Origin of the sequence: Sphingopyxis sp. PET50, from assembly GCF_025244705.1 — a bacterium.
GTDB lineage: Bacteria > Pseudomonadota > Alphaproteobacteria > Sphingomonadales > Sphingomonadaceae > Sphingopyxis.
The window spans coordinates 847488-905158 of the sequence record NZ_CP104207.1 but is presented as its reverse complement, the minus strand read 5'-3'; the positions used below and the strand labels follow the sequence as shown (position 1 = coordinate 905158).

Here is a 57671-nt window from a genome sequence, read left to right as displayed (position 1 = left end):
ATTGTCATGCTTCTTCCACGGATTCTCCAGCTGCTTGTTCCGCAACTTCCTGAGTCCCAGCGCGATCCGCTTGCGTGTGTTGTGCGGGTGGATCACCTCGTCGATATACCCCCGCGACGCCGCGACGAAGGGATTGGCGAAGCGGTCCTCATATTCCTTCGTGCGCTGCGCGATCTTCTCGGGGTCGCCGATGTCGCTGCGGAAGATGATTTCCACCGCGCCCTTCGCGCCCATCACCGCGATCTCGGCGGTCGGCCAGGCATAGTTCAGGTCGCCGCGCAGATGTTTCGACGCCATCACGTCGTAGGCGCCGCCATAGGCCTTGCGCGTGATCACCGTGATCTTGGGCACCGTCGCCTCGGCATAGGCGAAGAGCAATTTCGCGCCATGCTTGATGATGCCGTTATATTCCTGCGCGGTGCCGGGCAGGAAGCCGGGGACGTCGACAAAGGTGACGATCGGAATCTCGAACGCGTCGCAGAAGCGGACGAAGCGCGCCGCTTTCTTCGACGAATTGATGTCGAGCACCCCCGCAAGCACCAGCGGCTGGTTCGCGACGATGCCGATCGTGCGCCCCTCGATGCGACCGAAGCCGCAGATAATATTGCCCGCATGCGCCTAGCTGCACCTCGAAGAAATCGCCCTCGTCGACCGTCTTGCGGATCAGTTCGTGCATGTCGTACGGCTGGTTCGCATTGGGCGGAATCAGCGTGTCGAGGCTCGGCTCGGCGCGGTCCCACGGATCGTTCGTGGGGCGAACGGGCACGCCGCTGCGGTTGTTTTCGGGCAGGTAATCGAAGAAGTCGCGCGTCGCGAGCAGCGCTTCGATATCATTCTCGAACGCTATGTCGGCGACCGAGCTTTTGGTCGTATGGGTGATCGCGCCGCCCAGTTCCTCCTGCGTCACCACCTCGTTGGTGACGGTTTTGACAACATCGGGGCCGGTGACGAACATGTAACTGCTGTCCTTCACCATGAAGATGAAGTCGGTCATCGCCGGGCTGTAAACCGCGCCGCCCGCGCAGGGGCCCATGATCAGGCTGATCTGCGGCACCACGCCCGACGCCAGCACGTTGCGCTGGAACACCTCAGCATAGCCGCCCAAGGAAGCCACGCCCTCCTGGATGCGCGCGCCGCCGCTGTCGTTCAGGCCGATGACCGGCGCGCCGACCTTCATCGCATTGTCCATCACCTTCATGATCTTTTCGGCGTGCCGCTCGGACAGGGCGCCGCCGAAGACCGTGAAATCCTGGCTGAAGACATAGACGAGGCGGCCGTTGATCGTGCCGCTGCCGGTGACGACGCCATCGCCCGGAATCTTCTGATTTTCCATGCCGAAATCGGTGCAATTATGCTCGACATAGGTGTCGAGTTCCTCGAACGAGCCTTCGTCGAGCAGCACGTCGAGCCGTTCGCGCGCGGTCAGCTTGCCCTTGCTGTGCTGCGCGTCGATGCGCTTTTGCCCGCCCCCCAGGGCAGCGGCGGCGCGGCGGCGTTCCATTTCGGCGATATTGGCGGACATGCAGCTCTCCCACGGGTTGCGAACAGCCTCCCCTGCCCGTTTGGTCATGGCGAGGCAAATGTGAATTTGCAAAGTTGCAAAGTACAAGTTTGCAAACTAAGGCTTCTTTTGATCCGTTCGTGCTGAGCTTGTCGAAACACCGCTCTTGCCTTGCATCAAAGCAAATACGGCCCTTCGACAAACTCAGGGCGAACGGGAATTGAGGTGTTTTGAATGCGCCAACGAATCTTTGCCTAGCAATCGCCTCAAAACGCTCCGTCTCGAACGCGGCTTCAAACAGGCCGAGTTCGCTGCCGCCCTCGCCATCTCCACCTCCTACCTCAGCCAGATCGAGCACGACGACCGCCCGCTGACACCCGCCCTCCTCGATCGGCTGCAACGCCTGTTCCCGCTCGAATGGGAGGAGGTCGCCGCCGATACCGGCGACCGGCGCCAGGGCGCGCTACGCGAGGCGGCGGCCGATCCGCTGTTCGCCGCGGCGCCGCTGCCCCCAGACCAGCTCGAACGCGCTGCGCTCCAGCAACCGCAGCTCGCCGACCAGTTCGTCGCGCTCCACGCCGCCTATCGCCGCGCGGGCCAGCGGCTGCAGATGATCGACGAGGCGCTGACCGGCGGCACCGCCGAGGGTAGCCGCCTGCCGTGGGAAGAGGTGCGCGACTGGTTCCACGACGCGGGCAATTATGTCGACAGCATCGACCGCGCCGCCGAAGTGCTCGCGTCGCAGCTGCGCGGCAAATCGCCCTCCCCCGCGGTCGAGACGATCGAACGCCGCCTGCGCGACGCGCTCGGCATTTCGATCGTCTACAACCAGACACAGGCGCTGCGCGACTATGACGCGACGATGCGCCATCTGGTGATCGACCCGTCGCAGCCCGCTGAAAGCCGCCGCTTCCAGCTTGCGCACCAGCTTGCCGCGCTGGCGCTGGCAGGCGAGATTGCGGCGGTGGTCGAGGCCAGCCCGCTGCGCACGGCGGCGGCGCGGCAGTTGCTCCACGTCGGGCTCGCCAATTACGCCGCTGGCGCGGTGCTGATGCCCTATTGCCCGTTTCGCGCCAGCGCCCGCGCGGTGCGGCACGATATCGACCGGCTGCGCATGGATTATGGCGTCAGTTTCGAGCAGGCGTGCCACCGCCTCTCGACCCTCCAGCGTCCCGGCGCGCGCGGCATCCCGATGTTCTTCTGCCGCGTCGACATGGCGGGCAATATCACCAAGCGGCACTCGGCCACGCGCCTGCAATTTGCGCGCTTCGGCGGCGCCTGTCCGTTGTGGATCGTGCACGAAGCGGCGGCGATCCCGGACCGCATCCTGTTCCAGCTCGCCGAGACGCCCGACGGCGTGCGTTACGTCTCGATGGCGAAAGGGCTGGTGAAGCCGTCGGGCAGCTACGCTCGCTCGCCCCGCCGCTACGCGGTCGCGCTGGGGTGCGAGGCGCAATATGCCGCCGACTTCGTCTATGCCGATGGGGTCGACGTCACGGCCCCACAGGCGGCGACCCGCATCGGGTCGTCGTGCCGCATCTGCCCGCGCGACGATTGCGACCAGCGCGCTTTTCCGCCCAGCGACCGCCCGATCCTCGTCGACCCCGACCGCCGCGACGTGGTGCCGTACCGGATCGGCTAGGCTAGGGCGCGATCACCAGTTCTTCCTCCAAGAAATCGAGAAAGGCGCGAATGCGTGCGGCGGCGCGGTCCTCGGGAGCGTAGAGCGCGTGAATATCCTCGCCATCGCCGGGGTGATAGTCGGGCAGCAGTTCGACGAGCTGGCCAGCCGCGAGATCGGCGGCGACGTGGAAATGGCCGTGGCGCGAAATGCCGCCGCCCGCGACCGCCATCTGACGCACCAGCTCGCCGGAATTGCCGAAGAAGCTGCCGGGAACCGGGCGGTGAACGATCCGCCCGCCGATGCGGAACGGCCAGCTGTCGATCGAGCGGCGGAAGCTGAAGCGCAGGCAGTCGTGCCCGTCGAGGTCGTCGGGCGCGCGCGGCATGCCGCGCCGTGTCAGATAGGCGGGGCTGGCGACCAGCACCATGCGGCTGTGGCCGAGTTTCTTGGCGCGCAGGCTGGTGTCGCGGAGCGGGCCGATGCGGATCGCGATATCGGCGCGCTCCTCGACCAGATCGACGATCGTGTCGGAGAGCGCGAGGTCGAGGACGATCTCGGGATAGCGCGCGGTGAATTTGGGCAGGATCGGCAGCAGCGGCACGCCGATCGACGGCGAGGCATTGACGCGCAGCAACCCGCGCGGTCCCTGCTTCGCGCGGCCGAGGCCGTTTTCGACCGTCTCGATCTCGGCGAGCAGCACGCTCATCCGGTCGCGATAGGCGCTGCCTTCGGCGGTCAGCGCCAGCGAGCGTGTCGTGCGGCGGAAGAGGATGGTACCGAGCCGCGCTTCGAGCCGCGCGATGCTGCGGCTGACCGCCGAGGGGGTGAGCCGCAATGCCTTGGCCGCGGCCGCAAAGCTGCCGCCGCTCGCCACCGCGAGGAAGGTCTCGATATCGCCGAACCGGTTGTCCATCGCCATTCCTGATTTTGAATCACTTCTGAAATGATGAGTGACATTCTAATCAACAATGGGCCGCCGCGCTATCTTCGCTTTCGGAACATCGCACCCAACCCAAGGAGAACAGCCATGGACCTGAAACTCAAAGGCAAGACCGCCCTCGTCACCGGATCGACCGCCGGCATCGGCTTCGCGATCGCCAGGCGCCTCGCCGAGGCGGGCGTCGAGGTCGTCATTACCGGCCGCAGCCAGGCGAAGCTGGACGACGCCGCCGCCGAATTGTCGCAGGCGGGCGTCATTCGCCCTGTCCTCGCCGATCCCGCGACCGCCGAAGGCGCCGCGACGCTGATCGCCGCGGTCCCCGAAATCGACATCCTCGTCAACAATCTCGGCATCTATGAAGCCAAGCCCTTCACCGAAATCAGCGACGCCGACTGGCACCACATCTTCGAGGTCAATGTCGTCAGCGGGGCGCGGCTGTCGCGGCATTATTTTCCGAAGATGATCGAAAAGAACTGGGGCCGGGTGATCTTCATCGCGAGCGAAAGCGGGCTGCTGCCCCCCGCCGAGATGATCCATTACGGCATGACCAAGACCGCGCAGCTCACCATCGCGCGCGGCCTTGCCGAGCAGACCAGGGGCACCGGCGTGACGGTCAATTCGGTGCTGCCGGGGCCGACGCGGTCCGAAGGCATCGTCGATTTCATCCAGTCCGTGGTGTCGAACCCCGACGCCCCCGAGGCCGAGCGCGAAAAGGCCTTTTTCGAGGAACTGCGCCCGCTGTCGCTGATCCGCCGCCTGATCGACGCCGACGAGATCGGCGCGATGACCGCCTTCCTCGCGAGCCCGCTCGCGGCGGCGACCAACGGCTCGGCGATCCGCGCCGAGGGCGGGATCGTGCCGACGATCGCGTGATATCCTCCCCTCCCGCTTGCGGGAGGGGTCGGGGGTGGGCAAGCGACGCTGCTGAGCCCACCCCGCTGCGACTAGGAAGCAAGCTTCCAAGTCTCGCTGCCCCTCCCGCTTGCGGGAGGGGTTAGCGCTTCAGACCTTCACGATCCCCCGCTCGATCAGGCTATGCGCCGTCGCGAGGATCGCTTCCTCGGGCGACCGCATCGTCCAGCCGAGGCGCTGCATCGCGTGGCTGCTGTCGCCACCGCGGACGTTGCCGAGTTCGGCAACCACCTGCTTCAATTCGGGCCGGAAGATCGCCAGCGCCTTGAGCAGCCAGTCGGGCATCCTGCGCGTCGGCACCTTGCGCGCCTGCTCGCCCAGATGGGCGGTCAGGATATGCGCGACGTCGATGAATTTCAAAAATGGCCCCGAGCAGACGAACCGCTCGTCCCTGATCCCCTCCACCGTCAGCGCACGATAATGCATGTCGGCGACGTCGCGCACGTCGATGATGCCGAAACCGACGTCGGGGCATAGCGGCACCTTGCCTTCGAGAAGCTGCTTTACGACCTCGATCGAGGTCGACAGATCGTCCGAGAGCAAGGGTCCGAACACCGCCGCGGGATTGACCGAGGCGAATTCGATATCGCCGCCCTCGGCCGCGACCCAGTCGCGCGCGGCGCGCTCGGCGACGGTCTTCGAGCGCGGATAGGGCATGACGTCGGGGTTATCGAGGTTGGTCCAGTCGGTTTCGTTGTAGAGCTCGCGGCCCTTGCCATGGCCATAGGCGATGGCGGCCATCGACGAGGTCAGCACAAAACGCTTGATGTCGGCCGCCCTGGCGAAGCGCAGCGCGCGCAACACACCTTCGCGCGCCGGGATCACCAGTTCGTCGGCATGTTTCGGCACGGCGAGCGGAAAGGGCGACGCGACATGCGCGACATGGGTGCAACCCGCGATGGCTTCGGCCCAGCCGGCGTCATGTTCGAGGTCGGCAGCGAAAAAGCGCAGCTTGCTGTCGTCGACGCCCAGCCAGCCGCGTACCTCGGGCTCGCGCTTCAGGCTGCGCACCGTCGTGTGGACGTGCCAGCCATTGTCGATCAGCTGCCGGATCAGGAAGCCCGCGATATAGCCGCTGCCCCCGGTGACCAATGCCGTGCCCGCCATGCGCCCCTCTCCTTGCTTGTTGCAGCGAGAATAGCACTGGCCGTTCCCCGGCGAAAGCCGGGGTCCATTCCGCCTTCTGGACCCCGGCTTTCGCCGGGGCGCATCATTTCAGCAGCACCAGTTCCTCGGCCATGCTCGGATGGAGCGCGACCGTGGCGTCGAAATCGGCCTTGGTCAGCCCCGCCTTCACCGCAATCGCCGCGGCCTGCAGAATCTCGGGCGCGTCGGGGCCGATCATGTGGAGGCCGACGACCTGATCGGTCGCCTCATTGACCACCATCTTGTACAGCGCGCGCTCGTTGCGTCCGGCGAGGACATTCTTCATCGCGCGGAAGTCGCTGGTGTAGACACGGACCGAGCCGAGCTTGTCGCGCGCCTGCGCCTCGGTCATGCCGACGGCGCCGATCGGCGGGTGGCTGAACACCGCGCTCGGAACATTCCGATAATCGACCACGGTCGGCTTGCCGCCGAAGACCGAGTCCGCGAACGCCTGTCCCTCGCGGATCGCGACCGGGGTGAGCTGGATGCGGTTGGTGACGTCGCCGACGGCATAGATGCTCGGCACCGACGACTGGTTGGTCTCGTCGACCTTGATCGCGCCATGCTCGTCGAGCTCGACTCCGACGTCTTCCAGCCCGATGCCCTTGGTGTTCGGCACGCGGCCCGCTGCCACCAGCACCGCGTCGGCGACGATCGGTTCGCAGCCTTCGAGCATGACGGTCAGCGATCCGTCGTCGTTCCTGGTGATCGACTGGAACGGCGCGTTGAACCGGAACTCGATGCCCTTGGTCATCGATATCTGCAGCAGCCGGTCGCGGATCTGTTCGTCATAGCCGCGCAATATCGTGTCGCCGCGGTTGACGATCGTCACCTTGCTGCCGAATTCGTTGAAGATGCCGGCGAACTCGTTGGCGATATAGCCGCCGCCTGCGATCACGATGCGCTTCGGCAGGGCTTCAAGGTGAAAGACCTCGTTCGAGGTGATGGCATATTCGCTACCCGGAAAGTCGGGCACATGCGGCCAGCCGCCGGTCGCGACCAATATGCGTTCGGCGGTCAGTTCGGTGCCGTCGGCGAGCCGCACCTTCTGCGGGCCGACGATCGTCGCGCGTGTCTTGAAGACGGTGACCTTGTGATTGTCGAGCGTCTGGCCATAGAGGCCCTCGAGCCGGTCGACTTCGGCCAGCACATTGTCGCGCAGGACGTTCCAGTCGAAGCGCGGCTCCGGAATGTCCCAGCCGAATTTGCGCGCGTCGTGCAGATCCTCGGCGAAATGCGCACCATAGACGAGCAGTTTCTTGGGCACGCAGCCGCGGATGACGCAGGTGCCGCCGACGCGATGCTCCTCCGCCACCGCTACGCGCGCGCCGTGCGACGCGGCGATGCGCGACGCGCGGACGCCGCCCGAGCCCGCGCCGATGACGAAGAGATCATAGTCGAAATCGCTCATGGAAGACCCCTGAAGATGCGCCGTCAGGCATTCGCAGCGGCCGCCTATGTGGTTACGCGGCGGCGGCTTGCCAATCGAATTTTGCGCTCAGTCTTATTCGCCGAGCGCGGCCTGCATCAGCGCCTGCGTCGCGGGATCGAATTCCATCGTCCCCTCGGCCAGCCCCTTCGCCATTTCCTTGCCCAGTTCGACCCCGAACTGGTCGAAGGGGTTGATGCCGAGCAGCACCGCATTGGCGAAGACGCGATGTTCGTAAAAGGCGATCAGCGCCCCCAGGCTGTACGGCGTCACCTGGTCGAGCAGGATCGTCGTCGAGGGCCGGTCGCCCGGATAATCGCGCGCACCGTCGGTGCCGGTCCGTCCGGACATCAGCGCCGCGCCCTGCGCGATGCAATTGGCGACGAGCGTTTCGTGATGCGCCTCGTCGAGCAGATGCTCGGGCTCGCGCGCGACGACGAATTCGACCGGGACCAAGTGCGTTCCCTGATGGAGAAGCTGGAACACCGCGTGCTGCGCGTCGGTGCCGACGCCGCCCCAGGTGATGGCGGCGGTGGCGTGGCCGACCGGCTCGCCGCCGAGCGTCACCGCCTTGCCGTTCGATTCCATTTCGAGTTGCTGGAGATAGGCGGGGAGCAGCCGAAGCCGCTCGTCATAGGCGAACACCGCGCGCGTCTGGCAACCGAGCCGGTTGGTGTAAAGCTGGTCGGCGAAGGCCGCGAGCAGGCAGATATTGTCGGCCCCGTCGCAAAGGCGGAAATGCCGGTCGACCTCGGCCGCTCCCTCCAGCATGTCGGCGAACGCGTCCCAGCCGAGCGCGAGCGCCGCAGGAAAGCCGATCGAAGACCAGAGCGAATAGCGCCCGCCGACCGTCTCGCTGAACGGCAGGATGCGCGTTTCGTCGATGCCCCATTCCATCGCGCGCTCGGGGCTGGCGGTGAGCGCGATGATGCGGCCATAAGGATCGGGCACGCCCGCCTCCTCGATCCATTGCAGCGCCGAGGCGGCGTTGAGCAGGGTTTCGGTGGTGGTGAAGGTCTTCGACGCCACCGCGACCAGCGTGCAGGCGGGGTCGAATTTGGCGAACGCCTCCGCGAGCGCGGCGCCATCGACGTTCGAGACCACCGCGACGTCGTAGCGCGAGCCGCTGCGCCCCAGCGCATCGACGAGCAGGTCGGGGCCGAGCGCCGACCCGCCGATGCCGATGTGGAGCAGGTGCCGGACCTCGCCGAATGCCCCCGCCTCGATCGCGTCGATCAGCATCCGCATCCGCTGATGCAGCGCCTGCGCGCGGTGCACCGATTCGGGCGCGCCGTCGCCGCGCTCGGCGCTATGCTCGGCAGCGCGCCCCTCGGTCGGATTGGCGATGCCGCCCGCGAACAAGGTCTTGCGGCGCCCGGCGAAATCCTGCGCTGCGGCGAGATCGGACAGGATCGCGATCGCCGCATCGTCGAGATGGGTCTTGGCGAAATCGAAGCGGATGCCGGCGACATTGCGTACCAGCCGGTCGAGCCGCGTGGCGGGATCGGCGGCGACGAGGTCGGTCAGCCGCTGCGGTTGCCAGTCGGCGAGTGCCTGCCAGGCTTGATCGGCGGTGGTCATGCATTGCTCCAGTCTGTGACTCCCCCTATCCGTTCGCATCGAGCGCAGTCGAGATGCCGATCGTGGGCACGCGCCTTCGGGGTGTCTCGACTTCGCTCGACACGAACGGGGAGAGAAAGAGAATTCCATAGGTCCACCGCCCTCTCGGCGCCAGTGCCGTCCGCCGATATTTGCTTGCGCGATGACCTATTCAGCGCCAAATGCGCGCGATGACCGATGCCAGCCTGACCGCCGACACGCCGCCCCCCGCCGACCCCGCGACGCCCGCACCCACCCCCGCCCCGATGAGCGCCAAGGAAGAAGCGATCGACACGGTTCGCTTCCTGGCCTGGCTGGCGGTCGCGGTTCTGATTTTCCGCAGCTTTTTCCTGTCGCCCTTCAACATTCCGTCGGAATCGATGCAGCCGCGGCTGCTGATCGGCGACTATCTGCTCGTGAACAAGATGGCCTATGGCTATTCGAAATACAGCCTGCCGTTCAGCGTGCCGCTGATTCCCGGACGCATTTTCGCCAAGACACCCGAGCGCGGCGACGTCGTCGTGTTCAAGGCGCCGCCGCTCAACGACAATGACTATATCAAGCGCGTCATCGGCCTGCCCGGCGACACGGTGCAGGTGATCGACGGCATCGTGTGGCTGAACGGCAAGCCGCTGCCGCGCGAGAAGATGCCGGACTTCGTCATCCCGGTAACCCCCAATATGATCGAGGCGGCGCGCGCCGAGGGAACCCTGCCCTGCTTCTCGATGCAGTTCGAGGAAGTCGGGCCCGATGGCCAGCGCCAGTGCCGCTATACGCGCTTCAAGGAAACGCTGCCGGGCGGCAAAAGCTACGCCGTGCTCGATATCATCGGGATCGCGCAGGACAATACGCCGTTGCGGACGGTGCCCGCAGGCCATTTGTTCCTGATGGGCGACAACCGCGACCGCAGCGCCGACAGCCGCTTCCCCGCGCAGGAAGGCGGCGGCATCGGGCTGGTTCCGGAGGAAAATCTGGTCGGTCACGCGCTGGTCGGCATGTTCTCGACCGACGGCTCGGCGAGCTGGCTCAACCCGATCAGCTGGTTCACCGCCGCGCGCTGGGGTCGCATCGGGGAAGGCTTTTGACGGGCGGCGCCTCCGCCGAGACGATCGCAGCCATCACCGGCGCCGCGCCGCGCGACCTGGCCCTCTATCACGAGGCGCTGACTCATGGCAGCAGCGGGGCGGCCGATTATCAGCGGCTCGAATTTCTCGGCGACCGCGTGCTCGGCCTGGTGATCGCGTCGGAGCTGTTCCGGCGCTTTCCGCAGGCGAGCGAGGGCGAGATGTCCTCGCGGCTGCATGTGCTCGCCTCGGGCGAAACCTGCGCGAAGATCGCCCAGGGGCTCGACCTCAACGCGCATGTCCGCTTCGGCAGCCAGGCGATCGGCGACGGCGGGCGCCACAGCGGCAATATCGCCGCCGACGTGCTCGAGGCGCTGATCGGCGCCTTGTGGCTCGACCTTGGCGAAGACCCCGCGCGCGCCTTCATCGTTCAGCATTGGGGCGCGATGATCGACGGACAGGTCGCGGCGCCCAAGCATCCCAAGGCGGCGCTGCAGGAATGGGCGGCCGCCAAGGGCCGCCGCCCCCCCGAATATAGCCTGATCCGCCGCGAAGGCCCCGACCACGCCCCGCGTTTCCGCGTCGGCGTGACGATCGGCAAGCTCGCCACGGCGGAGGGCGAGGGCGCATCGAAGCAGGCGGCCGAAAAGGCCGCGGCGATCGCGATGCTCGCGATCCTCGAAGGACAGACGGAATGACCCAGCGCTGCGGCTTCGTCGCCGTCGTCGGCGCCCCCAATGCGGGCAAATCGACCCTTGTCAACGCGCTCGTCGGCCAGAAGGTCGCGATCGTCAGCCCCAAGGCGCAGACCACGCGCACCCGGCTGATGGGCGTCGCGATGGAGGGCGAGGCGCAGATCGTGCTGATCGACACGCCCGGCATCTTCGCCCCCACCCGCCGCCTCGACCGCGCGATGGTCGCCGCCGCCTGGGGCAGCCTCGAGGAGGCCGAGGCGATATTGGTGATGGTCGATGCCGCCGCGAAGCTGACGGGGCGCGTCGAGCGCGTGCTCGAAGGCGTCGCGAACCGGCCCGAGAAGAAATATCTGGTGCTCAACAAGGTCGACCTGACCAAGAAGGACAAGCTGCTCACGATCGCGACCGAGCTCAACGGAAGGCTTGCGTTCGACGAAACCTTCTTCATCGCGGCGAGCAGCGGCGACGGCGTGCCCGAACTCAAGGCGCACCTCGCGACACTGATGCCCGAGGGGCCGTGGCACTTCCCCGAAGACGAGGTCAGCGACGCGCCCGAGCGGATGCTCGCCGCCGAAATCACCCGCGAGCAGCTCTATCGCCAGCTTCACGAGGAGTTGCCGTACCAGTCGACGGTCGAGACCGAATTGTTCAAGACCCGCCCCGACGGCAGCGCCGAGATCCACCAGCAAATCTATGTCGCGCGCGACAACCAGCGCGCGATCGTGCTCGGCAAGGGCGGTAGCCGGATCAAGGAAATCGGTGCCCGCGCCCGCGCCGAACTGGCCGAGCTGATGGGCCGCAAGGTCCACCTGTTCCTGCACGTCAAGGTCAAGGAAAATTGGGACGAGGACCGCGGCGTATACCGCGACATGGGGCTCGACTGGGTCGATTGAGGAGACGGATTTTGCAGCGGCCGATTTCGATTATCTGGTTCGACCGCCTGTTCTGGGCATCCATCCTCACCAGCTTCCTGACCACCGCATTCGCCTGGAATGACATGATGGCCGAGTTGGAGCGCGAGGCCGCAGGAATTCGGTCGGCGACCGCGGTCGGGATAACCGTCGCGATCCTGGCCATCACCTTGGTCATTTTGGGCGCCCTTTGGTTCGGTATCACGCGGCGCGCGAGCAATGTCGCGAAATGGATCTATGTGGTGCTGACCGGCCTTGGCACGCTATCGACGATCGCCTCGCTCTTCGATCCCAACAGCTTGAGCGGAATGTGGCTGCTCGGGACATTGCTTTCCACCGCGCTCTCGGTCGCCTCGGTAATCTGCCTGTTCCGCGCCGACGCGGTTGCGTGGCTGACCGGCAAGGGACCGGTCGATCCCGGCATATTCAACTGAGGCGCTAGATCTCGCTCGGCAGTCGTCGGGTGGCGCTTCACCCGCGAACCGCGCGCCGATCCACGCCAGCGTCTCGGCCACGCTGTCCTTCGCACTCGTGCCATGTTCGGTGCCGCGCATTTCGACCCAGCGGATTTTCGTGCGATTGCGGCACGCCGATCTTGCGAATGTGCGCGTCACCGCGGGTGCGACGATCGTGTCCCGGTCGCCCTGCGCAATCAGCAGCGGCCCCTGCACGCGCGCCGGATCGACGCTGTTGGCGCGCGCGAAGGAACCAAAGGGCTCGATCGTCGCGATATCCTTGTTCTTCGTCGCACGCGCGACCGTCACGATGCCCAGGATCGTGCCGAGCCTGGGCTTCTTTTCGAGGCTGACGCAATTATTCTGGGCCAGCCGATGGATGATTCCCTGATTGGTGCGGTTGGCGATGGCGTCGAGCGGGAAGCCGTAGAGTTCGGACCAGCTGTGCAGCGCGAAGGACAGCAGCAGCGCGCGCGCATTCTTATCGCTGCCCTCGCGCAGATTGGCGGCGAGATCGGTCGGTGGGGCCGCCGCCGCGGCGCCGACAAGCGTCAACTCGGGAGCATAGGCCTGCGCGCGCGTTGCGGTCCACAACGCGGCGTGCCCACCCTGCGATCTCGCCCCAGACGGCAAAGCTGCTCCCCGCCGCCGCGCCGGGAATCGCGCGCGCCGCGCGCACGCCGTCGAGCACCGCGCGCGCGGTGTCGTCACCGATCAGGAACGGATGCATCGTCGGGCTGCCAAGCCCGATATAGTCGGGCGCGACCACCACATAGCCCGCGCGCACCGCAGGCTCGACCCCCGCCGAGGCGGAGAAGAAATCGCTGCTGAGCGACGGCGCGCATTTCTCGGCGACGCCCCAGGCGCCATGCGTCCAGGCGATGACGCGGCGCGGGCGCGGCGACACCGCCTCCATCGGCGCGGCAACGATGCCGGTGACCTGCATCGGCACCCCCGCCCCGTTCGTCGTCCAGTAACGCACCCGCCACGCCTGAACGCCCGGCGGCGCATCGGGCATCGGCTCGGCGGCAATCAGGCTCCCGGCCTGCTGCGCGGTCGCGGGTACGGCAAAGAGCGAGCAGAACGCCGACAGGATAACGAGCAAGCGGCGCATCGAAGTACCTCCCGATGCGCCATGCTAACACGCGAGAGCGGCAACGAAAATGCCGCTCGTCCCCTTATTCCTTTGCCGCCGCTTTCTTCGCTCGGCACCTTTTTCTTCGCGGGCGCCTTCTTGGCCGCAGCCTTCTTTGGCGCCGCCTTCTTCTTGCCTTTCGCGGGGCCCTTGGCCGCGCGGGCGTCGATCAGCGCGATCGCCTCCTCCTCGGTCAGCGCGTCGGGTTCGACCGACTTGGGCAGGGTCGCATTGGTCGTGCCGTCGGTGACATAGGGACCGAAGCGCCCGGCCATCAGCTTCATCTCGCCGCCGCTGGTCGGGTGCGCGCCGAACGTCTTGAGCGGTTCGACCTTGGCGCGCCCGCGCCCGCCGCCGTTCGCGGCTTCGGCGATACGCACCACCGCCGCATTCATGCCGATGTCGAAGATTTCGGCGGTGCCCGTTAGCTTCGCATATTTGCCGTCATGGAGCAGATAGGGGCCGTAGCGCCCCAGCCCCGCCATGATCGGCTTGCCGCTTTCGGGATGCACCCCGACCTCGCGCGGCAGGTTCAAGAGCCGGATCGCATAGTCGAGATCGAAATCCTCGCCGGGGATATCCTTGGGGATCGACGAGCGTTTCGCCTCCTTGCCATCGCCGAGCTGGATATAGGGGCCGAAGCGGCCGCTGCGCTTCGTGACTTCCAGCCCGCTCTCGGGGTCGGTGCCCATCGTCTCGGGCCCATTGTCGGCGGCGCCGTCCGCACCGCCCGGCTGCGCGAATTTGCGGGTATATTTGCAGTCGGGATAGTTGCTGCACGCGATAAACGGCCCGAACTTGCCGCCGCGCAGCGCCAGCCGACCCGTACCGCAATTGGGGCAGAGCCTAGGATCGCTGCCGTCGCCCTTGTCGGGGAAGAGATAGGGGCCGAGGAATTCGTCGAGCGCCGCCGTGATTTCCGACGGTTTCTGTTCCATCACCTCGCCGGTGCGCGGCTTGAAGTCGCGCCAGAAGCGCTCGAGTACCGCCTGCCACTGCGCGCGGCCGCCCGACACATCGTCGAGCTCCTCCTCCAGCCCGGCGGTGAAGTCGTAGCCGACATAACGTTCGAAGAAGCGTTCGAGGAACGCCGTCAGCAGCCTCCCGCTCTCTTCGGGAATGAACCGGTTCTTCTCGACCGTGACGTAAGCGCGGTCCTTCAGCACCTGCAGGATCGACGCATAGGTCGACGGCCGCCCGATGCCGAGTTCCTCCATCTTCTTGACAAGGCTCGCCTCCGAATAGCGCGGCGGCGGCTGGGTTTCGTGACGTTCGACCTCGACCCCGGTCTTGGCGGGGGCATCGCCCTTCGCCATCGCGGGGAGCAGGCGCGCGTCCTCGTCCTCGGCGTCATCGCGGCCCTCGTCGTAGAGCGCGAGAAAGCCGGGGAATTTCACCACCTGCCCCGTCGCGCGCAGCACCGTCTTGCCGGTGCCGTCGGCAAGGTCGATGCTCGTGCGTTCGAGCCGCGCGGAGGCCATCTGGCTCGCCATCGCGCGCTTCCAGATCAGTTCGTAGAGGCGGCCATGGTCGCCGCTGCCGAGCTTGTCCTTCGAAAAATCGGTCGGACGGATCGCCTCGTGAGCCTCCTGGGCGTTCTTGGCCTTTGTCTGGTACTGGCGCGGCTTGTCGGGGACGTAGCCGCCGTCGTAGCGCGTCGCGATCGCCTTTCGCGCGGCGCTGATCGCGCTGTGATCCATCTGGACGCCGTCGGTCCGCATGTAAGTGATCGCGCCATCCTCGTAGAGGCCCTGCGCGATGCGCATCGTGTGGCTCGCCGAGAAGCCGAGCTTGCGCGCGGCCTCCTGTTGCAGCGTCGAAGTGGTGAAGGGCGGCGGCGGGTTGCGCGTCAGCGGCTTGGTCTCGACCGTGTCGACGGTGAAGTGGCCCGCCTTCACATCGGCCTCGGCGGCGCGCGCATCGGCTTCGGTACCGATCGACAGCCGTTCGATCTTGTCCCCGTGCCAGCGCGACAGACGCGCCTTGAACGGAGTGCCGCCCATTTCGAAAAGGCCGGTCACCGACCAATATTGCTGCGCGACGAACGCCTCGATCTCGCGCTCGCGCTCGACCACCAGCCGCAGCGCGACCGACTGGACGCGCCCCGCCGACTTGGCGCCGGGCAGCTTGCGCCACAGCACCGGCGACAGCGTGAAACCGACGAGATAGTCGAGCGCCCGGCGGGCGCGATAGGCGTCGATCAGATCGTCGTCGAGCGAGCGCGGATGCGCCATCGCGTCGGTCACCGCCTGTTTGGTGATGGCGTTGAAGGTCACGCGGTCGACCGAAGCGGGAAGCGCCTTTTTCGCGCGCAGCAGTTCCTGGACGTGCCAGCTGATCGCCTCGCCCTCGCGATCGGGGTCGGTCGCGAGGATCAGGCGGTCGGCCTGCTTGGCGGCATCCTGAATTTCCTTCAGCCGCTTCGCTTTGTCCGGATAAAGCTGCCACTGCATCGCGAAACCGTCTTCGGGATCGACCGACCCATCCTTGGGCGGCAGATCGCGGACATGGCCATAGCTTGCCAACACCTTGAAATCGCGACCGAGATATTTTTCGATCGTCTTCGCCTTGGCGGGAGATTCGACAATGACCAATTGCATGAAAAACGCGTTCCCCGAAAACTCTTACGTACGTACGCGCGAGGGTGGCGGGGGGCACGGCCTCCCGTCAAGGGGGTTTCGGAGGGTCCGCAACCCGGACTTCAGACATATCCGTGACCCCGGCGAAGGCCGGGATCTCAGCGGTGCGTCGGAGCGCGAGGTTGAGATCCCGGCCCTCGCCGGGACGACAAGATGAGGTCAACGCAGCGGCGTCAGCCGTCCGATCAGCATCGCGCTGGTCAGGCTGGCGGCCTTCGTCGCGCCCTCCTCATAATTGCCGGGCTTGGCGGTGAAGGCGAATTTGCGCGTCTTGCCGAATTTCAGCCCGCCGAAGCCCATCACCGCCGCCACGCCGCCCGCGACATTGGCGCCCGATTGCAGCGCCTTGTCGGTGCCGCTCGAGGCGTCGCTCTTTTCGACGAACTCGCCCTCGACCGCGACGGGTGCCTTGACGGTGATCACCGACTGTTTGCCGTTCGGCGCGATCAGCGTGATGCGCGAATAGTCCGCGCTGACCGAAAGCGCGCTGTTCACCTGCAGCCCGCCGAAGCTGAAGGCGCCGGGGCGCTTCTGCTGCGAAAAGTCGATCAGGTAGACGACGTCGATCACCCCGACATTGGCGGCCTTGGCATAGTTGGCGAGTGCCATGCTCGCTTGGCCCGCCGCCATGTTCATGCCGATGCTGCTCATCCCCGACCCCAGGAAATCGCCCGGGATCATCAGCAGCGAGGGAAGTTCGGTCGGCTTGAAATAGGTCGCCTTGCCCTTGCTGCCCTTTTCCAGAGCGATGTTGATGTCGAGCGGCACGTCCTGCGACTTGGTCTTCGCCAGCGCCGTATGGCCGAACAGGTCGGCGGGCGCTTGCACGCTGTATCCGCTGGCGGTCAGTTGCGACACGAAATCGGCATAGGCCGCGTCGGTCACCGCCTGCATCATTTCGGGCGTCACGCCGACCAGTTCGCTCTTGGCCTTGGTGGTACCGCCGAACGCCCCCATCAGGCCGCCGCTGGTCGCGGTGCGATCGATCGATTCGAAGATGAAGCCGACGTTGAACGCGCCGACCGTGACCGTGGTGACGCCCTTGGCGTTCGCCGGGCCGGCGATCTTGACCGGCTCCTTTTCCTTGGCGACGACATGGACAGGCTGGAGCAGCACCGCCGCGATGGCGATGGCCGACAGCATTTTCTTCATGGATATATTCCTCCGCCCCCAGGCGCGGCCGGAAGACGGACAGGCGCCGGGAGTTCCCCGAAGCGACCCATGGGCCCTGCATCGGTCAGATGCAGGGGCGTGTCAATGGTTTAGCTAACGGCGGCTTAGGCAGTATCGACATTCAGAAGATGGCGAGCCGAAAATGGTGGTTTTCGGTGACCCGGAGCGCAGCGCACTCATGTGCGTGAGCACCGGAAGCGCGGAAAGCCGCCATTTGCAGGCCGCCAGGGCTGAATGTCGATACAGCCTAGCTCTGATCCTGCCAGCGGAAGTCGGTCGGCAGGATGCACTTGCCCGCGTCGTAATTGCCGACGCTGCGGATCACCTCGCTGTCCTCGGGCTCGATGCGGCGGCCGCTAATCTGGCTGTCGATGACGCGGCGAACCAGCGCGTCCAGACGGGTGACGAGGTAGCAGTCGATCGCCGGCGGCGCGTGCGGATTGCCGACGCCGCTGTCGTCGGTAAGGAACAGGTAGCGCGACTGGGTCGCCGCCGCCATCGCGCGCATCGCATATTCGGCCTCGTCGGCGACGCCCGAGGCGGCGACGGGCGTGATGTGGATGCGCTTGGCACGCGCCGCCTCGGCCGCGGCCCAGGTCCGCCCGAACAGCTCGTTGTGCGGCGGCGCGTCGGCGACGAGCAGCAGCGACTTCACTGCGTCGGGGCGCCATTCCTGCCCCACCGCGCGGATCAGCGCCTGGTCCATCGCCTCCGGATAATCGCCCCCGCCGGTCGCATATTGTGCCGCCAGCGTGCCCTGCGCCCGTCCGATATCGCGGTCGAAGACGACGGTGCGCGTGATATATTCGTCCCCGATGTCGCGATAGAAGACGAAGCCGACGCGGATGTCGAGGTCGCGATGCTTGGCGGTGATCGACGAAATGATCGCGCGCAGTTCGGATTGCAGATAGCGGATCTCGTCGCCCATGCTGCCCGTCGTGTCGATCACCAGCATCAGGTCGAGCTTGGTCGCCTTCGCCGCCGCCTGGTTCGCGGTCAGCCCGACGGTCTGCCCGCCCGGCGCATCGCTGACCAGCACGGGCCGGGCGTCGGCGATGCTGCGTCCGGCCTTGCTGGCCGACACGGTGATGCGCTCGCTCAATCGGTCGAGGCCGGGGAAGAAGACCGCGGTGCCGTCGGCCTGCGTCGCCATGGTGATGCTGTTGCCGTCGCTGCACGTCAGTTTCACATCGGCGAAGGGGATCGGCTGGCCGTTGCGGTCGTTCACCTTCACCGTGACCACGCGCATCGTATCGACGCGCGGCAGCACGCGGACGCTCTGGCCGAGGTCGGTGCGATTGACATAGGCGGCATAAAGTTCGGGGTTGAGCAGATCGTCATGCTCGCCCGCCGTGAGGATGCCCGATTGCGGCTGCGGCCGCGGATAGGGGCGCGGCGGCACGGGAACCGGACGGCCGGCATAGTCGGACGACGAACCGGGCACCGGCGGCGCCACCTTGGCTTCGCCGCCCGACGCGCCCGCGGACATCTCGGCGGACGACGCCGCATCGGCGCTGCTTTCATAGCTCGGCGGCGGGGCCATCGGGGGAGGCGGCGGCGGCGCAGCCATCACCGGCTCGGGCGCGAACACCGGCACGGGCGGGGCCATCGCGCCGTCGCGGCTGGCGGCGCCGCGGCTCGCCTTGCGCGGCTTGCCGGACTGCACCGCCTGCTGATTCGGCACCTCCGCATCGAGGCGCGGCAGCGGAGCGGCATTGCGGCAAAAGCCCTGCTGCGGGGCGCCGGGCTTGGCAAAAGCAATCGTCTGGGCGGTCGGGGCCAGCCCCGACGCCAGCACCGCGAGCATCGTCGTTCCGGTCAGAAATCTCTTTCGCATCATCGGACTCCCCGCCATGTGATACAATATCATCAGCGTGTGGATCAGCCGCTGAACCGTGGCTGAACCGCGACGAAACGTGAATTTATTTGGGGTGAGCGGCTATGCCCGGCGTCACAGGCGCGAAATTCTTGCCCCCGCATGGCGCTCGACGCGGCCCGCCAGCTCGAGCTCGAGCAGCACCAGCTGCACCGTTGCCGCGTCGCAGCCCGACTGGCGCACGAGTTCGTCGATCGCCACCGGCGTCGGCCCGAGCAGTTCGGCGACGCGGTGCCGCTCGCCCTCTCCGGCCTCCAACCCCGCAGGCGCCGCGGCGTAGGGACGTACCGGCTCGCGCACCATGCGCGCGTCGATCGGGCCCAGGGCTTCGAGCACGTCGTCGACGGTCTGGATCAGCGTCGCGCCCTCACGGATCAGCAGGTTGCAACCCTGCGCGCGCGGGTCGAGCGGCGAGCCGGGAACCGCCATCACCTCGCGCCCATAGTCGCCCGCACGGCGTGCGGTGATCAGCGACCCCGATTTCGGCGCCGCCTCGATCACCAGCGTCCCGTGCGCGAGGCCCGCAATGATACGGTTGCGCGACGGGAAATGCCGCGCGAGCGGCTCGGTGCCCGGCGGCTGTTCGGCGATCAGAAGCTGATCGGCCGCGATCTTTTCCTGCAACTGCGCATTTTCGGGCGGAAAGGCGATGTCGATGCCGCTGGCGATCACCGCCGCCGTATGTCCGCCAAGCGCTCCGACATGCGCGGCGGTATCGACCCCGCGCGCGAGGCCGCTGACCACCGTCACGTCGCGCGCCGCCAAGTCCGCCGCCATCTGGCGCGCGAAACGGCACGCGATGGCGGAGGCGTTGCGCGCGCCGACGATCGCGACGCACGGACGGTGCAGCATCGCGGTGTCGCCGCGCACGATCACGACCGGCGGCGCGCCCTCGACTTCGCGGAGCAGCGGCGAATAATCCGCCTCGTCGCTGAAGATATGCCGCGCGCCGAGCCCGGCGACGCGTTCGATCTCGCGGGTCGCGACATCGGCTGGCGCGACGCGCAGCTTGCCGCCACCGCGCCCGACGAGATCGGGCAGGGCCGCCAGTGCCGCCTCGCCCGATCCGAAGCGCATCATCAATTGATGCCAGCTGACCGGGCCGACCTGCGGCGTGCGGATCAGCCGCAGCCGCGCCAGCCGCTCGGCGTCGGTCATTCGGCGTTTTTCTTCGCGCCGACGCGCGGTTCGGTGCCGGCGCGCAGCCGCGCGATATTCTCGCGATGCCGCCACAGCACGATCACCGCGAGGCCGGCGAGACCGATCGCATAGGCCCGGTGACCGAACGCCAGCGCGGCAATGGGCGCCGACACCGCGCCCAGCATCCCGCCGAGCGACGAGATGCGCAGCAGCAACACCGTGCCGAGCCAAACAACCGCAAACACCAGCCCGATCGGCCAGGCGAGCGCGAGCGACAGGCCGAGCAGCGTCGCCACCCCCTTGCCGCCACGGAACTTCAGCCAGACCGGATAGCAATGGCCGATCATCGCCGCGGCGCCCGCGATCATCGCGCCATCGTCGCCCAGCCCCGGCAAGAAATGCCGCGCGAGCAGCACCGCGACCGCGCCCTTCGCGCCGTCGAGGATCAAGGTCGCCGCCGCCAGCCCCTTGCGCCCGGTGCGCAGCACATTGGTGGCGCCGATATTGCCCGATCCGATCTGGCGCAGGTCGCCGGCGCCGAACGCGCGGGTCAGGATGACGCCGAACGGGATCGAGCCAAGCAGGTAGCCCGCGGCGATCAGCAAGATGATGGTCATGAGGCTCCCTGCTCCCTTTGGCTCCTTGTGCCGGGGTTGGGGACAGCAATCAACGGATTCGGACGGATTGACAGCCGAAACGGATGAACAAGACGCATCCCTGCCATTCACCAAACCCGTCATTGCGAGCCCCTGCAAGATTACGCGGTACCATTGACCCGCCGTCGTCGCCTGCTAGGCGACACACATGCAGGTCCCCGCCCCCGACGCTCCCATCCTCTTCTTCGACTCCGGCCTCGGCGGCCTCACCGTGCTCGGTCCGACGCGGGCGCTGCTGCCGACCGCGCCGATCGTCTATGCCGCCGACTATGCCGGGCTGCCCTATGGGCAAAAGAGCGAGGCCGAACTCGCGGCGCGCGTGCCGGCCCTCCTCGGGCGCCTCGTCGAACGTTACCAGCCGCGGCTCGCGGTGATCGCGTGCAACACCGCCTCGACCATAGCTCTGGCACATGTCCGCGCCGCGCTCGACCTGCCGATCGTCGGCACCGTCCCCGCGATCAAGCCCGCCGCCGAGATAACGAAGACCGGCGTCATCGGGGTCCTCGGCACCGAGGCGACGGTGCGCCAGCCCTATGTCGACGATCTCAGCGCGAAATTCGCGAGCGGCAAGACCGTTCTGCGCCACGGCAGCCCGGGCCTCGTCACCGGGGCCGAAGCGAAGCTGCGTGGCGAGCCGGTCGATCCGGCGGTGATCGCCCGTGCGGTCGCGGGCCTGCGCGACCAGCCGGGCGGCGACAGGCTCGACGTCATCGTCCTCGCCTGTACCCATTTCCCGCTGCTCGCCGACGAATTGCAGGCCGAGGCCGGACCCGATGTGCGGCTGATCGACGGCGCCGAGGGCATCGCGCGCCGCATCGCCCATCTCACCGACGGCCAGCCTTGGCCCAGCGCCGCCACACCGGGCATCGCCGCCTTCACGCGCAGCGACGACCGCCCGCCGCCGCCGCTGTCGGCGCTGGCGCCTTACGGCCTCGGCCGGATCGAACTGATCTAGCCCTTCGATCACGCTGATTTGCGCGGCAAATTGCGAATCGTTCGCACTGGCTTTCGGCGGCATCCGGCGTTATTGGCCCGGCTGTTAACAGCCGCCCGGAGGGAGCGGCACAAGAGCCTGGACTGGCACCTGACTGCGGGGCTGAGACGTGAACTACAACGATATTTTCGCACGCGCCATCGACCGGCTGCACGAAGAGGGACGCTACCGCGTCTTCATCGACATCCTCCGCAACAAGGGCGCTTTTCCCAATGCGCGCTGCTTCGCGGGGCACAACGGGCCGAAACCGATCACCGTCTGGTGCTCGAACGACTATCTCGCCATGGGCCAGCACCCCAAGGTCGTCGCCGCGATGGAAGAGGCGCTGCACGACGTCGGCGCGGGATCGGGCGGCACGCGCAACATCGGCGGCAACACCCATTACCACATCGACCTCGAGGCCGAACTCGCCGACCTGCATGGCAAGGACGGCGCGCTGCTCTTCACCTCGGGCTATATCTCGAACGAGGCGACGCTCGGCACGCTCGGCAAGCTGCTGCCGAACTGCATCATCTATTCGGACGAGCTCAACCACGCCTCGATGATCGCGGGCATCCGCAACTCGGGCTGCGAAAAGCGGGTGTGGCGCCACAACGACCTCGAGCATCTCGAGGAGCTGCTCGCCGCCGACGATCCCGAGGCCGCGAAGCTCATCGCGTTCGAAAGCGTCTATTCGATGGACGGCGACGTCGCCCCGATCCACGCGATCTGCGACCTCGCCGAGAAATATAACGCGCTCACCTATTGCGACGAAGTCCACGCCGTCGGCATGTACGGCCCGCGCGGCGGCGGCATCACCGACCGCGACGAGGCCGCGCACCGCGTGACGATCATCGAGGGCACGCTCGGCAAGGCGTTCGGCGTGATGGGCGGCTATATCGCCGCCGAGAAGAATATCATCGACGTGATCCGCTCCTACGCGCCGGGCTTCATCTTCACGACCAGCCTGTCGCCGGTGCTCGTCGCCGGGGTGCTCGCCAGCGTCCGCCACCTGAAAGCCTCGAGCGTCGAGCGCGAGGCGCAGCAGGCCAATGCCGCCTATCTCAAGAAATGTTTCCGCGACGCGGGCCTGCCGGTGATGGATTCGACGACACACATCGTGCCGCTGATGGTCGGCGACCCGGTGCGCGCGAAGAAGATCAGCGACATATTGCTCGCCGAATATGGCGTCTATGTGCAGCCGATCAATTTCCCGACCGTGCCGCGCGGCACCGAACGGCTGCGCTTCACGCCGGGCCCGGCGCACGACGAAGCGATGATGCGCGAGCTGACGCAGGCGCTCGCCGAAATCTGGGATCGTCTCGAGCTGCGCAAGGCGGCGTGACCGCGCGACCCGGTTATGACGAGGTCGTCCGGGGACGCCGCTCGATCCGCAGCTTTCTCGACAAGCCCGTTCCGAAGGCGCTGATCGCCGAAGTGATCGAGGTCGCGATGCGCGCGCCCTCCTCCTTCAACAACCAGTGCTGGAATTTCTCGGTCGTCACCGGCGAACCGCTCGACGCGATCCGCCGCGGCAACACCGAGGGCATCCTGGCCGGCAAGCCCGACAGCCGCGAGTTCCGGCGCTTCGACGGCATAGCCGACGACCATCGCGCGCGGCAGATCGAGATCGCCAAGCAATTGTTCGGCGCGATGGGCATCGCGCGCGACGACAGGGAGGCGCGGCAGGACTGGGTGCTGCGCGGTTTCCGCCAGTTCGACGCACCGGTCAGCATCGTCGTCACCTACGACCGCGTGCTGCTCGGCAGCGACATCGCGCCCTTCGATTGCGGCGCGGTGACCAATGCCCTCGTCAACGCCGCCTGGTCGCGCGGACTCGGCTGCGTGATCAACAGCCAGGGGATCATGCAGTCGCCGGTGGTGCGCGAACATGCGCAGATCCCCGACGATCAGGTCATCATGATCTGCGTCGCGATGGGCTGGCCCGCCGAGGATTTTCCCGCCAACGCCGTGGTGTCGAACCGCAAGAGCGTCGAGGAAGCGGTGCGTTTCGTCGGATTCGACGACTGACGCATTTCCGTTCGGCACTCCATGGACGGTCGTGATATCGATCGCCCGGTCATCCTGTTGAACGAGAGATCCCATGCCCCCGCAGCGTTACAGCTACACCGCCATCACGCTCCACTGGCTGCTCGCCCTGCTCCTCGCCTTCCAGATTTCGCTCGGCTGGGCGCTCGAGGGCGACAACAGCCCCGAACTGTTCGCGCGCTACCAGCTTCACAAATCGGTCGGCATCACGATCCTGCTGCTCAGCCTTGTGCGGCTCGCCGTGCGCCTGTTCACGCCGCACCCGCCCGCGCCCGAAGGCCCGGCCTGGACGCGCGCGCTCGCCGGCACCGTTCACTGGCTCTTCTACGTCGTCATGATCCTCGGCCCGGTCACCGGCTGGCTGATCGTCTCGACCGCGCGGGTCGAGGTTCCCACGCTGCTGTTCGGCGTCGTCCCCTGGCCGCACCTGCCCGTCGGCCGAGGCTGGCACGATCCGGCGGAGTCGATCCACGGCGCGATGGCGTGGCTCGCGATCGCGCTGTTCCTGCTCCACATCGCCGGGGCGCTTCGCCACCAGTGGCTGCTCGGAAAACAGGAGCTCCAGCGGATGATCCCCTTCGCGCGCAGCAAGGCGGCCGGGGCCACGATCGGCGCACTGGCGCTGATCGTCGCGGCGATGGTCGCCGGCAAGACGGTCCATGCCGACAAGCTGCGCGCGGCTGCCCAAAAGACCGGCGCACCGCTCGCCGTGACCCCCACCGCGGCCCCCGCATCCCTGAGCGAAGACGAAAAATCGGAGGAAGCCGAGGAGGCCGAACCCGAGGACACCGCGCAGCCCCTCGCCGACTGGCGCGTCGCGTCGGGCGGACGGCTCGGCTTTACCGCGCGCTGGAACGGCGAAGCGGTCGAGGGCCGTTTCGGCCGCTGGGACGCCGACATCCGCTTCAGCCCCGATGACCTCGCGGCATCGCGGATCAGGGTGACGGTCGACCTCGCCTCGGCCGACACCGGCGACGCGCAGCGCGACGAGTCGCTGAAGGGCGACGACTTCTTCGACAGCGGCGCGCATCCGAAGGCCGTCTACACCGCACGCGACATCCGTCACCTTGACGGCAAGCGTTATGAGGCGCGCGGCACGCTCGACCTGCGCGGGGTAAAAGACCTGCGACGCTGCGCTTCACCCTGACCATCGACGGCGACCGGGCGCGCGTTGCCGGAACCGCCCGGGTCGACCGCACCGCCTTCGGCGTCGGCCAGGGCGAATGGGCGGCGACCGACGCGATCGCGGCCAGCGTGGACATCGCTTTCGCCTTCACCGCGACGCGCCCGGCCAGCTGAGGTCAGCGGCGCGGCCCCCTGTCGATCCGCACCGACCAGGCATAGCCGCGATAAAGCCGTACGAGCGTCATGCGCCCGCCGACGTCGCTGGCGATCTCGCGCGCGGCCTCGGACAGCATCGCGCGCGGGGCGACATGGAAGCGGTCGAGCCAGCCGAACAGGCCGGCGCGGAACCAGCCTGGCAACGCCTCCTGCTGTCCGAAATCGACGATATGCAGCGATCCGTTGGTGGCGAGATGGCGCGTCGCCTCGCGGATCGCGCCTTGCCAGTCGGGGATCATCGACAGCGTATAGCTCTGGAATATGCGGTCGAAGCTGGCGACGCGAAACAGCGCGTGCGGGTCGAAACCGGTCGCGTCGCCCTGCGCCACGCTGATCCGCCGCGTCAGTCCCGCGCGCGCGATCGCGGCGCGCGCGCTCTTCAGCATCTCGGCCGAAATGTCGATCCCGTGGAAATGCGCTCCCGGCCAGCAGCGCGCCGCCGCGATCAGGTTGCGCCCGGTGCCGCAGCCGACCTCCAGCACATGGCCGCCGACCGGCGGCGCCAGCTCGTCGATCAGCCGGTCGCGCCCGAGCAGATAATATTTCCGCGTCAGATCATAGATATGCCGCTGGCCGCGATAGACGCCGTCCATCAATGCGGCATGGCCCTCCCCCCGGCCATCGCTCAGCGCTTCAGGACATAGAGATGAACCCCGCCATAGATCGCCGACCGGTCGCGCCGCGTATAGTCCCGCGATTCTTCGGCGCGATAGTCCCAGCGATCGAGCAGATCGTCGGGCAGGCGCCCGGGCAACAGGCTCGGCTCGGCGGCGGTGCGGAACAGCACCCGCGCGCCCGGCCGCGCGGTGCGCGTGACCTCGGTCCACAGCGCGAGCAATTGCGCGTCGCTCATCCAGTCCTGCGCGTCGAGGAAGATATAGCGGTCGAAACTCGCGTCCTCCGCCGCCGCGAGCATGTCGGTCATATTGGCGTGGAGCATCGTCACCCGCCCGGCGCGCGCCTTGACCGCGTCGTAGTTGGCCGCCTGCAGATAGGGCGGCAACGGCGCCGTTTCGCCGCGGCCATAACCGCGCCCGAACGCCTGCCACGCGAAATAATTGTCCTTGAGATCGAAATCGCAGCTGAGCTTCTCCAGCCGCGCGCGCAGCACGTCGGCCATCGGCTTGCCCCCCGCGAGCGCGTCATATTGCGCCGCGCGGAATACCCAGCCCGAACAGCGACGAGCGCTGATCGGTGACCCAGCGCACGAATTTGCGGTCGAAGAAGGGGGCGAATTTCGTTTCGAAAATATGCCGTTGTTCGTCGATGTCGCGCGCTTCGAGCAGTTGCCGGGGGTCGGCCTTCATCAGCCGGGCGACCAGATGCGCGACGCCAATGAAATTGCCGAGCAGCCCGCGCTTGTAGAGCCCCGAGGCGAAGCCATTGATACGGCGGCGGCCGATCAGGTCGCGCCCCTCCCAATAGCGGCGGCTGACCTCGTCGAGATGCGGCCGCACATGCGCCTTGTACGCAGCAACATTCTCCGTGCTGTCGGCATCGGCGAAGAAACGGCGAAAGCTGTCATAGTCGGGCAGATGCTGCGCCGCGGCGCGCTTGAGGTGATTGAGCGCGACATGCGCGGTGTTGAGGTCGACCGCGACGATCTCGGCGGGATCGGCGACGAGATAGGAAAAGACGTTGCAGCCGCCGCTGGCGATGGTTGCGACGCGGTTGCCGGGCTCGATCGCCAGCGCCTCCATGTCGACCACGGGGTCTTCCCATATCTGCGCATAGACAAGCCCGCGAAACGCCAGCGCAAAGGCGCGGTCGAGCAGGCGCTGTTTCTGTTCGGCATCCTCACGGACGACGGCGGCGGCGATCTTGCGATTCGGCTGGCTGTTCACGGTGCGATCCCCTTTCGTAAGGTGGATCGCCTGTGAACGCGCTTGATGTGACCATGATGACGCTTGTGTTTCAGAACGGCGTCGAAATCTGACCGGATGAAGTCAGTTTCGCGCACCAAGCCTAGACATAACCGCACGCCTTCAGCGCATCGACCAGCCCGGTACCCGTTGCAAGGTCGGGACCGGCCTTTGCCTTGGCCCCGTGTGCGGTCTTGCCCTTCGTGACGTCGGTCGCGGTCGTGCGCAGCGCGGTGCGGATCTGTTCGACCGTCAGGCTCGGGCGGATCTGCTTGAGCAGCGCGATCAGCCCGGCGACCTGCGGCGCCGCGGCCGAGGTGCCGGAAAATATCCCCCAACCCTTGCCGCTGGCGACATTGCCGAAATTCTCGCCGTCGAGCTGCGCGGTCGGCGGTACGGGCAGCATGATATGTCCGGTCATCGGCGCCGCATCGAGGCGTCCGACGACGCCGCAGACATCGGGCGCCGCGCGCGCCGGATACATCTGGCTTTCGAAGCTGCTGGCATAGCTCGACGCTTCGAGTTCGCCATCCTCGGTGATCGTCACGCCGCCGACCGAAATCACCTTGGGCAACCCGCCGGGGAAGGCGAAATGGCCGTTGCCCGCCGAAAAGACGATGCAGATGCCGCTGTCCACCGCTTCGCCGATCAGGCTTTCCAGATCGACCAGCTCCCCCCAGGCGATGTCATAGGGATTCTGGCGAAAATCATCGCGGCTCTGCCGGTCGATGCTCCAGCCCCAGCTGTTGGTGATGACATGCGGTTTCAGCGCGATCGCGGTTTCCATCGAGCTGGCGGCGCTGCCGCCATGTTTGACGCCATAGACGGTGCATTGCGGTGCCATCGCAAAGATATTCGCGACTTCCCCCGTGCCATGACCATTGCCATCGATGTCGGCGGGTCCCGATCCCTCGGACTCGGTGGGATAGAGCGTATAGCCGTTGCGCACGAAAAAGGGGTGCGGCCAGAAACCCGTGTCGGTCATCGCGACCTTGACGCCCTTGCCCGTCCAGCCCTGCTGGTGACAGCGCGGCGCGTTGAGCGCCAGCGCCACGTCACCGACGCGCAGATGATAATGCGGCACCACCGGGGGCAGCGCGAGCGTTGCATGATATTCGATTTCCTGTGGCACATAGGCGAAGTCGAAGACGTCGGCGAGCGCTTCGGGCACCGCAAGGGCGGTACCGCGCCGCGGCGCGGCGGCATCGCCGTCCCCGAGCGCGCCGAACATTTCGACAAATTGTTCGGGCCGCACCTCGGTCGACACGCGATTCATTTCGGTGGCGAAGGACGGGATGCCGCCGCCCGCAAGCCGTTCCTGACCACGTTCGGCATTGGCCTTGGTCGGACGAATGATCGCCGCCGCCGAAGCGGACGACAGGCCGGTCATCGCCGCCATCGAAATCGACTGGCTGCGGCTGCGCGGAACGAAGCGGACGTAAACGGACATTTCACCCTCCCTCAAGATCGGGAAAGGCAGCCCGCTATTCCTTTCAGAAGAACTTCGGCTCCTGCGGAACATAGGCCAGCGGCGGCACCGCGCCGTCGCCGATCACCTTTCCTACCGTGCCGATGGACGGAAGGTCGTTCCGGTTGAGATAGAGATCGGCGTCGAGCGCCTTTGCCACATCGCCTGCCGCGCCCTTGAATTCGATCGCGCGGTTGTTCGATTTGACGACCTCCACCCCCGACTCGAGCAGCCAGTGGACCCATCCATCGATGACCTGCGGCTTCGCCTTTTCGAACACCAGCCGAACCAGGATATCCCTGTCTTCCGGCATGGGCCTATGGACGACGTCGCCGAGCCGACTCGGCGACCCGCGAAGTTTTTTTCGTCATGCGTTTAAATCCAGCAAATAAGCCGCCCTGTCCATGGGAAATAGCATCTGGCACGGCATCGGCCGATTTCCTCGTCATTTGGGGCGCCGCGGCGCGCGATCGCTAGCGATGACTATGGTTCATGCGCGGGTAACTGGAACATCGGTCAATCGCGGCAATAACCCTCGCCTTCCTTGACGATCAGACAGTCTTTCTTGCTAGGCCAGATATTTAAGGCCGGTCTCGTCGCCATTGCCGCGATGCAGGCTCAGTTCCTCGGTCCCGCGCGCGAACTTGATGCCATGTTCGCTGTCGCTGCCGTCGTAAGTGCCCTTGGTGTCGAGGTCCGACTGCATCTCCAGCCGGTATTTGCCGGGTTCGCCCGGGGTGATTGTCACATACATGCCCTCGACCCCCGTCCATTTGCCTGCCCAACTCGCGAAGCGGTGCGGCGCCGTGGCGGGATCGCTTTCGTCGGTCGCAGCTTCGGGCGGCATCGTCTCGTCTACGACTTCGGTGGTCTCGGTCGGCGACGGCGCGGGCGCCTCGGCCTTTTCGCAGCCGCTCAGCACCACCAGCGCCGCGGCACCCAACAGGATCATGCTCTTTCGCATCGACTTTCTCCTTCACCGTCTCAACGCATCAGGGCCGTTTAGTATCCGGCCAAAATCTCCGCATATTTCTGCGGGTCGACATTGCCCCCCGACAGCGTGACGAGGGTCGCCGCCCCCGGCGCGACCTTGCCCGCCAGCACCGCGGCCAGCGCCGCCGCGCCGCCGGGTTCGACGACGAGATGCAGTTTCTCGAACGCGACGCGCATCGCATGACGCACTTCCTCGCGCGTCACGACCACGCCGCGCACCCCGCGCGCGCGCAGGACCGCGAAATTGATCGGCCAGGTCTGCGGCGTCTGCAGCGCGTCGCATTCGGTCGGGTAGGACAGGTCCTCCACCGACACTATCTCGCCGGCTTCGAGGCTGCGGGTCACATCGTCCCAGCCCTCGGGCTCGACCGCGACGATCTCGGCTTCGGGCAGCGCAAGCGCCAGCCCCGCCGTCAGTCCGCCGCCGCCGCAACAGGCGACGACCTTGTCGAACCCGTCGATGCCGCGCGCCCGCAACTGCGCCTGCGCCTCGATCCCGGCGGTCCCCTGCCCCTCGATGATCCAGGGATCCCCATAGGCGTGGACGAGCGTGCCGCCATGTTCCTCGAGCAGCTTCGCCGCGACCGCATCGCGCGATTCGGTCACGCGGTTGTAGAGCACCACCTCGGCCCCCAGATTGCGCGTCGCCGCCAGCTTCATCGCCGGCGCGTTGCCCGGCATCACGATCGTCGCCTTGATCCCCAGCCGCTTCGCGGCCCAGGCGACGCCCTGCGCATGGTTGCCGCTCGACACGCCGACGACCCCCGCCGCCGCCTGTTCGGGCGTCAGGTCGGTCAGCCGGTGCCAGGCGCCACGGATCTTGAAGGCGCCCACGGGCTGCAGGCATTCCGCCTTGCACCAGATCGTCACCCCCTCAACCTCGAGCGGCAGCAGCGGCGTTTGCGGCAGCAAGGCAGCGACTTTCGCCGCCGCGCGTTCGACCCCGGCGAGCGACGGCGCACGCGCCGGATCGCGCAGGGTATCGGGGCTTTGCTGTGTCATGGCTTCGTCCTATAGGGCGCGGCATACAAGGCAAGCCGCATAGGTTCGCGGACAGGAGATTTTCACGATGAGCAAGGTTCTGGTGATCGGCGCGGGCGGCGTCGGCTCGGTCGCGGTGCACAAGATGGCGATGAATGCCGATATCTTCCCGCACATCACCCTCGCCAGCCGCCGCAAGTTCAAATGCGACGCGATCGCCGAATCGGTGAAGGCGCGCACCGGCGTGACGATCCACACCGCCGAAGTCGACGCCGACCATATCGACGCGACCGCGGCGCTGATCCGCCAGGTCGGCGCGACGCATGTCGTGAACCTCGCGCTCCCCTATCAGGACCTGACCATCATGGAGGCGTGCCTCTCCACCGGCGCGCATTATATGGACACCGCGAACTACGAACCGCGCGACGAGGCGAAGTTCGAATATCACTGGCAATGGGCCTATCAGGACCGGTTCAAGGAGGCGGGGCTGATGGCGCTGCTCGGCTCGGGCTTCGACCCCGGCGTGACGAGCGTCTTCACCACCTGGCTGAAGAAGCATCATTTCGAGCGCATCGACACGCTCGACATCCTCGACTGCAACGGCGGCGACCATGGCCAGCATTTTGCGACCAACTTCAATCCCGAGATCAACATCCGCGAAGTAACCGCGGTCGCGCGCCACTGGGAAAATGGCGGCTGGGTCGAAACCCCGCCGATGTCGGTGAAGCAGACATTCGACTTCGAGGCGGTGGGCGAAAAGACGATGTACCTCATGTATCATGAGGAAATCGAAAGCCTGAAAACCCATCTGCCCGAAATCCGGCGCATCCGTTTCTGGATGACCTTCGGCGAAGCCTATATCACCCACCTGACGGTTCTCCAGAATGTCGGCATGACGCGCATCGACCCGGTGATCTACGAAGGCCGCGAGATCGTCCCGCTCCAATTCCTGAAGGCCGTGCTCCCGGAACCGTCGAGCCTGGGCGAAACGACCAAGGGCAAGACCAACATTGGCGTCATCGCCACCGGCCTCGGCAAGGACGGCAAGGAAAAGACGCTCTATCTCTACAATATCTGCGACCATGAGGATGCCTATGCCGAAACCGGCAACCAGGCGGTCAGCTACACCACCGGCGTGCCCGCGATGATCGGCGCCGCGATGATGGTGCGGAAGCTCTGGAGCGGCGCCGGGGTGTTCAACATGGAGCAGTTCGATCCCGATCCCTTCATGGACATGCTCAACAGGCACGGCCTGCCCTGGCAGGTGAAGGAATTGAACGCGCCGCTGGATTTCTAATTCAGTTACCCATGCCCCTGCGAAGGCAGGGGCCCATCACCCGCCCTTTCGATTTCCGCCAGCGTCGATGAAAACGCCAAGCTAGGAGATGGGCCCCAGCCTTCGCAGGGGCACGGGGCGGGTTGGATAAGCGCCCCATGCGTCGAGAGGGAGGCAATATGACCGCCTATGTCCTGCCCATCGGGCTGCTGTTCGTTTCGAACATCTTCATGACCTTCGCCTGGTACGGGCACCTTGGGGATCTCTCGCGACCGACGTGGCTCGCGATCCTGCTGGCGTGGGGCATCGCCTTCTTCGAATATTGCCTCGCGGTTCCCGCGAACCGCATCGGGCACAGCGTCTATTCGACCGCCGAACTCAAGACGATGCAGGAGGTCGTCACGCTGGTCGTCTTCGCGGGCTTCGCGGTCTTCTGGCTCGGCGAGAGACTGACCGTGAACCACCTCGTCGGTTTCCTGCTGATCGCGGGCGGCGCCTTCTTCATCTTCAAGGGACCGATTGCCGCTTGAAGCGATAATCTCCGTTTCTCCGTTCGTGCTGAGCTTGTCGAAGCACCGCTCTTCTCTTTGACGCCAAAAGGAAGAACGGCCCTTCGACAAGCTCAGGGCAAACGGATTGTGTTTGCGCAGTTTTGGACTAGCCTTTGCCTTAGGGGAGACGACGATGGCGGACGACAAGGCGATTTCACGGCGCAGCTTCGCCGCGGGGGCAGCGGGCCTCGCGGCGCTGCCGGTCGCGGCGCAGGCCGCCAAAGCGGCAAAGCCCGCGCCGATCCCGGTCGGCAAGCCCTTCATCCTCACCACCTGGGATTTCGGTCCCGGCGCCAATGCCGTCGGCTGGCCGATGCTCGAACAGGGCCGATCGTCGCTCGACGTTGTCGAGGCCGCGATCAACCATGTCGAACTGCTCGGCGATTATTGGGTGGGTGCCGACGGTGTGCCCAACGAGGTCGGCGAAACGACGCTCGACGCGATGATATTGTGGGGGCCGACGCACGACATCGGCGCGGTCGGATGCCTGAAGCGCGTCAAGAAGGCGATCTCGGTCGCGCGCAAGGTGATGGAGGAAACCCAGCACACGTTGATCGTCGGCGACGACGCGACGCGCTTCGCCGCGCGCATGGGCTTCACCGAAACCTCGCTCACCGGCCCCAAGTCGCAGGCCGCCTTCGCCAAATGGGCCGAAAAGGGCGAGAAGTCCGACGCCTTCGGCCCCGAACCGATCGCGCGCGACGACAGGCTTGCGGGCCATGACACGGTCGGCAGCATCGCGCTCGACGCCGCGGGCAATCTGACCGTCGGCTGCTCGACCAACGGCCGCGAGTTCAAGATTCCCGGCCGCGTCGGCGATTCGCCGATCCCCGGCGCGGGCGCCTATGGCGACCAGGCGGTCGGCGGCGCGGTCGCGACGGGCAATGGCGACGTGATGATGCGCTTCCTGCCGACCTATCACGCCGTCGAACTGATGCGCGGCGGCATGCACCCGCAAGCCGCCGCCGAAGCCGCGATCAAGCGCATCGAGGATGCCGGATACCGCATCGGCGGCGGCATCGCGGTCATCCGCCGCGACGGCCTCCACGGCGGCGCCAAGACCGGCTGGGAGGACAATCCCTTCAGCTATTCGGTGCAGACCGCGGCGGGGAATGTGAAGGTGCCGGTGGGATGACCACCCGCTCTCTCCCCTTCGGGGGAGAGATACCAAGGCTTGCCGGTTTACCGGCTAGCCAAAGTTGAGAGGGGTTTGGGCGTCTCCCCTCTCCCAACCCTCTCCCCTGAAGGGGAGAGGGCTTGTTCCTCCCCCTTCCTTCCGTCCCTCAAACCCCCTACATGCGCGCGCATGGAAACCAGAGCCAGCGACCCCGGGGCCTTTGCCCGTTTCGACCTCAACCGCGTCCCCTCGCCCGCCTTCGTCGTCGATGCGGCAAAGGTCCGCGCGAACCTGTCCGTGCTGCGCCACATCGGCGACGCATCGGGTGCGCGCGTGCTCGCGGCGCTCAAGGCCTTTTCGATGTGGTCGCTGGGGCCCACGGTCGCAGGCACGCTCGACGGCGTCTGCGCCTCGGGCCTCTACGAGGCGCGGCTCGGGCGCGAGGAATATGGCGGCCCGCACGGCGACAAGGAGGTCGCGACCTATTGCGCCGCCTACAAGGCGGAGGACCTGCCCGAAATCTGCCGCCTGTCGGACCATCTGATCTTCAATTCGCCCGGCCAGATCGCGCGCTTCCGCCCGCTCCTCGACGATCTGCGCGCCAAGGGCGAGACGTTCGACATCGGGCTGCGGATCAACCCGCTGCACAGCGAGGGCGAGGTTGCCAAATACGACCCCGCCGCGCCGTGCAGCCGCTTGGGCTTTCCGGTCGACCAGCTGCGGCCCGAGCATATGCAGGGCGTCGACGGCATCCATATGCATGTCCTGTGCGAACAGGATTTCCCGCCGCTCGCGCGCACCTGGGCGGCGGTCGAACCGCTGCTCGCGCCCTATGTCGGCCAGCTCAAATGGATCAACTTCGGCGGCGGCCATCATGTCACCCGCGCCGATTATCAGGTCGATGACCTCATCGCCTTCCTGACGGGCGTGCGCGAGACCACCGGCTGCGACGTGATGATCGAGCCAGGCGAGGCGGTCGCGCTCGACGCCGGCATTCTCGTCGGCGAAATCCTCGACCTGTTCGACAACGGCATGCCGATCGGCATCACCGACATCAGCGCCACCTGCCACATGCCCGACGTGATCGAGGCGCCCTATCGCCCGGCAATGCTCGGCGAAGAGAGCGACGGCGCGGTCACCCGTCTCGGCGGCCCGTCGTGCCTCGCCGGCGACGTGATCGGCGACTATCGCCTGCCCGGCGGCGCACACATCGGCCAGCGCTTCGCCTTCCTCGACCAGGCGCATTATTCGATGGTCAAGACCAACACTTTCAACGGCGTCCCGCTGCCCTCGATCTGGCTGTGGGACAGCGAGACCGACGCGCTGACGCTGATCCGCGAATTCGGTTATCAGGATTTCAAGACACGGCTGAGCTAGGCCGGGGCTTCATCGTTTGGACCAGTATGAAAAGGGATATTGGTTGGTCCGGCCATAAGTATAGTCCTGAAGCGCCTTGAGCGTCGACTGATGGTCGGCGCTCTGCTGGCGATAGGTCGCCCAGCTGTCGGTGCTGCCCGCCGACGAATAGCTTGAACCATAGCTGCCCGACGCCACCTGCGGCTGGCGCATCCGCCGTTCGATGTCGTTGATCTGGCGGATACGGAGGTTCGCCCATTCGGCGTCGGCCGCCGCGATCCCCGGCATGGCCAGCAATTCGCGCAGCGCGGGGATGCCGGGCTCGACGCTGTCGGACCGATCGGCGAACGGTAGGCGCTTGAGGTACGCGGCATAGGCGCCCGGACCCGCGCGGCGCGCGGCATAGCGCGGATCGCGCGCCGCGCGCGCATCGTCGGCCGCCTTTTGCGCGGCGCGCACTTCGGCCGCGCGCTGATCGGCAAAATATTGCTTCCAGCGCTGGCTGTTCACCTTTTCCTGCACTTCGGCGACGCTGATTTCGAAGAGCTGGCCGATCAGCGCGTCGCGCGTCGGCGCGGTGCGCCCGATTCCGCCGCGCGAATAAGAATATTTGCCCATCGCCAGCACGCGCCACGGCCCGTTGACCGGCTGCGCGATCAGCCAGTTGCTGCCGGACTGGAAATATTCGCCGTTCGAGCGGCCTTCGGCGCGGGTCTTGACGAACTCGGCGGTCCTGTAGGCGACCGACTTGTCGATATGGCCCTTGTCGTCGATGCGGTAATAGATCAGCGACGCCGTCGGCCCTTCGGGGCCGGAAAAGATCGCGAAGAAGTGGTTTTCCAGAATATCGGGCTTGAAATAGCCGATGCCGCCGGGGGGCAGGATCGGCTGGCCGGTGGTCGAAATCGGCACGAACAGATCCTCGCCGACCGGGAGCGGCACCGCCCAGCCGCTGTCGTCCGCCACCGGAAAATCGGGGCCGAAGGCGGTGCGCACCGGGGCCACCGGCAGCGGGTTGATCAGCGGCTGGAAATCGAGGTCGAGCAGCTCGTGCGCCTGGCTGCCCGCGACGATGTCATAGCTGATCAGCCACAGGCGCGACCGCGCGCTGTTGTAACTCGGCGTCGCATATTGCGGCGCGGGCCAGCTCTTGACGATGACCGGGGGCGACCATTGCGAGCGGCCATAGACCTCGCGCGTCTCGTCGGCGGGCTTCGGATGGATGTTCTCTCGCTTCAGCACGACGGCACCGCTTTCGTCGAACACTTCCAACGTCGCGGGGCGCAATTGCTGCCGCCACGGCTTGCCGCGCTCGGCGGGCGGCAGGTCGGCCACCGCCTGCATCGTGTAGACGCCGACGCGCCACGGCGCGCCGCTCAGGCTGTTGTCGATGATCTCGGCGATATCGACCGCGGGCGTGCGCGCGCCGGTCGCCGGATCATATCGCTCATAGGTCTGGTCGCCCAGATGCGACATGATGAAGACCCCGCGTCCCGGCACGATCCGCACCTGCCGGTACACGGTCGGCAGGATCACCTTGCCCCTGTCGTCCTCCAGCCCCTGGAACGACATGCCGCCCTCGCCGCGCGAGCTGGTCACGGGCGGGCGCTCCGGCAGGCCCTGCGTGTTGCGGCCCCAGATACGCTCGCATTGAAAGGTCGCGATGCCCGCGCCGTCGGCGCGGCGGATCACCTGCCGCACCTTGCGGCCGCCGACGTCGAACCAGGGGCCATAGGCGGCGGGGCCGACATTGTGCGGCACGCCCAGTTCGGCGTCGGCGCTAGGCCGGATAGACTTTCGTCGGCTCCCAGTTCTTGTTGCCGTTGTAGCGCTTCATTTCCTTGGGATCGCTGTCGCGGGCGACGGCGTTGCTCGGCATGCAGGCGAGCGCCGCCTGGGCCGGCAGACACAGCAATCCGGCGAGCAGCAGGCCGCACAGCAACGGGCGCGGTTGTTTCACCGTGCGAAGAATATCCATCGATTTCATGACTCCACGGCGCGACCCGAAGTCCAGCTTGCGATATCATGGTGTCGACCGCAACCCCGTGTTTCGTCGAACGACGATTGGGGTATCGCCGGTTAATTCGTTTCCGCCAGCGCGGCGTGGATATCGCTCACCACCACCGACCCCTCGCCCACCGAAGAGGCGACGCGCTTGACCGATCCCTTGCGCACGTCGCCGATGGCGTAGATGCGCGGCCAGCTCGTCTCGTAGCGCGTCGGCATCCGGTCGAGCGCCCAGCCGGCCTTGACCAGCTCGATCGGCGCGATGTCGGTGCCGGTCTTCACGAAGCCGCGTTCGTCGCACACCATTTCCTTCGGCAGCCAACTGGTGTTCGGCGTCGCGCCGAGGAAGAGGAACAGGAAATTGCAGTCGCAATGATCCTCCGCCCCCGTCTCGCGGCAGCGATAGGTCAGCCCGCCCAGCCGCTCCTCGCCGTGCAGCGCGACGACGTCGGTCGATCCGATGATCTCGATGTTCGGATGTTCCTCCAGCCGTTTGACCAGATATTCGGACATCGTCTCGCGCAGGCTCGCGCGGCGGAAGATGACATAGACCTTCTTCGCGACGCTCGCGAGATAGATGGCGCCCTGCCCCGCCGAATTGCCCGATCCGACGACCGTGACCTCGGCATTGCCGCACAGCTGCGCCTCCATCGGCGTCGCGCCATAATAGATGCCGCGCCCTTCATAGGCCTCGATCCCCTCGATCGGCAGCCGCTGATATTGCGCCCCGCTCGCCACCACCACCGCGCGGCTGCGCAATTTCCGCCCGTCGATGAGGTGCAGGCAATAGGCGTCGCCATCGCGCCCGATCGACGCCGCGCGCACCGGCGACACCAGCCGCGCGCCGAATTTCTGCGCCTGCACCGTCGCGCGCCGCGCCAGTTCGTTGCCCGAAATGCCGGTCGGAAAACCCAGATAATTCTCGATCTTCGACGAGGTCCCCGCCTGCCCGCCGGGCGCGAGCAGATCGAGCGCGATCACCGTCAATCCCTCCGACGCGGCGTAGACCGCCGCCGCCAGCCCGCCCGGCCCGCTGCCGACCACCAGCACATCGGCGGTCGCGCCATCGGGGAGCAGGTCGAGCCCCAGCCCCGCCGCCAGATCCTCGGGCGTCGGCTGGACCAGCACGTCGCTGGCGCCGAGGATCACCGCCGGCAACTGGTCCTCGTTCAGCCCGCGCTCGGCCATCAGATGGCCCGCGACCGGCCCGTCGGCGGGGTCGAACCAGCGGTGCGCGACGCCATGCTTCATAAGCAGGTCGCGCATCGCATAGACGCTGCGGTCCATCGCCGCGCCCAGCACGATGATCGCGGCAAACCCCCGGCTGTTCCCGAACTCGCGCCGCGCCGCGAAGACGCGCACGAACACGTCGGAAAAATGGCTGTTCCCCGCGATCATCCGCTGAAAACTCTCGTGCGGGATACGCAATATCTCGCCATCGACACCCATGGCGACGCGCGACAGATGCCGCTGGCCGGTGAGCACCGACAGGTCGCCCGCGAACTGCCCGCGCTCCATCCAGCCGACGCGGCGGCTGCCCTCGTCGGTCTGGACGAAGATGTCGGTGTGCCCCGACAGGGTGACGATGCAGTCGGGCGCCATCGTCCCCTCGGCAAGGATCAGATCGCCCGCCCGGTGCGATTCGACCGTGCCGAACGCGATCAATTCCTCGAGCTCTGCGTCGGAAAAAGTGTGGTTCACGTCGGCGGGCGGGGTCATGCGGCGCGATCCTTTCGGCGGGAAGAGCCCGATACCAATAGCCTGAGTCGCCGGTTTTGTCCCCCGGTTACCGCGCGCCGCGCCCGCTTCGGCGCGACTGTTACCGCAAGGTTACAAAATTGCGCGAAAGGGTCTTTACAGGGGGGAGCCCCCTCCATATATGCGCTCTCCGCTGCCCCAGGGGGACTTCCAATAACCGCAAGGCAGCCTTGTTGTTTCACGTTATTTTTTGGGGGTCCCTTGAGTTGCACCAGCATCATAGCGCCCACGGGCTGATTCAGGCACTTTCGCCGGTCGAACCTGTCACGCTTGTCCGTCCGCACGCCGCGGCGCGCGCAGCGCGTTTCTTCATCGAGCGATTTCCCGGCACGACCATGTACGCGGTCAAGGCGAATCCGTCGCCTGACCTGCTGCGCGTGCTGTGGGATTCGGGCGTCACGCACTATGACGTCGCCTCGATCGCCGAGGTGCGGCTCGTCGCGCGCACGCTGCCCAAGGCGGTGCTCTGCTTCATGCATCCGGTGAAGGCCGAGGAGGCGATTTCCGAAGCCTATTGGAAGCATGGCGTGCGCACCTTCTCGCTCGACACGATGGACGAACTGCAAAAGATCGTGCGCGCAACCGAGGGCGCCCAGGATCTCAACCTGCTCGTGCGCCTGCGCGTCTCGTCGGATCACAGCAAGCTCAGCCTCGCCGCCAAGTTCGGCGCCGAGCCCGAGGATGTCGCAGAACTGCTGATGGCGACCCGCCAGGCCAGCGACGCGCTCGGCATCTGCTTCCACGTCGGCAGCCAGGCGATGACCCCGCACGCCTATGCGCAGGCGATGGAGCGCGTCCGCGCCGCCATCGTCGCGGCGTCGGTGACGGTCGACATCATCGACGTCGGCGGCGGCTTTCCGTCCTCCTATCCCGGCATGGAACCCCCGCCGCTCGGCGCCTATTTCGACACGATCCACCGCACCTTCGAAAGCCTGCCGATCAGCTATTCGGCCGAGCTGTGGTGCGAGCCGGGCCGCGCGCTTTCGGCGGAATATAGCTCGCTGATCGTGCGCGTCGAAAAGCGCCGCGGCGACGAGCTCTACATCAACGACGGGGCCTATGGCGCGCTGTTCGACGCCGCGCATGTCGGCTGGCGCTTTCCGGTCACGCTGCTGCGCGAGCCCGAGAGCGACGCCGAACTGACGGCGTTCAGCTTCTATGGCCCGACCTGCGACGACCTCGACCATATGGCCGGCCCCTTCTTCCTGCTCGGCCGATATCAAGGCGGGCGATTTCATCGAGATCGGCATGCTCGGCGCCTATGGCTGCGCGATGCGGACCAAGTTCAACGGCTTTGGCGCCGACGAGACCCATGTCGTCAGCGACGAACCGATGGTCAGCCTGTACACGGGCGAGGCCGAGCCCGAGCGGCGCACGGCGACGGTGACCAAGCTGTTCTGACCGCGCGCAAGAGTCTGTCCCGATCGGGTTGAACCGGGCAAGCCCCTCTGTCTCGAGAGGGGCGATTCCGCTGAAACAGGATAGACTTTTAAAAGCGAACCCTGACGCCCACCGTTCCGCTATGCAGGGTCAGCCCGTCGCGCAGGCGCGCGTCATAGGCGGCGAAGGCGGTGGCGTTGGGGCCGAGCTTCAGCCCGGCGGCCAGCCCCGCCTCCCCGCCGACCGCGCCGAGGCTCGGGCCGTCGAGCGTCATGTCGACGTCGATGCCGACGAAGCGGACCGGGATGGCGATCGGGTCATTGTCCTGCACGGTGACGCGGGCGTAGCTGCTCACGGTGAGCGGCCCGGCCTCGTGCTGCGCCTCGATCCCGGCCCAGCCCTTGGCAAAGCCCTGGCTGGCGGCGTCGGCCTCGAGCGCGATATTGCCGGTCTCGGTGAAGGCGCCGCTGCGCACCCGCAGCCACTGGCCGCCAACCGACGGCGTCAGCGTCCAGCCGCCTACCTGAAAGTCGCGGCCCGCCTCGGCGGACAGGCTCGTCGTGCGGATGCGATTGCGGCCACTGGCAGTGATCGCGATGTCCGCGGGCGCGGTTTCCGTATTGGCATGGCCATAGCCGAACGACCCGCTACCCCGCACGAACCAGCCGCCGCCCGACCATGCCAGATGCGCGCCGAACTGGGTGAGGTTGATCTCGGCCCGCTCGCCCACCGCCGGCAGACGCAGCCGAATCCGCCCCGCGTCGAAGCCGGCGCCGCCGGTGAGGCCCGGTGCCAGCGTAACGGAACCGCCGCCGGTCATGCCCCAGGCCTTGCGCTTGTCGCCCGGTATCTCGCCGCGCGCATCGCGCTCGCCGGTCCAGCCATAGCCCGACAGCCACAGGCCCGGCGCCCGGCCCGCATTGCGCAACCGCGTGCCGAACATGTCTACGCTATCCCCCGCCGCCTGCGGCGCGAGGCCATGGACCGAACCTACCCGCCGCACGATGCCGGTCAACATATATTGCTCGAAATTGGTGGTCGTCTCGGTCGTCACCGTCGCCTGCGCCACGGTGTAGATGATGTCCGTATTCACGTTGATGTTGGTATCATTATTGCCGAGCACCAGCGTCGTGCCCGTATCCTGGCAGGTCGGGCGAGTGGTCGAGGGAAGCGTGCCGACATTGCAGGTCGTAATCGCGCCGACCGTCAGGCTCCCCGGCCCCATGGTGAGGACGCCGGGCCCCATCATCGTCCGGGTATCGGTCAACGCATAGGTGGTGATGCTCGACGAACTGGTCGTGCTGGACGAAGCGGTCAGCACGGGCGCGCCGATGATGACGCCCGGACCGCCCGCATTGGTGATGGCGAGGCGCGCCGCCTGCACGCCGCTTTGCACCAGAGGGTCGTCGAAGGGTGCCGCGAAAATCTGGTCGTAGAGCGGCTGGCCGCCGAGCAGGCGTCCGATGATCTGTGTGGAGTTGAGCGTGATCCGGTTGGTGGTGACCACCGCCGCAGCGTGAAGACGATGCTCTCCGTGGTCGAGGTCGTGGTAGTGAAGACACCCTCCTGCGCCGCCGCCGGTGCGCCCGCGAAAATCCCCGCCGTGGCGGCCAGCAGCGCCGCTATCCGTTGTGCCCGCTTGCTCATGATCTTTCCCCTTTGCCCGACGCGCCTCAGAATCTGATCCGCACGCCCACCGTTCCGCTGTGCAGGGTCAGCCCGTCGCGCAGGCGCGCGTCATAGGCGGCGAAGGCGGTGGCGTTGGGGCCGAGTCTCAGCCCTGCGGCCACGCCTGCTTCGCCGCCGACCGCGCCGAGGCTCGGGCCGTCAAGCGTCATGTCGACGTCGATGCCGACGAAGCGGACCGGGATGGCGATCGGATCCTTGTCCTGCACGGTGACGCGCGCATAGCCGCCGATAGTGACGGGACCGGCCTCCCGGCGCGCCTCGATCCCCGCCCAGCCCTTGGCGATGCCGGTGCTCGCCGCGTCCGCCTCGAGCGCCAGATTGCCGTCTTCGGTGAAACCGCCGCTGCGCACCCTGAGCCACTGGCCGCCGATCGACGGCGTCAGCGTCCAGCCGCCTACCTGAAAGTCGCGGCCCGCCTCGGCGGACAGGCTCGTCGTGCGGATGCGATTGCGGCCGCTGGCGGTGATCGGGACATCGACCGGCGCGGTCTGCGTGTTTGCATGGCCGTAGCCGAATGCGCCGCTGCCGCGCACGAACCAGCCATCGCCCGACCATGCCAGATGCGCGCCGAACTGGGTGAGGTTGATGGTCGCCCGCTCGCCCACCGCCGGCAGGCGCAGCCTGATCCGCCCCGCGTCGAAGCCGAGCTCCACCGGTGAGGCCCGGCGCCAGCGTGACAGAACCGCCGCCGGTCACGCCCCACGCCCGGCGATGATCGCCCGGGATCTCCCCGCGCGCGTCGCGCTCGCCGGTCCAGCCATAGCCGGACAGCCACAGGCCCGGCACCCGCCCCGCATTGCGCAGCCGCGTGCCAAACATGTCGGCCGAATCTCCCGCGGCCTGCGGCGCGAGGCCGTGGACCGAGCCCACCCGCCGCACGATGCCGGTGATCGTATATTGCTCGAAATTCGTCGTCGTGTTGGTGGTCGTGGTCGCCGTCTCGATGGTCAGATAGGTTTCGGTGTGCACGTTGATGTTGGTGTCGTTGAGGCCGAGCACCAACGTGACGCCGCCAAAGTCGAGGTCTCCGACGAGCAGGGTCGCGGGTCCGAAGGTGACGACGCCCGGTTGGACGTCGTCATATCCGCTGCGGGACACTTCGACGGTGACGCTCGACGAGTTGGTGCTGCTGCTGGAGGCGGTGAGCACCGGCACCCCGATGATGACGCCCGGCCCATGCCGGCATTGGTGATGGCGAGCCGCGCCGCCCGGACACCGCCCTGCACGAGCGGATCGTCGAACGCGACGCCGAAGCTCTGGTCGTAGAGCGGCTGGCCGCCCAGCAGGAGGCCGATGATCTGCGTCCTGTGGTCGGTGACGTTGACGATCGTCAGCGTGTCGTTGATTGTCGTGGTTGTATGATGCGATGTCGTTGACTTGATTTCGCCTTCTTCAGTCTCCTGCGCCATCGCTCAGCGCGCCCAGGAAAATCCCCGCCGCGGCGCCCAGCAGCGCCGCCGTCCGATATGCCCTACCCATGCTCCGTCCCCTTTCATCGCCCCAGGGCATTTCGGAACCCGGCCCCCGCCACGCCGCTCCGGAGGGCGAAGCCGTCGCACGGGCGCCGGATTGCCCACAGGCAAAATCATCGGCGGTGGTATTCATAGAAATGCCGGGAACGAAAATCGCAGCGCCGCGCCCTATCCAAAAGCTCCCCGAACGGGGAGGTTGACAGGCGCGGAGAGCATCGGCGGCGGTCTTGAAGCGGGCGGTGATCCATGCGATCTTCCACGGGTAGGGGGAATAACCGGCGATGCTGTTCCGCATCCTCTCACGCGCCGAAAGCGCGCTCGCGGCGGCGACGCCGGAGGAAGCCAGCGCGCGCTTTTTCGCGGCGATGGAAGGCCTGGGCGCCTCCTCGCTCCAGACCCGGCTCTACCGCCGGCCCGGCGGCGCGCTGACCTCGGCGAGCCACTGGGCGGCCGAGCGGCTTCGTCGCCCGGATCGCGCGCGACGGCTGGGTGGGAAGCGGCGGCTACAATTATATCTGCTTCGACTGCAACCCGCTCCTCGCCGCGATCCGCGAGAGCCGGACGCGCTATCGCTTCAGCGACTTCGCGCCGCGCGGCCGGCGCGAGTTCGGCGCCTATTGGGAGGCGTTCGGCGAGGCCGGCATCGCCGACGCCTTGTGCGCCACATCCTACGGGCCGGGCGGCGCGATCGCCTCGCTCCACCTCGGCGTCGGCGACCCCGACATCGCCCCGGAAGAGGCCCGCGCCATCCAGATGGCGGGACTGGTGCTGACCGAGCGGCTGCTCGACTTCGCCGGCTTTTCCGACGAGGACGGCGTTCGCCTGACCGACCGGGAACGCGACAGCCTCGCCCTGGTCGCGGAGGGCAAGACCGACTGGGAGATTTCGGTCATCCTGGGAGTCTCGCAGGCGACCGCGCGTTTCCACGTCAACAATGCGCGCCGCAAACTGGGCGCCGTCACCCGCGCGCAGGCGGTGGCGCGGATGGCGGCGCGGCGGCTGATCTAGGGGCGGATTCGATCAGGCTGAACCCCGCCGACCGGAAAACAGGAACCGTCCCCTTCGGGACGGGCGAATTTCCGCTGTCCTGACGAATCCACCCTCGCTACGCTCCTCTCGATGACCTGCTTCGCCATTCTTGCGCCCGCGCCGCCGAGTCCCTGTTTCTCCTGCGCGTCAGGTGTCGACGTCATCGACGTCAGACGGGCATCGCGCCGCCCTGTCCCCGTCGTTCCCGAACGGATCTCCCGCCCATGACCCTGCTTTCCGGCATCCGCATCATCGACCTCACCACGGTCATCTTCGGCCCCTATGCGACGCAGATGCTCGCCGATCTCGGCGCCGAGGTCATCAAGGTCGAGACGCCGGGGCTCGGCGACGTGTCGCGCTATCTCGGCAACGGCATTCCCGACCCGACGATGGGGTCGATCCACCTCAATGTGAACCGCGGCAAGCGCTCGATCGCACTCGACCTGAAACAGCCGGAGGACGCCGCGGTGCTGCGCGACCTGATCGCGACCGCCGACGTCTTTTTCCACAATGTCCGCGGCAAGGCGATCGCGCGGCTCGGCTTCGATTATGCGGGTTGCAAGGCGATCAAGCCCGACATCGTCTATGTCCATGGCACCGGCTTCGGACAGGACGGGCCTTACGCCGACCTCCAAGCTTATGACGACGTCATCCAGGCCGCGACGGGCACGACGACGCTGCTCCCGCGCGTCGACGGCGACCCGCGCCCGCGCTATCTGCCCTCGCTGATCGCGGATAAAGTGGCGGGCCAATATGGCGCGCAGGCGATCCTCGCCGCGCTGATCCACAAATTGCGCACCGGCGAGGGCCAGGCGGTCGAGGTCGCGATGTTCGAATGCTTCACCAGCTTCATGATGGTCGAGCATCTGCGCGACGACACGCTCGACCCGCCGATCGGCCCCGCCGGCTATCCGCGCCAGCTCGACCCGACGCGCCAGCCCTTTCCGACCAGCGACGGCTATCTCGCCATTGTTCCCTACACCCCCGATTCGACCGCGCGGCTGCTCGGCCTGCTCGGCTGCGCCGGCCTGCTCGACACGCCCGCGTTCGAAGCGGCCAAGGCGAAGCAGCAGCATATGACGCTGGTCTATACCGCGATCGCCGAACGCACGCCCGCGCGTTCGACCAGCGAATGGCTCGCGATCTTCGCCGCGAACGACATCCCCGCCATGCCGGTCCGCGACCTGCAGGATATTCGCGACGACCCCCATCTCGCCGCCACCGGCTTCTTCCGCCACCGCACTCATCCCGACGTCGGCGGCTATTACGAGATGCAGCCGCCGGTGAAATATGGCGCCGCAAAGCCGCGCGACATCGGCTTCGCGCCCCGGATCGACGGCGACGGCCCCGCGATCCGCGCCGAGCTGGCGGCGCGGCGGAGCTGAACATCCGCCGTTGCATTGTCGCGCGTGCGCCTTAGCATCGCGGCCAAACAGAAAGGGGGAGCAAAATGCCGCATACCATTCTCGCACCCGCCGCCGTGCTCGCACTGTGGACCGTCATCATGTTCTTCTGGCTCGCCGCCGCGCGCTTCCGCGCGCTGAAGAAGGCGGGCATCGACCTCGCGAAATCGCCGCCCGGCGGCCGCGGTTCGGACCTCGAGGGCATCCTGCCGCCAGAGGCGAACTGGAAATCGCACAATTATACGCACCTGCTCGAACAGCCCACGCTCTTCTATGCCGTCGTCCTGATCCTGCACGCGGTCGGCGGTTACCCGGCCTATGTCGTGTGGATCGCCTGGGCCTATGTCGCGCTGCGTATCGTCCACAGCTTCTGGCAATCGCTGGTGAACCGCGTCCCGGTCCGCTTCGCGCTGTTCTTGCTGTCGACGTTATGCCTGTTCGCGCTGGCCTTGCTGGCGGTGATCGCCACCTTGGGTTGAGGGAGAGAGACAATGGGAACGAATGCGATATTGGGGCCGGTCGCCACGCTGGCCCTGTGGTCGATGGTGATATGGGTCTGGATGTACGCGACGCGCATCCCCGCGATGAGCCGCGCCAAGATCGACGCCGCCAAGATGGTGGGCGGCACCGGCAAGAGTCTCGACGACGTGCTGCCGCCCGAGGTCCAGTGGAAGGCGCACAACTATAATCATCTGATGGAACAGCCGACGGTTTTCTATGCCGTCGCGCTGGCGCTCGCGATCGGCGGCATGGGCGGCGGACTGAACGCGAAGATCGCCTGGGCCTATGTGGCCTTGCGTATCCTCCACAGCCTGATCCAGGCGACGGTCAACCGCGTGATGTGGCGCTTCGCGGTGTTCGCGCTGGCCAGCCTCGCGCTGATCGCGCTGTGCCTGCATGCCTTCATGGGGTTCGTGCTGCATTGATCCTGAAACGCCCTCCCCTTCAGGGGAGGGCAGCGAGACTTACGAACTTGTTCGTTAGTCGCAGCGGGTGGGGGCCATCGGCCTTGCACAAGGCCGATGGCCCCCACCCCAACCCCTCCCTGAAGGGGAGGGGCTTTGGCTATTTCGAAAACCGTCCCGCCAGTTCGACATGCGTCGACCAGCGGAACTGCCCGACCGGCCGCACCCAGTCGAGGCGATATCCGCCCGCAACCAATATCTTCGCATCGCGCGCGAAGCTCGCGGGGTTGCAGCTGACATAGGCGACCGCGGGGACGTTCGACGCCGCCAGTTCCTTCACCTGCTCCTCGGCCCCCGCGCGCGGCGGATCAAGGATCACCGCGCCGAAACGGTCCAGCTCCTTCGGCACCAGCGGCCGCCGGAACAGGTCGCGATGCTCGCCCGCGACCTGAGCCCGCGCCCGGTTCGCGGCACCGGTCAGCGCCGCGATCGCATCGCGCGCGCCCTCGGCCGCATAGACTTTGCGTCCCGCCTGCACCGACAGGGCAAAGGTGCCGACCCCGGCGAACAGGTCGGCCACCGCCGCCGCCTCGCCGATCGCACTGCGCACTGCTTCGATCAGTGTTTCCTGCCCGACCGCCGTCGGCTGCAGAAAGGCAAAGACCGGCACCTCGACCGCGATGCCGCCGAAGCGTACCGTCGGCGGATCGGGCTGCCACAGTGTCTCCGGCCCGTCGCCCTGGTCGATCACGAAGCGCGCCAGCCGGTTCGCGCCGGCGAAATCCTGCAGCGCCATGGCGGCGTCGAGCCCCTCGGCCTTCACGCCCTCCAGCACCAGTTCGACGCCCTGGTCGAGCATCTGCATCCTGACCTTCACCGGCCGCCGCTGCGGCGCGATCAGCGCCAGCAGCTCGCGCACCGGCCCGACCAGCGCGAACAGCTCGGGGAGCAGCAGCGGACACATGCGCATGTCGACGATCTGGTTGCTCTGCGCCGCGTTGAACCCGATCGCGACCTGCTTGCCGGTGCGCAGCGCGGTCAGCACGGCGCGGCGGCGGCTGTACGGCGGTGACAGCAGCGCGGGCAGCACTTCGTCCGCCGCAACCTCCTGCCCCGCCAGCCCGCCGATCACCCGGTCGCGGACATAGTCGGCGAGCGCGCCCTCCGCGACGTGCTGCAACTGGCACCCGCCGCATTTGCCGAAATGGCGGCACGCCGGATCGGCGCGGTTCGGCCCGGGAATCACGATGCCGTCGGGGCGCACCCGGTCGCCCGGCACCGCGCCCGCCACATGGCGGCCATCGTCGGTCACGCCGTCACCGCGCGCGGCGATACGGGTAATCAGGGCGGTTTCGCTCACGTCAGTCCTTCACCAGCTCGTCGGCCACAAGGCCGGGGCCGATAGCCTCTGCGCGCGCAATATGCCAGCCCACCGCCGCAACCGCCGCGTCGAAGGCATCGCCCCCGCGCGCCAGCATCGCGCCGCACGCCCCCGCGAGCACATCGCCCGTCCCCGCCGTCGCAAGCCAGGGGCTGCCCGGCCAGGCTGCGACGACACGGCCATCGGGCGCCGCGATCACGGTGTCGGCCCCCTTGTAGATCACCACCGCCCCCGCATCGGCGGCGACGGCTTTTGCCCGGTCGATCTTGCTGCCCTCCAGCCCCGGAAAGGCCTTGGCGAACTCGCCCTCATGCGGGGTCAGGATCGCGGGCACCGCCCCGCCAAGCGCGCGCAGCCGTGGCAGGGCCGACGCAATGGCGGCGGCGTCGAGCACCATCGGCTTTTCCGCATCGAGCGCAGCGGCGACGTCGGCGTCCAGCCCCTCTCCAGCCGGATGGCCCGGCCCGACAACCACCGCCCCGACCCGCGCATCGCCCAGACGCTCGCTGTAGCGGTCGCCCCCTTCCGCAATAATCGCCTCGAATGGCGCGTGTCCGGCGCCGCTCAGCACGACATAGCCCGCTCCGCCGCGCAGCGCCGCAGCCGCGGTCAGCCGCGCGGCGCCCGGCATCGGCCCGGCACGGACCAGCACCATCCCGCGAGTGAACTTGTGCGCCGTCGCACCGGGCGCCGCAGTCGCCGGTCGAGGCGCCGTCCGCATGGTGCGATCCGCCGCAATGCCGATGGGCGCGAGCAGCACACGCCCGCAATGTGGCGCGGCGGGCAGCAACACATGCGCAGGCTTCAGCGCCCCCAATGCCAGCGTGACATCGGCGGGCAGCGGCGGCGCCCAATCGTGCAGCCCGTCACCATCCACCCCGCTCGGCACATCGACCGCCAGCACCCGCCGCCCGGCAAAGCGGCGCAGCACAGCCACCAGATCGTCGCCGACCGGCCGCGTCAGCCCGACCCCGAACAGCGCATCGACGATCAGCGGCGCCGGCTGCCGTCTCCCCGGTCAGCGCCTCGACCGGCCCGCCCCAGCGCGCCCGCGCCGCGCGCGCCAGATCGGTCGCCGGCTCGGCGAGGGCGGCAATCCGCACCCCGGCTCCCCGTTCGGCGAGGATGCGCGCCGCCACATAGCCGTCGCCGCCATTATTCCCCGACCCGCACAGGATCAGCACCGGCCCGCCCGCCGCCATGCGCCAGGCGGTATCGGCGACCGCCGTGCCAGCGCGGTCCATCAATTCGGACAGCGAGGTTCCCGCCTCCGCGCACGCTGCCTCCGCCGCACGCATCGCGGCGGTGGTCAGGATCGGGGCGTCGATGGGCACGGGCATAGGGCGTTGGTAGCGGGTTTCGGTGCCGGTGAGAACTCCGCGGCTCTAACGACCGACTCCGGGCGGAAGCGGACGTTGATCTCCCCTCCCTGCAAGGGAGGGGCCGGGGGTGGGTTGCCGCCGAAGGCGGCGTTCTTCCTCTTGCTCGCTACGCTCGCTACCCACCCCTAACCCCTCCCTAAAAGGGAGGGGAATAACTGCCATCCACCCCTAAGCGGTCTCTTAAATTAGTCCACCCCACCGGTATCCGTGCGGCAGCCGGTAGCGGTCGCCGCCGACCGCCACCTCGATCATGCCTTCGCCGATGATCGTCACCGCCGCCGGTTCCGACCCGTCAGCCGAAATCACCCCGCGTCCGTCGGTGGTGATCTGCAAACGCCGATAGCCGACGTCGGCGCGCCCGACGACCAGGATGGTGCCGCCCTCGCCGATCATCTCCTCGACGGTACAGGTGCGGTCGAACAGCTTGGCGCCCTCCAGTGCGCATTCGATGCGCCCGTCGTTCGCGGCGTCGCGCGCCTGTTTCGCCTCGGTCTCGGCCAGCCTGGCATTGTCGGGGGTGCGGTCGCAGGCGGCGAGCAGCAGCAGTGGCAGCGCCGCCAGTCCGATAATTCTCAACCCTTGCCCCCCTTCAGTTGCGACAGATCGCGCACCGCGCCGCGCGCGGCGCTCGTCGTCATCGCGGCATAGGCCTGAAGTGCTACCGAAACCTTGCGCGGCCGGGCTTTCGCGGGTTGCCACGCCGCATCGCCCTTCGCCTCCATCGCCGCACGGCGCTCGGCCAGCACGCTGTCGGCGACCGCGAGCGTGATCGTGCGCGACGGGATGTCGATGTTGATCAGGTCGCCATTCTCGACCAGCCCGATCGCGCCGCCCTCGGCCGCCTCAGGCGAGACATGACCGATCGACAGGCCCGAGGTTCCCCCCGAAAAGCGCCCGTCGGTGATCAGCGCGCAGGCGGCGCCCAGCCCCTTCGATTTGAGGTAGCTGGTCGGATAGAGCATTTCCTGCATCCCCGGCCCGCCCTTCGGCCCTTCGTAGCGGATGACGACGACGTCGCCCGCCTCGACCTGTCCGGTCAATATGCCCGCAACCGCAGCATCCTGGCTTTCATAGACTTTCGCGGGGCCCGAAAATTTCAGGATGCTCTCATCGACGCCCGCGGTCTTCACGATGCAGCCGTCGAGCGCGATATTGCCCGACAGCACCGCCAACCCGCCGTCCCTGCTGAACGCGTGGGTCGCCGAGCGGATCACGCCGCCCTCGCGGTCGAGATCCAGCTCGTCCCAGCGCCGGTCCTGGCTGAACGCGGTCTGCGTCGGCACGCCCCGGGCGCCGCCCTGAAGAATGTCTGCACCTCGGGATCGTTGGTGCGCGAAATATCCCATTTGTTGAGCGCATCGCCCAGTGTCGCGCTGTGCACCGTCGGCAGATGTGCGTGGATCAGCCCCGCGCGCTCGAGCTGGCCGAGGATCGCCATGATCCCGCCGGCGCGGTGGACGTCCTCCATATGCACGTCGCTCTTCGCCGGCGCGACCTTCGACAGGCACGGCACGCGGCGCGACAGCCGGTCGATATCGGCCATGGTGAAATCGACCCCCGCCTCGTGCGCGGCGGCGAGCAGGTGCAGCACCGTGTTGGTCGATCCGCCCATCGCGATATCGAGGCTCATCGCATTCTCGAATGCCTCGAAGCCCGCAATGCTGCGCGGCAGAACGCTGTCGTCGCCTTCCTCATAATGGCGGCGGCACATGTCGACGACGAGCCGCCCGGCATTGAGGAACAGCGCCTTGCGGTCGGCATGCGTCGCAAGCGTCGAGCCGTTGCCCGGCAGCGACAGCCCCAGCGCTTCGGTGAGGCAGTTCATCGAATTGGCGGTGAACATGCCCGAACAGCTGCCGCACGTCGGGCACGCGGCCTGTTCGATCGCGGTGACTTCGGCGTCGCTGTATTTTTCATCGGCGGCGGCGACCATCGCATCGACCAGATCGAGCGCGACCTCCTTGCCCTTCAGCACGACCTTGCCCGCCTCCATCGGCCCGCCCGACACGAACACCACCGGAATGTTGATGCGCAGCGCCGCCATCAGCATCCCCGGCGTGATCTTGTCGCAGTTGGAAATGCACACCATCGCGTCGGCGCAATGCGCATTGACCATGTATTCGACACTGTCGGCGATCAAGTCGCGGCTCGGCAGGCTGTAGAGCATGCCGTCATGCCCCATGGCGATGCCGTCATCGACCGCGATGGTGTTGAATTCCTTGGCGACCCCGCCATGCGCCTCGATCTCGCGCGCGACCATCTGGCCGAGATCCTTCAGATGGACATGGCCGGGCACGAATTGCGTGAAGCTGTTGACCACCGCGATGATCGGCTTGCCGAAATCGCCGTCTTTCATCCCCGTCGCCCGCCACAGCCCGCGCGCGCCGCGCCATGTTACGGCCATGAGTGGTGGTGCGCGAACGATAAGAAGGCATTTGAAGAATTCCTAGTAATTATATTTCATAGAATGGCGATGTCATGCGCCCCTACACGCTTCGAGCATGGGGGACAATGCCAGTTTGCCGACCATCCGGGTCAGCCGCTCCGCGAACAGCGCCTGCCCCGCCGCATCCGCCACCAGATCCTGCCGCATCTCGATCCCCACATAAGCAATGCCGTTCGCCTCGGCATGGCGGTTCATCGTCGCGTTGAGCAGCTTGCCCGAATAGGGAAGCTGGTCGCCGACGGTCAGCCCCTCGCCTTCCAGCGCCGCGATCGCGGGCGCGGCGAGCCGGTCGTCCTCGTTATAAAGCAATCCGACATGCCACGGCCGCGCCTGTTCGGGGTCGCTCGCGAGCGACGGCGTGAAGCTGTGCAGTGACAGGATCATCGCCGGACGGTGCGCCGCGATCGTCGCCGCGATATGGTCGTGATAGGGCTGGAAGAAGCGCACCATCCGCGCCTCGCGTTCCGCATGGCCCAGCGCATTGCCCGGGATCGCATGGCCGTCGCTGGCGATCGGCACCGCGCCGGGCGCCTCCTCGTCGCGGTTGCAATCGACCACCAGCCGCGACACGCCGCCGAGGATCGCGGCATCGACCGCGCCGCCCCCGACCAGCAGCGCCGCCACCTCGGCCACCCCGATGTCGACCGCGATATGCCGGGTCAGCAGCGCGGGGCCGATGCCGAGGTCGATATCCGCGCGGCACGAAATTCGACGCATGGTCGCCGATCAGCAGCACCCCGCCCGCGCGCGGCGTCCCGAGCGCCGACCACGCCTCGCTCATCGCAGCGTTCCCGCCATCTGCCACCAGTGCGGATGGCTTTCCGCCAGCTTCACCGACGCCGCATCGCGCTCGGCGAGCGCGTCGAACAGCGCGAAACAGGTCGCCCCCGACCCCGACATGCGGGACAACCAAGGGCCGAGCGCGCCGAGCTCGGTCAGCACGTCGACGATCGCCGGGCACTGCGCGATCATGCCGGCCGCTGCAGGTCGTTGCGCGCCGCGAGCAATTTCGCGCGCCCCGCCGGATCGCCATAGAGCGCGCCGCGGTCGATGCCGTCCCATGCCGCGAACACCGGCCCGGTGGCGACGGCCTCGCGCGGATTGACGAGCAGCACCGGCGTCCCGCCGAGCCGGAGGCCGGGTACCGGCGACAGGTCCTCGCCCATGCCGAGGCCCAGGCAGGTCGTGCTCGACACGCACGCCGCTACGTCCGCCCCCAGCGGTGCCATCACCCGCGCCAGCGTCGCATCGCCCAGTTCGGGCAGGAAATGGGTCCGCACCAGCCGCGCCATCGCCGCGGCATCGGCCGAGCCGCCGCCGATCCCCGCCGCGACCGGCAGCCGCTTGGTCAGCGTCACCGCCAGCGGCGGCACGCGATCCACGCCATAATGCCCGCGCAGCAGTGCGACCGCGCGCAGCACCAGATTGTCGGCGCCCGCGCTCAGTCCCCCGGCAAATTCGCCGTCGATCGTCAGCTTGTCCGCGCCAGCCACCCGCGCGGCGATCGCGTCGCCATGGTCGACGAAGGCGAACAGCGTCTCGATCTCGTGATAGCCGTCAGGCCGCCGCGCGCGGACATGCAGCGCGAGGTTGACCTTCGCCCAGCCGGTCTCGACGAACGCGGTCACGGCGCGGTCGTCGCGGGGGTGAGCCCGTCGCGCAATTTCGCCTCGATGCGGGTCGCCATGTCAGCCTCGGCGAGCAAAGCCGCCGCGCGCCAGGTATAGCGCGCCTGGAACCGCCGCCCCGCCTGCCAATAGGCGTCCCCCAGATGCTCGACGATCACCGCATTGCCGGGATCGCCCGCCTGCGCCTTTTCGAGCAAGGGCACCGCCTCGTCATGCCGCCCGGTCAGGAAATAGGCCCAGCCGAGCAGATCGGTGATCGCCGCGCTCTGCGGGTCCTGTGCCCATGCCGCCTCGATCTGCGCAAGCGACGCATCAACATTCTTGCGCCGTTCGATCGAGGAATAACCAACGAAATTGAGGATGTTGGGATCGTTCGGACGCAGCGCGACCGCCTTGGTGAGCAGGGGTTCGGCGGCGTCCCAGTCATCCGCCTGCAACAGCAGTTCGGCGCGCGCGATCAGGATGCTGCCGCGCAGCGCCACGTCATTCTCGTCGTCGTCCAGATCGGCGTCGAGCAGCGCATAGGCGCGCTCCGCCGCCGCGGCGTCGCCGCTCCGCCGCGCCACATCGGCATAGCGGATCAGCAGGATGCGCGACTTGGGCTCGTGCGCGATGGCGCGTTCGGCGAGGTTCACCGCGGCGGGAAAGCCGCCCTTGTCGGCGACCAGCTCGGCATAGCGCATCGCCAGCACGGGGGGAGGATCGCGGAATTCGGCAAGCACCCCCAGCGCATCGTCGGTCCGGCCGCCCAGCGCCAGCGCTTCCAGCAAGGCGCCGCGCACCTGCCAGTCGCTGGCATCGAGCCAGAAGGCGACACGCGCGAACAGCAACGGCACTTTGGGGTTGCTGTTCGGCGTACGCGCGAAACCGTCGGCGAGCAGCCCGAACCAATGCGCCGCCCCGGCACGCGGACTGGTCACCGGCTGGTCGGGAAGCAGCAGCACCGGGTCCTCGCGCTCGCCGGTCGCCAGCGCAATCCGCCCGCGCAGCCTTTTCGCCGCTTCCCCCTCGCCCGCCTTGTCGAGCGTTGCGGCGAGCCGCAGCGCGACGAGCTGGCTCGTGCGGTCGGTCAGCGTCACCTTGTCGGCGAGCGCCGCTGCGTCGGCAGGCCGCCGCGCCGCGAGCTGGACCAGCGCCGCCTCGAGCTGGAACAGCCGGCTGCGATGCCCCACGTCCGCCGGCGTCGAGCAAAGGACGCTCGGGCAATTGTTCGCGCAGTCCGACGTCGATCCAGCTGCTGAGCGGCGGCGTCACCAGCCGCGCGATGGCGTCACCGCCGGCCCGGTCGGGCCGCCCCGCGACATAGTCGCGCGCGGCCTTCCAGTCCGACCGGCGCATGGCGTCGGCGATCAGCACCAGTTGCGCGTCGAAGCGGCGGTCGCCCGCCGCCCACAGCCGCATAGCGGCGCTGCGCGCGGCGTTGAAATCGCCCGCCTCGATCGCCTGTTCGAGCATCCGCCCGCGCAGGCCGGGCAGGTCGGGCGCCAGGCTCGATACGGTCGTCAGCGCCGCGAGCGCCATCTGCGGATCGCCCGCATCCTCGGCCAGCCGCGCCCTTGCGAGCGCGTTCAGCGCCGCGTCGCTGCCGTCCGCCGCCTGCGCGGCGAGCGGGATCGACGCCGCCGCCGCGATCAGGCCAAGCTTACATATTCGGATAATTGGGGCCTCCGCCGCCTTCGGGGGTGACCCAGTTGATATTCTGGGTCGGATCCTTGATGTCGCACGTCTTGCAATGCACGCAATTCTGCGCGTTGATCACGAATTTCGGGTCGCCCTCGGCCTCGCCGACGATCTCGTAGACGCCCGCCGGGCAATAACGCTGCGCGGGTTCGTCATAAAGCGGCAGATTATATTCGACCGGGATCGACGGGTCCTTGAGCTGCAGGTGGACCGGCTGGTCCTCCTCATGGTTGGTGTTCGACAGGAACACCGACGACAGCCGGTCGAAGGTCAGCACGCCGTCGGGCTTCGGATAGTCCGGCTTCGGCATCATGTCGGCGCGGTACAGGCTTTCGTTGTCCGGATGATGCTTCATCGTGAACGGCAGGCGGATGCCGAAATTCTCGAGCCACATCGTCATGCCCGACAGGATCGTCCCCGCCAGATCGCCATATTTCTCGACGAGCGGCAGCACGTTGCGCACGACGCTGAGTTCCTTCTTCACCCAGCTTTCGTCATAAGCATCCTGATAGGCGGTCAGGACGTCGCTCCCGCGGCCCGCGGTCACCGCCGCAAAGGCCGCCTCGGCCGCCATCATGCCCGATTTCATCGCGGTGTGCGTGCCCTTGATGCGCGGCACGTTGAGGAAGCCCGCCGTGTCGCCGATCAGGACGCCGCCCGGAAAGGCCAGCTTGGGCACCGACTGATAGCCGCCGTCGCTGATCGCGCGCGCGCCGTAGGAAACGCGCTTGCCGCCCTTGAGGATCTTCGCGATCTCGGGGTGGGTCTTCCACTTCTGCATCTCCTGAAAGGGGGAGATGTGGGGGTTGCGATAGTTGAGCCAGGTCACGAAACCCAGCGCCACCTGCCCGTTCGCCTGATGATAGAGGAAGCCGCCGCCATTGGCATTGGCGTCGAGCGGCCAGCCCTGGGTGTGGATGACGCGGCCCTCGGCATGATTCTCGGGCCTGATGTCCCACAGTTCCTTGACTCCGAGGCCATAGACCTGCGGCTCGCAATCGGCATCGAGCGCGAATTGCGGTTTCAGCATCTTGGTCAGGTGCCCGCGTACACCTTCGCCGAAGAAGGTATATTTGGCGTGCAGTTCCAGCCCCGGCGCATAGTCCGGTTTGTGGCTGCCATCGCGGGCGATGCCCATGTCGCCGGTCGCGACGCCCTTCACCGATCCATCGTCATTGTAGAGGATCTCGGCCGCCGGAAAGCCGGGGAAGATTTCGACGCCCAGCCCCTCCGCCTGCTCGGCAAGCCAGCGGCAGAGGTTGCCGAGGCTGCCGGTATAGGTGCCCTTGTTGTGCATGAAGCCCGGCGTGATGAAATGCGGCACGCCGATCTTCTTCTTGGCGGTCAGCACCCAATGCTGGTTGTCGTTGACCGGCACCTCGGCCAGCGGACATCCCTGGTCGCGCCAATCGGGGATCAGTTCGTCGAGCGACTTGGGGTCGATGACCGCGCCCGACAGGATATGCGCGCCGACCTCGGACCCTTTTTCGAGGATACAGACCGACAATTCGCTGCCCGCTTCGTTCGCCAGTTGCTTGAGGCGGATCGCCGCCGAGAGCCCCGTCAGCCCCGCGCCGACGATGACCACGTCATAGGGCATCGATTCCCGTTCGCTCACCGCACATACCTTTCTGCCGTCCCAGCGCGGACATTCATCGTGCCCTGCGCTCATTCTGTCACGATTTGCGATGCCCGCCAATTGACGCGTCCGTCAACTGCCTGTTTGAAACAAATTGATGGGTGGGCAAAACTCCGTGTTGCTGGCGCACAGCTATTGCGACTGGTGGTCTCTGGCGGGCGTCGATGCACTCGTCGGCGAAACAGCCGAGCGGGCTGGCTCGCCGCGCCCCCGGCAAACGACCCCGCGCCCCAGCGCCCGAAAATGACGGTCGCCCCCGAACCCGAGGCCGCCCCCCTCCCCGCCGCGCTTCAGCGGCAGGAGGCGGTCGAGGCGCCCGCGGCGAAAGGCCCGGTCGAATTGCCGGGCGATTGGGCGGGCTTTCAAGGCTGGCTTCGCGCCCATCCCGATGTGCCCGGCAGCCAGTGGGACGCGCGCCGGGTGCTGCCCGTCGGCGAAGCCGGCGCGCCGCTGATGCTGCTCACCGCCTGGCCCGAAATCGACGACCAGCGCGATGGCGAACTCTTCGCGGGGCCCGCGGGCAGGCTGCTCGACGCGATGCTCCGCGCGATTGGACTGACGCGCGGCGATTGCTATATCGCCAGCCTCGCGGTCACCCGCCCGCCCGGCGGCCGCTGCGACGAGCGGGACGCCGCCGAACTCGACCGGCTGCTGTGGCACCATCTGCGCCTCGCCCGTCCCGGACGCCTGTTGCTGATCGGCAGCGACATCGTGCGGATGGCGGCAAAACTGGCATTGCCCGACGCGCGTGGAAGGTTACTCGATATTAACCAAGATGGCGGCAAGGTGGAGGCGGCGGCAATCGCGCATCCCGCAATGCTGCTGGCCCGGCCCGCCCAGAAAGCGGCGGCCTGGGATAGCCTGAAACTGTTCAACCGGGGACGTTGACAGATGACAAGATGGACCGCGGCGCTCGCCGCATCGCTTCTTTTTTTCGCCGCAACGCCCGCGATCGCGGCCGACGGGGGCGATCCCTTCGCCGCCGCGCCGCAGACCGTGCCGTCGATCCT

48 protein-coding genes and 6 pseudogenes (2 of these 54 cut by a window edge) are annotated in these 57671 nt (G+C 67.2%); 21 read left to right on the top strand and 33 right to left on the bottom strand.

Annotated elements, in window-relative coordinates:
- Positions 1–1522 (bottom strand): annotated as a pseudogene (locus tag N0A20_RS04670) (acyl-CoA carboxylase subunit beta); it reaches 12 nt to the left of the window's first position.
- Positions 1523–1751: 229 nt separating this feature from the next.
- On the opposite strand from N0A20_RS04670, the gene N0A20_RS04665 reads away from it, so the two are divergent.
- A complete protein-coding gene (locus tag N0A20_RS04665; protein ID WP_260582821.1) occupies positions 1752–3143 on the top strand; it encodes a short-chain fatty acyl-CoA regulator family protein in 1392 nt (463 codons plus the stop codon).
- 1 nt (position 3144) lies between these two features.
- Here N0A20_RS04665 and N0A20_RS04660 read toward each other — a convergent pair whose 3' ends face one another.
- Positions 3145–4038, bottom strand: a complete 894-nt coding sequence (locus tag N0A20_RS04660; RefSeq protein WP_260582820.1) for a LysR family transcriptional regulator — start codon at positions 4036–4038, stop codon at positions 3145–3147.
- Between the two features lie 114 nt (positions 4039–4152).
- Here N0A20_RS04660 and N0A20_RS04655 point away from each other — a divergent pair, with 114 nt between their 5' ends.
- Positions 4153–4938, top strand: a complete 786-nt coding sequence (locus N0A20_RS04655; RefSeq protein ID WP_260582819.1) for an SDR family NAD(P)-dependent oxidoreductase — start codon at positions 4153–4155, stop codon at positions 4936–4938.
- A gap of 129 nt (positions 4939–5067) precedes the next feature.
- Here N0A20_RS04655 and N0A20_RS04650 read toward each other — a convergent pair whose 3' ends face one another.
- From N0A20_RS04650 to pgi, 3 genes are all read right to left on the bottom strand, one after another.
- Positions 5068–6084, bottom strand: a complete 1017-nt coding sequence (locus N0A20_RS04650; RefSeq protein WP_260582818.1) for an NAD-dependent epimerase/dehydratase family protein — start codon at positions 6082–6084, stop codon at positions 5068–5070.
- A 103-nt stretch (positions 6085–6187) separates the two neighbouring features.
- The gene (gene gor, locus N0A20_RS04645; protein ID WP_260582817.1) at positions 6188–7534 is read right to left on the bottom strand and encodes a glutathione-disulfide reductase; all 1347 of its coding nucleotides are present in this window, start codon (positions 7532–7534) and stop codon (positions 6188–6190) included.
- Between the two features lie 93 nt (positions 7535–7627).
- Positions 7628–9133: a glucose-6-phosphate isomerase gene (gene pgi, locus N0A20_RS04640; protein ID WP_260582816.1), complete on the bottom strand. Its 1506-nt coding sequence runs from the start codon at positions 9131–9133 to the stop codon at positions 7628–7630.
- A 284-nt stretch (positions 9134–9417) separates the two neighbouring features.
- Here pgi and lepB point away from each other — a divergent pair, with 284 nt between their 5' ends.
- Genes lepB through era form a run of 3 tightly spaced genes read left to right on the top strand, consistent with a single transcriptional unit; the run spans position 9418 to position 11803 of the window.
- Positions 9418–10236, top strand: coding sequence for a signal peptidase I (gene lepB / locus N0A20_RS04635; protein ID WP_260583822.1), 819 nt, complete (start codon positions 9418–9420; stop codon positions 10234–10236).
- Positions 10233–10913, top strand: a complete 681-nt coding sequence (gene rnc, locus N0A20_RS04630; RefSeq protein ID WP_260582815.1) for a ribonuclease III — start codon at positions 10233–10235, stop codon at positions 10911–10913. Before lepB ends, rnc begins: the two co-directional genes overlap by 4 nt.
- Positions 10910–11803 carry a GTPase Era gene (era, locus tag N0A20_RS04625; protein ID WP_260582814.1) on the top strand — a complete coding sequence of 298 codons (894 nt, stop codon included), beginning with the start codon at positions 10910–10912 and terminating at the stop codon, positions 11801–11803. The genes rnc and era overlap by 4 nt, the downstream gene beginning before the upstream one ends.
- 281 nt (positions 11804–12084) lie before the next feature.
- Here era and N0A20_RS04620 read toward each other — a convergent pair whose 3' ends face one another.
- From N0A20_RS04620 to plsY, 7 genes are all read right to left on the bottom strand, one after another.
- Positions 12085–12831 carry a lipase family protein gene (locus N0A20_RS04620; RefSeq protein ID WP_260582813.1) on the bottom strand — a complete coding sequence of 249 codons (747 nt, stop codon included), beginning with the start codon at positions 12829–12831 and terminating at the stop codon, positions 12085–12087.
- Complete coding sequence (locus N0A20_RS04615) at positions 12758–13390, bottom strand: lipase family protein (protein WP_260582812.1); 633 nt, start codon at positions 13388–13390, stop codon at positions 12758–12760. Before N0A20_RS04615 ends, N0A20_RS04620 begins: the two co-directional genes overlap by 74 nt.
- On the bottom strand, positions 13309–16011 hold the full coding sequence (topA, locus tag N0A20_RS04610; protein ID WP_260582811.1) for a type I DNA topoisomerase: 2703 nt from the start codon (positions 16009–16011) through the stop codon (positions 13309–13311). The genes N0A20_RS04615 and topA overlap by 82 nt, the downstream gene beginning before the upstream one ends.
- Before the next feature lie 198 nt (positions 16012–16209).
- Entirely contained in the window at positions 16210–17202 is a 993-nt protein-coding gene (locus N0A20_RS04605) for a hypothetical protein (protein WP_260582810.1), read from the bottom strand.
- A gap of 268 nt (positions 17203–17470) precedes the next feature.
- Positions 17471–19060: a vWA domain-containing protein gene (locus N0A20_RS20005; RefSeq protein ID WP_312846599.1), complete on the bottom strand. Its 1590-nt coding sequence runs from the start codon at positions 19058–19060 to the stop codon at positions 17471–17473.
- A gap of 114 nt (positions 19061–19174) precedes the next feature.
- Complete coding sequence (dprA, locus tag N0A20_RS04590; protein ID WP_260582809.1) at positions 19175–20257, bottom strand: DNA-processing protein DprA; 1083 nt, start codon at positions 20255–20257, stop codon at positions 19175–19177.
- Positions 20254–20856: a glycerol-3-phosphate 1-O-acyltransferase PlsY gene (plsY, locus tag N0A20_RS04585; protein WP_260582808.1), complete on the bottom strand. Its 603-nt coding sequence runs from the start codon at positions 20854–20856 to the stop codon at positions 20254–20256. Before plsY ends, dprA begins: the two co-directional genes overlap by 4 nt.
- Before the next feature lie 187 nt (positions 20857–21043).
- Here plsY and murI point away from each other — a divergent pair, with 187 nt between their 5' ends.
- From murI to N0A20_RS04565, 4 genes are all read left to right on the top strand, one after another.
- Positions 21044–21850: a glutamate racemase gene (murI, locus tag N0A20_RS04580; RefSeq protein WP_260582807.1), complete on the top strand. Its 807-nt coding sequence runs from the start codon at positions 21044–21046 to the stop codon at positions 21848–21850.
- A 148-nt stretch (positions 21851–21998) separates the two neighbouring features.
- Positions 21999–23213 carry a 5-aminolevulinate synthase gene (hemA, locus tag N0A20_RS04575; RefSeq protein ID WP_260582806.1) on the top strand — a complete coding sequence of 405 codons (1215 nt, stop codon included), beginning with the start codon at positions 21999–22001 and terminating at the stop codon, positions 23211–23213.
- Entirely contained in the window at positions 23210–23899 is a 690-nt protein-coding gene (locus tag N0A20_RS04570; protein WP_260582805.1) for a nitroreductase, read from the top strand. The genes hemA and N0A20_RS04570 overlap by 4 nt, the downstream gene beginning before the upstream one ends.
- 73 nt (positions 23900–23972) lie before the next feature.
- The gene (locus N0A20_RS04565; RefSeq protein ID WP_260582804.1) at positions 23973–25064 is read left to right on the top strand and encodes a cytochrome b/b6 domain-containing protein; all 1092 of its coding nucleotides are present in this window, start codon (positions 23973–23975) and stop codon (positions 25062–25064) included.
- A gap of 154 nt (positions 25065–25218) precedes the next feature.
- Here N0A20_RS04565 and N0A20_RS04560 read toward each other — a convergent pair whose 3' ends face one another.
- The 6 genes and pseudogenes from N0A20_RS04560 to N0A20_RS04535 all read right to left on the bottom strand — a co-directional run bounded on the left by N0A20_RS04560 (position 25219) and on the right by N0A20_RS04535 (position 30583).
- Positions 25219–25851, bottom strand: a complete 633-nt coding sequence (locus tag N0A20_RS04560) for a class I SAM-dependent methyltransferase (protein ID WP_260582803.1) — start codon at positions 25849–25851, stop codon at positions 25219–25221.
- A gap of 32 nt (positions 25852–25883) precedes the next feature.
- Positions 25884–27102 (bottom strand): annotated as a pseudogene (locus tag N0A20_RS04555) (DUF3419 family protein).
- A gap of 121 nt (positions 27103–27223) precedes the next feature.
- The gene (locus N0A20_RS04550) at positions 27224–28570 is read right to left on the bottom strand and encodes a S8 family serine peptidase (RefSeq protein WP_260582802.1); all 1347 of its coding nucleotides are present in this window, start codon (positions 28568–28570) and stop codon (positions 27224–27226) included.
- Between the two features lie 43 nt (positions 28571–28613).
- Entirely contained in the window at positions 28614–28901 is a 288-nt protein-coding gene (locus N0A20_RS04545) for a hypothetical protein (RefSeq protein WP_260582801.1), read from the bottom strand.
- Between the two features lie 255 nt (positions 28902–29156).
- Entirely contained in the window at positions 29157–29552 is a 396-nt protein-coding gene (locus N0A20_RS04540; protein WP_260582800.1) for a hypothetical protein, read from the bottom strand.
- 38 nt (positions 29553–29590) lie between these two features.
- Positions 29591–30583 (bottom strand): threonine/serine dehydratase, encoded by a 993-nt coding sequence (locus N0A20_RS04535; protein WP_260582799.1) that lies wholly within the window; start codon positions 30581–30583, stop codon positions 29591–29593.
- A 67-nt stretch (positions 30584–30650) separates the two neighbouring features.
- On the opposite strand from N0A20_RS04535, the gene N0A20_RS04530 reads away from it, so the two are divergent.
- The 4 genes from N0A20_RS04530 (at position 30651) to N0A20_RS04515 (ending at position 34883) form a co-directional block, all read left to right on the top strand.
- Positions 30651–31859: a saccharopine dehydrogenase family protein gene (locus N0A20_RS04530; RefSeq protein WP_260582798.1), complete on the top strand. Its 1209-nt coding sequence runs from the start codon at positions 30651–30653 to the stop codon at positions 31857–31859.
- Between the two features lie 158 nt (positions 31860–32017).
- Positions 32018–32368 (top strand): DMT family protein, encoded by a 351-nt coding sequence (locus N0A20_RS04525; protein ID WP_260582797.1) that lies wholly within the window; start codon positions 32018–32020, stop codon positions 32366–32368.
- A gap of 154 nt (positions 32369–32522) precedes the next feature.
- Complete coding sequence (locus N0A20_RS04520; RefSeq protein WP_260582796.1) at positions 32523–33524, top strand: N(4)-(beta-N-acetylglucosaminyl)-L-asparaginase; 1002 nt, start codon at positions 32523–32525, stop codon at positions 33522–33524.
- Between the two features lie 171 nt (positions 33525–33695).
- Complete coding sequence (locus N0A20_RS04515) at positions 33696–34883, top strand: carboxynorspermidine decarboxylase (protein WP_260582795.1); 1188 nt, start codon at positions 33696–33698, stop codon at positions 34881–34883.
- A gap of 9 nt (positions 34884–34892) precedes the next feature.
- Here the strand turns inward: N0A20_RS04515 and N0A20_RS04510 are convergent, their stop codons facing one another.
- The 3 genes from N0A20_RS04510 to N0A20_RS04500 form a co-directional block, all read right to left on the bottom strand.
- Positions 34893–36623, bottom strand: coding sequence for a hypothetical protein (locus N0A20_RS04510; protein ID WP_260582794.1), 1731 nt, complete (start codon positions 36621–36623; stop codon positions 34893–34895).
- Positions 36624–36642: 19 nt separating this feature from the next.
- A complete protein-coding gene (locus tag N0A20_RS04505) occupies positions 36643–36849 on the bottom strand; it encodes a hypothetical protein (protein ID WP_260582793.1) in 207 nt (68 codons plus the stop codon).
- A 92-nt stretch (positions 36850–36941) separates the two neighbouring features.
- A complete protein-coding gene (locus N0A20_RS04500; protein WP_260582792.1) occupies positions 36942–38588 on the bottom strand; it encodes an FAD-dependent oxidoreductase in 1647 nt (548 codons plus the stop codon).
- 245 nt (positions 38589–38833) lie between these two features.
- On the opposite strand from N0A20_RS04500, the pseudogene N0A20_RS04495 reads away from it, so the two are divergent.
- Positions 38834–40028: pseudogene (locus N0A20_RS04495) on the top strand (type III PLP-dependent enzyme).
- An 88-nt stretch (positions 40029–40116) separates the two neighbouring features.
- On the opposite strand, the gene N0A20_RS04490 reads toward N0A20_RS04495, so the two are convergent.
- From N0A20_RS04490 to N0A20_RS04480, 3 genes are all read right to left on the bottom strand, one after another.
- Positions 40117–41514, bottom strand: coding sequence for an autotransporter outer membrane beta-barrel domain-containing protein (locus N0A20_RS04490; RefSeq protein ID WP_260582791.1), 1398 nt, complete (start codon positions 41512–41514; stop codon positions 40117–40119).
- Between the two features lie 166 nt (positions 41515–41680).
- The gene (locus N0A20_RS04485) at positions 41681–42349 is read right to left on the bottom strand and encodes an autotransporter outer membrane beta-barrel domain-containing protein (RefSeq protein ID WP_260582790.1); all 669 of its coding nucleotides are present in this window, start codon (positions 42347–42349) and stop codon (positions 41681–41683) included.
- A gap of 294 nt (positions 42350–42643) precedes the next feature.
- Positions 42644–43105, bottom strand: a complete 462-nt coding sequence (locus N0A20_RS04480) for a hypothetical protein (protein ID WP_260582789.1) — start codon at positions 43103–43105, stop codon at positions 42644–42646.
- A gap of 552 nt (positions 43106–43657) precedes the next feature.
- Here N0A20_RS04480 and N0A20_RS04475 point away from each other — a divergent pair.
- The 4 genes from N0A20_RS04475 to N0A20_RS04460 all read left to right on the top strand — a co-directional run bounded on the left by N0A20_RS04475 (position 43658) and on the right by N0A20_RS04460 (position 46526).
- Positions 43658–44176, top strand: coding sequence for a helix-turn-helix transcriptional regulator (locus N0A20_RS04475; RefSeq protein WP_260582788.1), 519 nt, complete (start codon positions 43658–43660; stop codon positions 44174–44176).
- Between the two features lie 245 nt (positions 44177–44421).
- On the top strand, positions 44422–45582 hold the full coding sequence (locus N0A20_RS04470) for a CaiB/BaiF CoA transferase family protein (protein ID WP_260582787.1): 1161 nt from the start codon (positions 44422–44424) through the stop codon (positions 45580–45582).
- A 65-nt stretch (positions 45583–45647) separates the two neighbouring features.
- Positions 45648–46079 carry an MAPEG family protein gene (locus N0A20_RS04465; protein WP_260582786.1) on the top strand — a complete coding sequence of 144 codons (432 nt, stop codon included), beginning with the start codon at positions 45648–45650 and terminating at the stop codon, positions 46077–46079.
- Between the two features lie 12 nt (positions 46080–46091).
- Positions 46092–46526 (top strand): MAPEG family protein, encoded by a 435-nt coding sequence (locus tag N0A20_RS04460; RefSeq protein WP_260582785.1) that lies wholly within the window; start codon positions 46092–46094, stop codon positions 46524–46526.
- A 139-nt stretch (positions 46527–46665) separates the two neighbouring features.
- Here the strand turns inward: N0A20_RS04460 and N0A20_RS04455 are convergent, their stop codons facing one another.
- The 8 genes and pseudogenes from N0A20_RS04455 to N0A20_RS04420 form a co-directional block, all read right to left on the bottom strand.
- Positions 46666–47865, bottom strand: coding sequence for a class I SAM-dependent RNA methyltransferase (locus N0A20_RS04455; protein ID WP_260582784.1), 1200 nt, complete (start codon positions 47863–47865; stop codon positions 46666–46668).
- A 1-nt stretch (position 47866) separates the two neighbouring features.
- On the bottom strand, positions 47867–48850 hold the full coding sequence (locus N0A20_RS04450) for an NAD(P)H-hydrate dehydratase (protein WP_260583820.1): 984 nt from the start codon (positions 48848–48850) through the stop codon (positions 47867–47869).
- A complete protein-coding gene (locus N0A20_RS04445; protein ID WP_260582783.1) occupies positions 48753–49226 on the bottom strand; it encodes an NAD(P)H-hydrate epimerase in 474 nt (157 codons plus the stop codon). Before N0A20_RS04445 ends, N0A20_RS04450 begins: the two co-directional genes overlap by 98 nt.
- Before the next feature lie 222 nt (positions 49227–49448).
- Positions 49449–49844: a hypothetical protein gene (locus tag N0A20_RS04440; protein ID WP_260582782.1), complete on the bottom strand. Its 396-nt coding sequence runs from the start codon at positions 49842–49844 to the stop codon at positions 49449–49451.
- Positions 49841–51703, bottom strand: a pseudogene (ilvD, locus tag N0A20_RS04435) (dihydroxy-acid dehydratase). Before ilvD ends, N0A20_RS04440 begins: the two are co-directional and overlap by 4 nt.
- Positions 51704–51744: 41 nt before the next feature.
- Positions 51745–52495: pseudogene (locus N0A20_RS04430) on the bottom strand (N-formylglutamate amidohydrolase).
- A pseudogene (locus tag N0A20_RS04425) lies at positions 52492–53342 on the bottom strand (4-(cytidine 5'-diphospho)-2-C-methyl-D-erythritol kinase). The pseudogenes N0A20_RS04430 and N0A20_RS04425 overlap by 4 nt, the downstream one beginning before the upstream one ends.
- Entirely contained in the window at positions 53339–54514 is a 1176-nt protein-coding gene (locus N0A20_RS04420; RefSeq protein WP_260582781.1) for a tetratricopeptide repeat protein, read from the bottom strand. Before N0A20_RS04420 ends, N0A20_RS04425 begins: the two are co-directional and overlap by 4 nt.
- Before the next feature lie 34 nt (positions 54515–54548).
- Here N0A20_RS04420 and N0A20_RS04415 point away from each other — a divergent pair, with 34 nt between their 5' ends.
- A complete protein-coding gene (locus N0A20_RS04415) occupies positions 54549–55028 on the top strand; it encodes a hypothetical protein (protein ID WP_260582780.1) in 480 nt (159 codons plus the stop codon).
- Here N0A20_RS04415 and N0A20_RS04410 read toward each other — a convergent pair.
- Positions 54985–56640: an electron transfer flavoprotein-ubiquinone oxidoreductase gene (locus N0A20_RS04410; protein WP_260582779.1), complete on the bottom strand. Its 1656-nt coding sequence runs from the start codon at positions 56638–56640 to the stop codon at positions 54985–54987. The two genes, N0A20_RS04415 and N0A20_RS04410, sit on opposite strands and share 44 nt — an antisense overlap.
- A gap of 264 nt (positions 56641–56904) precedes the next feature.
- On the opposite strand from N0A20_RS04410, the gene N0A20_RS04405 reads away from it, so the two are divergent.
- Both N0A20_RS04405 and N0A20_RS04400 read left to right on the top strand, forming a co-directional pair.
- Positions 56905–57549, top strand: coding sequence for a uracil-DNA glycosylase family protein (locus tag N0A20_RS04405; protein WP_260582778.1), 645 nt, complete (start codon positions 56905–56907; stop codon positions 57547–57549).
- A gap of 3 nt (positions 57550–57552) precedes the next feature.
- On the top strand, positions 57553–57671 hold the beginning of the coding sequence (locus tag N0A20_RS04400; protein ID WP_260582777.1) for a lytic transglycosylase domain-containing protein. It continues 1633 nt past the right edge of the window; only the first 119 of its 1752 coding nucleotides appear in the window; it begins with the start codon at positions 57553–57555; the stop codon falls past the right edge of the window.

What these genes read in the sequence shown, in the direction of transcription:
- topA (WP_260582811.1), bottom strand. Translation starts at nt 16,011, where the DNA reads ATGCAATTGGTCATTGTCGAATCTCCCGCCAAGGCGAAGACGATCGAA.
- N0A20_RS04500 (WP_260582792.1), bottom strand. Translation starts at nt 38,588, where the DNA reads ATGACCCCGCCCGCCGACGTGAACCACACTTTTTCCGACGCAGAGCTC.
- plsY (WP_260582808.1), bottom strand. Translation starts at nt 20,856, where the DNA reads ATGACCATCATCTTGCTGATCGCCGCGGGCTACCTGCTTGGCTCGATC.
- N0A20_RS04470 (WP_260582787.1), top strand. Translation starts at nt 44,422, where the DNA reads ATGACCCTGCTTTCCGGCATCCGCATCATCGACCTCACCACGGTCATC.
- N0A20_RS04650 (WP_260582818.1), bottom strand. Translation starts at nt 6,084, where the DNA reads ATGGCGGGCACGGCATTGGTCACCGGGGGCAGCGGCTATATCGCGGGC.
- N0A20_RS04530 (WP_260582798.1), top strand. Translation starts at nt 30,651, where the DNA reads ATGAGCAAGGTTCTGGTGATCGGCGCGGGCGGCGTCGGCTCGGTCGCG.
- pgi (WP_260582816.1), bottom strand. Translation starts at nt 9,133, where the DNA reads ATGACCACCGCCGATCAAGCCTGGCAGGCACTCGCCGACTGGCAACCG.
- N0A20_RS04515 (WP_260582795.1), top strand. Translation starts at nt 33,696, where the DNA reads ATGGAAACCAGAGCCAGCGACCCCGGGGCCTTTGCCCGTTTCGACCTC.
- N0A20_RS20005 (WP_312846599.1), bottom strand. Translation starts at nt 19,060, where the DNA reads ATGCGAAAGAGATTTCTGACCGGAACGACGATGCTCGCGGTGCTGGCG.
- N0A20_RS04465 (WP_260582786.1), top strand. Translation starts at nt 45,648, where the DNA reads ATGCCGCATACCATTCTCGCACCCGCCGCCGTGCTCGCACTGTGGACC.
- N0A20_RS04520 (WP_260582796.1), top strand. Translation starts at nt 32,523, where the DNA reads ATGGCGGACGACAAGGCGATTTCACGGCGCAGCTTCGCCGCGGGGGCA.
- N0A20_RS04560 (WP_260582803.1), bottom strand. Translation starts at nt 25,851, where the DNA reads ATGGACGGCGTCTATCGCGGCCAGCGGCATATCTATGATCTGACGCGG.
- N0A20_RS04605 (WP_260582810.1), bottom strand. Translation starts at nt 17,202, where the DNA reads ATGAAGAAAATGCTGTCGGCCATCGCCATCGCGGCGGTGCTGCTCCAG.
- N0A20_RS04550 (WP_260582802.1), bottom strand. Translation starts at nt 28,570, where the DNA reads ATGTCCGTTTACGTCCGCTTCGTTCCGCGCAGCCGCAGCCAGTCGATT.
- murI (WP_260582807.1), top strand. Translation starts at nt 21,044, where the DNA reads ATGCAGGTCCCCGCCCCCGACGCTCCCATCCTCTTCTTCGACTCCGGC.
- lepB (WP_260583822.1), top strand. Translation starts at nt 9,418, where the DNA reads ATGAGCGCCAAGGAAGAAGCGATCGACACGGTTCGCTTCCTGGCCTGG.
- N0A20_RS04525 (WP_260582797.1), top strand. Translation starts at nt 32,018, where the DNA reads ATGACCGCCTATGTCCTGCCCATCGGGCTGCTGTTCGTTTCGAACATC.
- N0A20_RS04655 (WP_260582819.1), top strand. Translation starts at nt 4,153, where the DNA reads ATGGACCTGAAACTCAAAGGCAAGACCGCCCTCGTCACCGGATCGACC.
- N0A20_RS04460 (WP_260582785.1), top strand. Translation starts at nt 46,092, where the DNA reads ATGGGAACGAATGCGATATTGGGGCCGGTCGCCACGCTGGCCCTGTGG.
- N0A20_RS04545 (WP_260582801.1), bottom strand. Translation starts at nt 28,901, where the DNA reads ATGCCGGAAGACAGGGATATCCTGGTTCGGCTGGTGTTCGAAAAGGCG.
- N0A20_RS04535 (WP_260582799.1), bottom strand. Translation starts at nt 30,583, where the DNA reads ATGACACAGCAAAGCCCCGATACCCTGCGCGATCCGGCGCGTGCGCCG.
- N0A20_RS04540 (WP_260582800.1), bottom strand. Translation starts at nt 29,552, where the DNA reads ATGCGAAAGAGCATGATCCTGTTGGGTGCCGCGGCGCTGGTGGTGCTG.
- N0A20_RS04505 (WP_260582793.1), bottom strand. Translation starts at nt 36,849, where the DNA reads ATGAAATCGATGGATATTCTTCGCACGGTGAAACAACCGCGCCCGTTG.
- N0A20_RS04405 (WP_260582778.1), top strand. Translation starts at nt 56,905, where the DNA reads ATGACGGTCGCCCCCGAACCCGAGGCCGCCCCCCTCCCCGCCGCGCTT.
- N0A20_RS04615 (WP_260582812.1), bottom strand. Translation starts at nt 13,390, where the DNA reads ATGCGCCGCTTGCTCGTTATCCTGTCGGCGTTCTGCTCGCTCTTTGCC.
- N0A20_RS04660 (WP_260582820.1), bottom strand. Translation starts at nt 4,038, where the DNA reads ATGGACAACCGGTTCGGCGATATCGAGACCTTCCTCGCGGTGGCGAGC.
- N0A20_RS04480 (WP_260582789.1), bottom strand. Translation starts at nt 43,105, where the DNA reads ATGGCGCAGGAGACTGAAGAAGGCGAAATCAAGTCAACGACATCGCAT.
- era (WP_260582814.1), top strand. Translation starts at nt 10,910, where the DNA reads ATGACCCAGCGCTGCGGCTTCGTCGCCGTCGTCGGCGCCCCCAATGCG.
- gor (WP_260582817.1), bottom strand. Translation starts at nt 7,534, where the DNA reads ATGAGCGATTTCGACTATGATCTCTTCGTCATCGGCGCGGGCTCGGGC.
- dprA (WP_260582809.1), bottom strand. Translation starts at nt 20,257, where the DNA reads ATGACCGACGCCGAGCGGCTGGCGCGGCTGCGGCTGATCCGCACGCCG.
- N0A20_RS04565 (WP_260582804.1), top strand. Translation starts at nt 23,973, where the DNA reads ATGCCCCCGCAGCGTTACAGCTACACCGCCATCACGCTCCACTGGCTG.
- N0A20_RS04445 (WP_260582783.1), bottom strand. Translation starts at nt 49,226, where the DNA reads ATGCCCGTGCCCATCGACGCCCCGATCCTGACCACCGCCGCGATGCGT.